At 54.3% G+C, this 55,592-nt stretch carries 59 protein-coding genes and 2 tRNA genes (2 of these 61 only partly in view); 24 read left to right on the forward strand and 37 right to left on the reverse strand.

Features of this window, described 5'->3' with window-relative positions:
• From ACT6RZ_RS06005 to ACT6RZ_RS06035, 7 genes are all read right to left on the reverse strand, one after another.
• Window positions 1–691, reverse strand: the start of a protein-coding gene (locus ACT6RZ_RS06005) for an EAL domain-containing protein (protein ID WP_444701240.1). The gene continues 1,133 nt to the left of window position 1, outside the view; only the first 691 of its 1,824 coding nucleotides appear in the window; it begins with the start codon at window positions 689–691; the stop codon falls past the left edge of the window.
• A 3-nt stretch (window positions 692–694) separates the two neighbouring features.
• The gene (locus ACT6RZ_RS06010; RefSeq protein ID WP_444701241.1) at window positions 695–2,248 is read right to left on the reverse strand and encodes an HD-GYP domain-containing protein; all 1,554 of its coding nucleotides are present in this window, start codon (window positions 2,246–2,248) and stop codon (window positions 695–697) included.
• A gap of 189 nt (window positions 2,249–2,437) precedes the next feature.
• Window positions 2,438–2,881, reverse strand: a complete 444-nt coding sequence (locus ACT6RZ_RS06015) for a copper chaperone PCu(A)C (protein WP_444701242.1) — start codon at window positions 2,879–2,881, stop codon at window positions 2,438–2,440.
• Between the two features lie 16 nt (window positions 2,882–2,897).
• On the reverse strand, window positions 2,898–3,086 hold the full coding sequence (locus ACT6RZ_RS06020) for a DNA gyrase inhibitor YacG (RefSeq protein WP_444701243.1): 189 nt from the start codon (window positions 3,084–3,086) through the stop codon (window positions 2,898–2,900).
• Complete coding sequence (gene zapD, locus ACT6RZ_RS06025) at window positions 3,086–3,859, reverse strand: cell division protein ZapD (protein WP_444701244.1); 774 nt, start codon at window positions 3,857–3,859, stop codon at window positions 3,086–3,088. The genes ACT6RZ_RS06020 and zapD overlap by 1 nt, the downstream gene beginning before the upstream one ends.
• A gap of 69 nt (window positions 3,860–3,928) precedes the next feature.
• Window positions 3,929–4,531: a dephospho-CoA kinase gene (gene coaE / locus ACT6RZ_RS06030; RefSeq protein WP_444701245.1), complete on the reverse strand. Its 603-nt coding sequence runs from the start codon at window positions 4,529–4,531 to the stop codon at window positions 3,929–3,931.
• A gap of 10 nt (window positions 4,532–4,541) precedes the next feature.
• Window positions 4,542–5,414 carry a prepilin peptidase gene (locus ACT6RZ_RS06035; RefSeq protein ID WP_444701246.1) on the reverse strand — a complete coding sequence of 291 codons (873 nt, stop codon included), beginning with the start codon at window positions 5,412–5,414 and terminating at the stop codon, window positions 4,542–4,544.
• Between the two features lie 211 nt (window positions 5,415–5,625).
• On the opposite strand from ACT6RZ_RS06035, the gene ACT6RZ_RS06040 reads away from it, so the two are divergent.
• Window positions 5,626–6,054: a hypothetical protein gene (locus ACT6RZ_RS06040; RefSeq protein WP_444701247.1), complete on the forward strand. Its 429-nt coding sequence runs from the start codon at window positions 5,626–5,628 to the stop codon at window positions 6,052–6,054.
• Between the two features lie 70 nt (window positions 6,055–6,124).
• On the opposite strand, the gene ACT6RZ_RS06045 is transcribed toward ACT6RZ_RS06040, so the two are convergent.
• The 7 genes from ACT6RZ_RS06045 to recA form a co-directional block, all read right to left on the reverse strand.
• Complete coding sequence (locus ACT6RZ_RS06045; RefSeq protein WP_444701334.1) at window positions 6,125–7,054, reverse strand: polyprenyl synthetase family protein; 930 nt, start codon at window positions 7,052–7,054, stop codon at window positions 6,125–6,127.
• Between the two features lie 317 nt (window positions 7,055–7,371).
• Window positions 7,372–7,448, reverse strand: a tRNA-Arg gene (locus ACT6RZ_RS06050).
• A gap of 58 nt (window positions 7,449–7,506) precedes the next feature.
• Window positions 7,507–7,600, reverse strand: a tRNA-Ser gene (locus ACT6RZ_RS06055).
• Window positions 7,601–7,719: 119 nt separating this feature from the next.
• Entirely contained in the window at window positions 7,720–8,949 is a 1,230-nt protein-coding gene (locus ACT6RZ_RS06060; protein ID WP_444701248.1) for an aspartate kinase, read from the reverse strand.
• 38 nt (window positions 8,950–8,987) lie between these two features.
• On the reverse strand, window positions 8,988–11,639 hold the full coding sequence (alaS, locus tag ACT6RZ_RS06065) for an alanine--tRNA ligase (RefSeq protein ID WP_444701249.1): 2,652 nt from the start codon (window positions 11,637–11,639) through the stop codon (window positions 8,988–8,990).
• A complete protein-coding gene (recX, locus tag ACT6RZ_RS06070; protein ID WP_444701250.1) occupies window positions 11,614–12,087 on the reverse strand; it encodes a recombination regulator RecX in 474 nt (157 codons plus the stop codon). Before recX ends, alaS begins: the two co-directional genes overlap by 26 nt.
• Window positions 12,088–12,092: 5 nt before the next feature.
• Window positions 12,093–13,121, reverse strand: a complete 1,029-nt coding sequence (recA, locus tag ACT6RZ_RS06075; RefSeq protein WP_379056478.1) for a recombinase RecA — start codon at window positions 13,119–13,121, stop codon at window positions 12,093–12,095.
• Window positions 13,122–13,321: 200 nt separating this feature from the next.
• Here recA and ACT6RZ_RS06080 point away from each other — a divergent pair, with 200 nt between their 5' ends.
• Entirely contained in the window at window positions 13,322–13,672 is a 351-nt protein-coding gene (locus tag ACT6RZ_RS06080; RefSeq protein ID WP_444701251.1) for a hypothetical protein, read from the forward strand.
• A gap of 15 nt (window positions 13,673–13,687) precedes the next feature.
• On the opposite strand, the gene ACT6RZ_RS06085 is transcribed toward ACT6RZ_RS06080, so the two are convergent.
• The 5 genes from ACT6RZ_RS06085 to mog are packed head-to-tail and all read right to left on the reverse strand — an operon-like array spanning window position 13,688 to window position 16,635.
• Complete coding sequence (locus ACT6RZ_RS06085) at window positions 13,688–14,197, reverse strand: CinA family protein (RefSeq protein WP_444701252.1); 510 nt, start codon at window positions 14,195–14,197, stop codon at window positions 13,688–13,690.
• Entirely contained in the window at window positions 14,197–14,700 is a 504-nt protein-coding gene (locus ACT6RZ_RS06090) for a phosphatidylglycerophosphatase A family protein (RefSeq protein WP_444701253.1), read from the reverse strand. The genes ACT6RZ_RS06085 and ACT6RZ_RS06090 overlap by 1 nt, the downstream gene beginning before the upstream one ends.
• A complete protein-coding gene (gene thiL / locus ACT6RZ_RS06095; RefSeq protein ID WP_444701254.1) occupies window positions 14,684–15,646 on the reverse strand; it encodes a thiamine-phosphate kinase in 963 nt (320 codons plus the stop codon). Before thiL ends, ACT6RZ_RS06090 begins: the two co-directional genes overlap by 17 nt.
• Window positions 15,639–15,995 (reverse strand): VanZ family protein, encoded by a 357-nt coding sequence (locus ACT6RZ_RS06100; RefSeq protein WP_444701255.1) that lies wholly within the window; start codon window positions 15,993–15,995, stop codon window positions 15,639–15,641. Before ACT6RZ_RS06100 ends, thiL begins: the two co-directional genes overlap by 8 nt.
• Window positions 15,996–16,017: 22 nt before the next feature.
• Window positions 16,018–16,635 carry a molybdopterin adenylyltransferase gene (mog, locus tag ACT6RZ_RS06105; protein ID WP_444701256.1) on the reverse strand — a complete coding sequence of 206 codons (618 nt, stop codon included), beginning with the start codon at window positions 16,633–16,635 and terminating at the stop codon, window positions 16,018–16,020.
• A gap of 198 nt (window positions 16,636–16,833) precedes the next feature.
• Here mog and ACT6RZ_RS06110 point away from each other — a divergent pair, with 198 nt between their 5' ends.
• Together ACT6RZ_RS06110 and ACT6RZ_RS06115 are read left to right on the forward strand one after the other, a co-directional pair.
• Window positions 16,834–17,634 carry a PDZ domain-containing protein gene (locus ACT6RZ_RS06110; RefSeq protein ID WP_444701257.1) on the forward strand — a complete coding sequence of 267 codons (801 nt, stop codon included), beginning with the start codon at window positions 16,834–16,836 and terminating at the stop codon, window positions 17,632–17,634.
• 54 nt (window positions 17,635–17,688) lie between these two features.
• The gene (locus ACT6RZ_RS06115; protein ID WP_444701258.1) at window positions 17,689–19,656 is read left to right on the forward strand and encodes a site-specific recombinase; all 1,968 of its coding nucleotides are present in this window, start codon (window positions 17,689–17,691) and stop codon (window positions 19,654–19,656) included.
• On the opposite strand, the gene ACT6RZ_RS06120 is transcribed toward ACT6RZ_RS06115, so the two are convergent.
• Complete coding sequence (locus tag ACT6RZ_RS06120; protein WP_444701259.1) at window positions 19,653–19,937, reverse strand: sulfurtransferase TusA family protein; 285 nt, start codon at window positions 19,935–19,937, stop codon at window positions 19,653–19,655. The two genes, ACT6RZ_RS06115 and ACT6RZ_RS06120, sit on opposite strands and share 4 nt — an antisense overlap.
• A gap of 138 nt (window positions 19,938–20,075) precedes the next feature.
• The gene (yjgA, locus tag ACT6RZ_RS06125) at window positions 20,076–20,603 is read right to left on the reverse strand and encodes a ribosome biogenesis factor YjgA (protein ID WP_444701260.1); all 528 of its coding nucleotides are present in this window, start codon (window positions 20,601–20,603) and stop codon (window positions 20,076–20,078) included.
• Between the two features lie 74 nt (window positions 20,604–20,677).
• Between yjgA and pmbA the strand changes: the two genes are divergently transcribed.
• Window positions 20,678–22,000: a metalloprotease PmbA gene (pmbA, locus tag ACT6RZ_RS06130; protein ID WP_444701261.1), complete on the forward strand. Its 1,323-nt coding sequence runs from the start codon at window positions 20,678–20,680 to the stop codon at window positions 21,998–22,000.
• Between the two features lie 110 nt (window positions 22,001–22,110).
• On the opposite strand, the gene ACT6RZ_RS06135 is transcribed toward pmbA, so the two are convergent.
• The 6 genes from ACT6RZ_RS06135 to panC all read right to left on the reverse strand — a co-directional run bounded on the left by ACT6RZ_RS06135 (window position 22,111) and on the right by panC (window position 27,163).
• The gene (locus tag ACT6RZ_RS06135; RefSeq protein WP_444701262.1) at window positions 22,111–23,163 is read right to left on the reverse strand and encodes an MlaA family lipoprotein; all 1,053 of its coding nucleotides are present in this window, start codon (window positions 23,161–23,163) and stop codon (window positions 22,111–22,113) included.
• 219 nt (window positions 23,164–23,382) lie between these two features.
• On the reverse strand, window positions 23,383–24,819 hold the full coding sequence (locus ACT6RZ_RS06140) for a cryptochrome/photolyase family protein (RefSeq protein WP_444701263.1): 1,437 nt from the start codon (window positions 24,817–24,819) through the stop codon (window positions 23,383–23,385).
• Window positions 24,820–24,821: 2 nt separating this feature from the next.
• On the reverse strand, window positions 24,822–25,289 hold the full coding sequence (gene rlmH, locus ACT6RZ_RS06145; protein WP_444701264.1) for a 23S rRNA (pseudouridine(1915)-N(3))-methyltransferase RlmH: 468 nt from the start codon (window positions 25,287–25,289) through the stop codon (window positions 24,822–24,824).
• A gap of 145 nt (window positions 25,290–25,434) precedes the next feature.
• The gene (rsfS, locus tag ACT6RZ_RS06150; RefSeq protein ID WP_379031451.1) at window positions 25,435–25,806 is read right to left on the reverse strand and encodes a ribosome silencing factor; all 372 of its coding nucleotides are present in this window, start codon (window positions 25,804–25,806) and stop codon (window positions 25,435–25,437) included.
• 18 nt (window positions 25,807–25,824) lie between these two features.
• Window positions 25,825–26,205 carry an aspartate 1-decarboxylase gene (gene panD, locus ACT6RZ_RS06155; protein ID WP_444701265.1) on the reverse strand — a complete coding sequence of 127 codons (381 nt, stop codon included), beginning with the start codon at window positions 26,203–26,205 and terminating at the stop codon, window positions 25,825–25,827.
• A gap of 103 nt (window positions 26,206–26,308) precedes the next feature.
• Entirely contained in the window at window positions 26,309–27,163 is an 855-nt protein-coding gene (panC, locus tag ACT6RZ_RS06160; RefSeq protein WP_444701266.1) for a pantoate--beta-alanine ligase, read from the reverse strand.
• Between the two features lie 158 nt (window positions 27,164–27,321).
• On the opposite strand from panC, the gene mscL reads away from it, so the two are divergent.
• Window positions 27,322–27,735 carry a large conductance mechanosensitive channel protein MscL gene (gene mscL, locus ACT6RZ_RS06165; protein WP_444701267.1) on the forward strand — a complete coding sequence of 138 codons (414 nt, stop codon included), beginning with the start codon at window positions 27,322–27,324 and terminating at the stop codon, window positions 27,733–27,735.
• A 91-nt stretch (window positions 27,736–27,826) separates the two neighbouring features.
• On the opposite strand, the gene ACT6RZ_RS06170 is transcribed toward mscL, so the two are convergent.
• Both ACT6RZ_RS06170 and ACT6RZ_RS06175 read right to left on the reverse strand, forming a co-directional pair.
• Complete coding sequence (locus ACT6RZ_RS06170) at window positions 27,827–28,234, reverse strand: hypothetical protein (RefSeq protein WP_444701268.1); 408 nt, start codon at window positions 28,232–28,234, stop codon at window positions 27,827–27,829.
• A 72-nt stretch (window positions 28,235–28,306) separates the two neighbouring features.
• Window positions 28,307–29,167, reverse strand: a complete 861-nt coding sequence (locus ACT6RZ_RS06175; RefSeq protein ID WP_444701269.1) for an HlyC/CorC family transporter — start codon at window positions 29,165–29,167, stop codon at window positions 28,307–28,309.
• Window positions 29,168–29,335: 168 nt separating this feature from the next.
• Here ACT6RZ_RS06175 and ACT6RZ_RS06180 point away from each other — a divergent pair, with 168 nt between their 5' ends.
• On the forward strand, window positions 29,336–33,031 hold the full coding sequence (locus ACT6RZ_RS06180) for a DUF748 domain-containing protein (RefSeq protein ID WP_444701270.1): 3,696 nt from the start codon (window positions 29,336–29,338) through the stop codon (window positions 33,029–33,031).
• Between the two features lie 63 nt (window positions 33,032–33,094).
• Here ACT6RZ_RS06180 and ACT6RZ_RS06185 read toward each other — a convergent pair whose 3' ends face one another.
• The 3 genes from ACT6RZ_RS06185 to ACT6RZ_RS06195 all read right to left on the reverse strand — a co-directional run bounded on the left by ACT6RZ_RS06185 (window position 33,095) and on the right by ACT6RZ_RS06195 (window position 35,271).
• Window positions 33,095–33,733, reverse strand: a complete 639-nt coding sequence (locus ACT6RZ_RS06185) for a site-2 protease family protein (RefSeq protein ID WP_444701271.1) — start codon at window positions 33,731–33,733, stop codon at window positions 33,095–33,097.
• 65 nt (window positions 33,734–33,798) lie between these two features.
• Window positions 33,799–34,413 carry an L-threonylcarbamoyladenylate synthase gene (locus ACT6RZ_RS06190; RefSeq protein WP_444701272.1) on the reverse strand — a complete coding sequence of 205 codons (615 nt, stop codon included), beginning with the start codon at window positions 34,411–34,413 and terminating at the stop codon, window positions 33,799–33,801.
• 6 nt (window positions 34,414–34,419) lie between these two features.
• Window positions 34,420–35,271 carry a 3',5'-nucleoside bisphosphate phosphatase gene (locus tag ACT6RZ_RS06195; protein ID WP_444701273.1) on the reverse strand — a complete coding sequence of 284 codons (852 nt, stop codon included), beginning with the start codon at window positions 35,269–35,271 and terminating at the stop codon, window positions 34,420–34,422.
• 140 nt (window positions 35,272–35,411) lie between these two features.
• Here ACT6RZ_RS06195 and ACT6RZ_RS06200 point away from each other — a divergent pair, with 140 nt between their 5' ends.
• The 14 genes from ACT6RZ_RS06200 to ACT6RZ_RS06265 all read left to right on the forward strand — a co-directional run bounded on the left by ACT6RZ_RS06200 (window position 35,412) and on the right by ACT6RZ_RS06265 (window position 49,653).
• Window positions 35,412–35,954 carry a septation protein A gene (locus ACT6RZ_RS06200; protein WP_444701274.1) on the forward strand — a complete coding sequence of 181 codons (543 nt, stop codon included), beginning with the start codon at window positions 35,412–35,414 and terminating at the stop codon, window positions 35,952–35,954.
• 41 nt (window positions 35,955–35,995) lie between these two features.
• The gene (locus tag ACT6RZ_RS06205) at window positions 35,996–36,295 is read left to right on the forward strand and encodes a YciI family protein (RefSeq protein WP_444701275.1); all 300 of its coding nucleotides are present in this window, start codon (window positions 35,996–35,998) and stop codon (window positions 36,293–36,295) included.
• Window position 36,296: 1 nt separating this feature from the next.
• Window positions 36,297–36,560, forward strand: a complete 264-nt coding sequence (locus tag ACT6RZ_RS06210) for a BolA family protein (RefSeq protein ID WP_444701276.1) — start codon at window positions 36,297–36,299, stop codon at window positions 36,558–36,560.
• Between the two features lie 50 nt (window positions 36,561–36,610).
• On the forward strand, window positions 36,611–37,432 hold the full coding sequence (locus ACT6RZ_RS06215) for a peptidylprolyl isomerase (RefSeq protein ID WP_444701277.1): 822 nt from the start codon (window positions 36,611–36,613) through the stop codon (window positions 37,430–37,432).
• Window positions 37,433–37,626: 194 nt separating this feature from the next.
• The gene (locus ACT6RZ_RS06220) at window positions 37,627–37,878 is read left to right on the forward strand and encodes a FeoA family protein (protein WP_444701278.1); all 252 of its coding nucleotides are present in this window, start codon (window positions 37,627–37,629) and stop codon (window positions 37,876–37,878) included.
• Window positions 37,875–39,665, forward strand: a complete 1,791-nt coding sequence (gene feoB / locus ACT6RZ_RS06225; RefSeq protein ID WP_444701279.1) for a ferrous iron transport protein B — start codon at window positions 37,875–37,877, stop codon at window positions 39,663–39,665. Before ACT6RZ_RS06220 ends, feoB begins: the two co-directional genes overlap by 4 nt.
• A 141-nt stretch (window positions 39,666–39,806) precedes the next feature.
• Window positions 39,807–40,316: a PepSY domain-containing protein gene (locus tag ACT6RZ_RS06230; protein ID WP_444701280.1), complete on the forward strand. Its 510-nt coding sequence runs from the start codon at window positions 39,807–39,809 to the stop codon at window positions 40,314–40,316.
• Between the two features lie 170 nt (window positions 40,317–40,486).
• The gene (gene purL, locus ACT6RZ_RS06235) at window positions 40,487–44,395 is read left to right on the forward strand and encodes a phosphoribosylformylglycinamidine synthase (RefSeq protein ID WP_444701281.1); all 3,909 of its coding nucleotides are present in this window, start codon (window positions 40,487–40,489) and stop codon (window positions 44,393–44,395) included.
• An 86-nt stretch (window positions 44,396–44,481) separates the two neighbouring features.
• Window positions 44,482–44,967, forward strand: a complete 486-nt coding sequence (locus tag ACT6RZ_RS06240; RefSeq protein WP_444701282.1) for an ankyrin repeat domain-containing protein — start codon at window positions 44,482–44,484, stop codon at window positions 44,965–44,967.
• 278 nt (window positions 44,968–45,245) lie between these two features.
• The gene (locus ACT6RZ_RS06245; RefSeq protein ID WP_444701283.1) at window positions 45,246–45,602 is read left to right on the forward strand and encodes a c-type cytochrome; all 357 of its coding nucleotides are present in this window, start codon (window positions 45,246–45,248) and stop codon (window positions 45,600–45,602) included.
• Window positions 45,602–46,891, forward strand: coding sequence for an FCSD flavin-binding domain-containing protein (locus ACT6RZ_RS06250; protein ID WP_444701284.1), 1,290 nt, complete (start codon window positions 45,602–45,604; stop codon window positions 46,889–46,891). The genes ACT6RZ_RS06245 and ACT6RZ_RS06250 overlap by 1 nt, the downstream gene beginning before the upstream one ends.
• A gap of 50 nt (window positions 46,892–46,941) precedes the next feature.
• Window positions 46,942–48,093, forward strand: coding sequence for a PQQ-dependent sugar dehydrogenase (locus tag ACT6RZ_RS06255; protein ID WP_444701285.1), 1,152 nt, complete (start codon window positions 46,942–46,944; stop codon window positions 48,091–48,093).
• Between the two features lie 91 nt (window positions 48,094–48,184).
• Entirely contained in the window at window positions 48,185–48,769 is a 585-nt protein-coding gene (locus ACT6RZ_RS06260) for a hypothetical protein (RefSeq protein WP_444701286.1), read from the forward strand.
• An 8-nt stretch (window positions 48,770–48,777) separates the two neighbouring features.
• On the forward strand, window positions 48,778–49,653 hold the full coding sequence (locus ACT6RZ_RS06265; RefSeq protein ID WP_444701287.1) for an SMP-30/gluconolactonase/LRE family protein: 876 nt from the start codon (window positions 48,778–48,780) through the stop codon (window positions 49,651–49,653).
• A 127-nt stretch (window positions 49,654–49,780) separates the two neighbouring features.
• Here ACT6RZ_RS06265 and ACT6RZ_RS06270 read toward each other — a convergent pair whose 3' ends face one another.
• Window positions 49,781–49,966, reverse strand: a complete 186-nt coding sequence (locus tag ACT6RZ_RS06270) for a hypothetical protein (protein WP_444701288.1) — start codon at window positions 49,964–49,966, stop codon at window positions 49,781–49,783.
• A gap of 176 nt (window positions 49,967–50,142) precedes the next feature.
• Here ACT6RZ_RS06270 and ACT6RZ_RS06275 point away from each other — a divergent pair, with 176 nt between their 5' ends.
• The 3 genes from ACT6RZ_RS06275 to ACT6RZ_RS06285 are packed head-to-tail and all read left to right on the forward strand — an operon-like array spanning window position 50,143 to window position 53,019.
• Entirely contained in the window at window positions 50,143–50,820 is a 678-nt protein-coding gene (locus ACT6RZ_RS06275; protein ID WP_444701289.1) for a response regulator, read from the forward strand.
• On the forward strand, window positions 50,817–52,262 hold the full coding sequence (locus ACT6RZ_RS06280) for a sensor histidine kinase (RefSeq protein WP_444701290.1): 1,446 nt from the start codon (window positions 50,817–50,819) through the stop codon (window positions 52,260–52,262). The genes ACT6RZ_RS06275 and ACT6RZ_RS06280 overlap by 4 nt, the downstream gene beginning before the upstream one ends.
• Window positions 52,213–53,019 carry a ferritin-like domain-containing protein gene (locus ACT6RZ_RS06285; protein ID WP_444701291.1) on the forward strand — a complete coding sequence of 269 codons (807 nt, stop codon included), beginning with the start codon at window positions 52,213–52,215 and terminating at the stop codon, window positions 53,017–53,019. Before ACT6RZ_RS06280 ends, ACT6RZ_RS06285 begins: the two co-directional genes overlap by 50 nt.
• 7 nt (window positions 53,020–53,026) lie before the next feature.
• On the opposite strand, the gene infA is transcribed toward ACT6RZ_RS06285, so the two are convergent.
• The 4 genes from infA to serB all read right to left on the reverse strand — a co-directional run.
• Window positions 53,027–53,263 carry a translation initiation factor IF-1 gene (gene infA, locus ACT6RZ_RS06290; RefSeq protein ID WP_444701292.1) on the reverse strand — a complete coding sequence of 79 codons (237 nt, stop codon included), beginning with the start codon at window positions 53,261–53,263 and terminating at the stop codon, window positions 53,027–53,029.
• Between the two features lie 80 nt (window positions 53,264–53,343).
• Window positions 53,344–53,550, reverse strand: coding sequence for a cold-shock protein (locus ACT6RZ_RS06295; RefSeq protein WP_379056537.1), 207 nt, complete (start codon window positions 53,548–53,550; stop codon window positions 53,344–53,346).
• A gap of 226 nt (window positions 53,551–53,776) precedes the next feature.
• Window positions 53,777–55,126 (reverse strand): chromate efflux transporter, encoded by a 1,350-nt coding sequence (gene chrA, locus ACT6RZ_RS06300; protein WP_444701293.1) that lies wholly within the window; start codon window positions 55,124–55,126, stop codon window positions 53,777–53,779.
• 53 nt (window positions 55,127–55,179) lie between these two features.
• Window positions 55,180–55,592: the 3' end of a phosphoserine phosphatase SerB gene (gene serB, locus ACT6RZ_RS06305; RefSeq protein ID WP_444701294.1), read on the reverse strand. 427 nt of this gene lie beyond the right edge of the window; 413 of the gene's 840 nt are visible here — the last part of the coding sequence; its start codon lies beyond the right edge, outside the window — the gene reads right to left on this strand; its stop codon occupies window positions 55,180–55,182.

The raw sequence follows: 55,592 nt of genomic DNA on the forward strand, positions 1-55,592 counted from the left end.
GCTTGATGATTTCAACCGCGACTTCTGGCATGCGATGCCTATGACCATCGAGCATGGTAGAACTCAGCTTAAAGCTGATCAGCAGCAGACCCGCTTCAGCCTGGCTAAAGATCAGTAACTGTTGCAGTTGCTCTATCAGCATGCGCCCGTTAGGCAAGTGACTATGCTGATGATGGCGTCTGGCGAATTCGAGGGCGGTATGGTCGTACCTGGCGGCTGACTCTATCAGCAAATGCGCAATGCAATGCTGCAGCGCGCGCGTTTTAGTGGGTGAAACCCATGGCAATAACCATTGCGATACCGCGATGGCACTTAACAAGGTATCCACTGCAGTGATAGAAACACCTTCTGCATACAGATCGACCCAGACCACAGCCATATCGTTGATGGCCTCGGCAAAGCCATCCCAGTCATGGCGCAGGCCCAGTTGCTGCAGCGCGTGCATGTATTGCTGCACCAGCGCGGCATCGGCCTGTGGCTCACTCATCAAATGCGAGTGTATCTGCGTGAGTTTCGCCGGCTGCAATTGCAGCGGCCTGCGGGTGACATGGTCAGGTTTCAAGCCGAACTGCAACAAGCGGGCTGCCAGGGCATCAGCGGCCAGGGGCTGGTAACGCCGGAATGAGCGTTTCAGCAATGGCTTGCTAGTCTCCAGCCGTTCGCTGCGCTCGCTGTGCGGGATATATTGCATGGCTTAATCGTAATAATGCGCCGGGTTCAGCCCGTAACAATCCGGGGGCAAACCGCGCACTATCCTGTATGCATCACCAGTCGGCGTCAGCGGGCCCTGGATCAGGTCCAGGGTGACCGGCGATCTCATGCGTATTTTCTGTGTATCCAGCAAGATCATCACGCGCGGTTGCAAACGCCTTATCTGGTTTTGCTGGATGACGACTGCGACTTCGCCGCTATTCAGCTCTACCAGCGAGCTGACCGGGTAAATCCCAAAAAACTGGATCAGCTGGTCTATCAATGATGCACTGAATTTCTGGTCTTTGGTGGTGTAAAGATGTTCCAGCACCTGGTGGCTGAACATGCCTTTGGCATAGGGCTTATCGCTGGTCATGGCGCAATAGGTATCCATGATGCCGGCGATCTGCCCCAGCAATGAGATTGCGCCGCCCTGCAACTGATTGGGGTAGCCGCTGCCATCAAAACGTTCATGGTGTTCGGCCACCACCTGCATCACATCGGGGCTGATATCGGTATTGGAACGCAAGGTGTCCAGGCTGGCCTGCACATGCTGCATGACCAGCACGAACTCGCTTTCTTCCAGCCGGCCCGGCTTCTGCAGGATCTCGGCAGGAATCTGGATCTTGCCCAGATCCTGAAACAAACCCGCCATGCCCAGGTCTTTGACCTGCTTTCTTGGTAGCGAGAGAAAATGTCCGAAAGCCATCATATTGATGCTGACATACAACGCCTTGTTATAGGCATAATCATCGGTTTGCCGCAGGCGAGAAAGCCAAAGCAGCGCATCCGGGTTGCGCTCTATGCTTTGCAGCATATTATCGAGTGACTGGCTGACGTGCACCAGGTCGACATTGGTGCCTAGAGCGATCTTTTCAAACACATCGCGCGTATCTGCCTCTGTTTTGGCAAACTGCGGGTACACTTCGACGATCTCCAGCTCGACCGGGATATTTTCCGTGACCGTTTGTGGCTGGGCAGCGGCAGTTTTTTGCAGTTTGATCAGGTCGCTATCCGCATTCTTCTTCTGCGGCGTGCTTAAACCGTAAAGCCAGTCATACAGACGGTTCCAGAACGACACCGAGGCCTGCTGATAATGTTTTTGCGGCGTTTGCGCCGGAGCAGGCCTGGCTGCGACGGGCGTGTCTGCCGCTGCCGCTGTTGCTGACTGCGCTTGCGCATAGTGCACATCGACCTTGGGCGGCGGCTTGCCTTGGCGCAGGGCGTGTACGACTTTTAAAAAACCATTGGCAGCTGCCGGAGTGCGGCTGTGGATGACGCTAGCTGAGCGCTCGCCCGGCTTGCTGGCAGAGGCAGTGCGCGAAACACCGGTGGTTTTTTCACGTTTTAGTGGCACAAAGTGTCCGCCGGTAGACATATTCCTGTCTACCATGACTTCACGGCATAGCGTACGCAACTCGCTCAGTTGCGTTTCATTCTCTATCAGGAAACCCTGCAAGATAAATGGACTATCCAGCCATGGAATGTCTAATTCAGCGACAAACATACCGAGCGCCAGTTCTCCGGTACGCATACGCTGTAATGCGTTGGTTGTCATTGCACTATAACCTGTTATTCAATTTATCACCTATCATCAATAGACGTGCATCCTGAGATGCCAGGTCTGCATACTGATAACGGCTGGCAGGTGGGCAAGTTGAGTAGAGTCAGGGAAAAGTTATGTTAACCGCAGCGCTGACTTTTTGCAGGCTGCTGGATTGAAATGCTTTGGAACGCAGGGATAAAGCTAATTGACCGCTTTGACTGGCAGGCTGACGAATTGCTCGTGTATCTTGCCGGATTCATCTTTAAAACACAGGCGGAATCGGATCTGCTCACCCACTTTAAACGGGCTGGGCAGTTCAAACAGCATCAGGTGCAAGCCACCTGGCGCCAGTTTCACCGGTTTATTGGCTGTGATTGGCAGCGCTTCGACATGGCGCATCTTCATCACGCCATTCTGCATGCTCATGCTATGCAGTTCAGTGCTGCCGGCGCGCGCAGTTTCCACATACACCAGCTGCACATTCTCACGACTGCTCAGGGTGAGATAGGCGGCCACTACACTTTGGCCGGGGTTGGAAGCGCGTACCCAGGCATCGCTGATGGTGACATCGGCCCTGGCCAGGTTGATGCCTAGCAGCAAGCCCAACAGCAGTTTGCCCACAACATCGGCTGTCGCTTTTATCATAGCTGGCGGTTGCTGGTCACTCGGGTTCGTTAAGGTCTGGCGGCGTTGCATCAGGTATCCTGAATTTCTCGGTGGCCCAGTCGCCCAGGTCCATCAATTTGCAACGCTCACTGCAGAATGGCCGGTAGGCATTGGCGGTGGAATACTCTACCAGTTCGCCACAGCCCGGACACGCCACCTGGCGCGGTTTTAACGTTGTTTGCATTAATTGTGCCCCGGGCCGGTAAAGTTACAGATGATCATCTTGAACGGGATATCCTGCTCGCAGGCTTTGGGTCTTTGTACAAAATCAAGTTTTTGAAAGCGGATATTGATCGCGTATTTATTGGCACTCACCTCAGGGAAGCACTCATCGTGGCTGATCTCTATCCGCAATAATTGCGCCGGTTTATGGCCGGATAATTGTTGCTGGTAAGCGCCTTTGTGTGCCACCAGCGACAGCACCTGGCCGCTGCCACGTAACAGCTGCAGTATCATGCGTATGGCTTCGTACATGGGCATCAAACGCGTCAGCCATTGGCTAAAGTCAGTTCTGCGGCGCTCTACTGTTAAATACAGCCAGTGACGGTAGGAAGGCAGATCAAATTCACACACGCCACCAGGGATGCCGGCACGTTGCTTCACGCTCATCAACCAGTCATTATCGCGCAGTGACTGGCCAAGCTTCTGGTGATCAGAGCGCAATGAAGTGGCGCAACGGTCCAGACTGGAAAGCGTATCGCCCAATGCATTCTGATCGATATTCGGATTGCCCTGCAAGAATGAAAGCTGGACTTTATGCCGGTCCAGTTCCTGCAACAGATCGACTTTCAGATCGCCCCTATCGATCAGGTCCAGGATCTGTAGCAGCGTCAGCAGCGCCACATGATGATTCACCTCATGGCCTACTTCAATGTGGTGCAGCATCTTTACAAACAGATCTTCCAGGCGGAGATATGTTCTGATGCGCTCGTTAAATGGAAACTCGTAGCTCGACACGGCAGCCTTTTCTGTCAGCTGATACTTGAAAAGTATGCAATAAAAGCCTGATTATGAAACCCTTTTTACTCACTGGCAAGTTTTTGAGAAAATTTGATGAAACTTAAGCACTTTTTCGTGCAAATCTGGCAAAGTTTGATCGTTTTCTATCACAGTATCCGCGATCGCCAGCCGATCCTCACGGCTACTTTGCGCGGCAATAATAGCGAGTGCCATCGCTTCCGATAAGGCGCTGCGCTGCATCACGCGCGCCAGTTGGGTCTCCTCACTGCAATCCACCACCAGCACATGGTCTATCATGGCCCAGTCATCACGGCTCTCTACCAGTAAAGGGATAGCCAGGATCACATAATCATACGCGGCATGTTGTGCGATCTGGCGTACCGCCTCTGCACGTATGGCCGGATGCATGATCTGGTTCAGCTTATCCAGCGCATCCGGGTCTGCAAACACTAGTTCTCGCAACCTGGCGCGATCTAACTGGCCGTTCTCCGCAAACATGCCGTCACCAAAGGTCTGTCGCACGGTCTGCATGGCCACACTATCGGGCGCACTCATGGCATGGGCGATGTCATCCAGGTCTACCACGGGCACGCCAAGCCCGGCAAAAGTTTTGCACACCTCGCTCTTGCCACTGCCTATGCCGCCGGTGACGGCTACCAATTTAGTCATCAGGCACCACTCAAGGCATCAGGTAAAAAGCGGCCAGGGTTTGCCCGTAAAACAAAGCAGCGATACCACCCAGCGCCAGAAACGGGCCAAACGGGATGGCGGTCTGGCGGGTCTTGCCTTTGAACAGGATCAAGCCTATGCCTATCACGCTGCCTACCACCGAACTGAGCAATATCACCGCTGGCAGCATTTGCCAGCCGAACCAGGCACCGATCGCGGCCAGCAGTTTAAAATCGCCGTAACCCATACCCTCTTTGCCGGTGACCAGTTTGAACAGCCAGTAGACAGCCCATAACACCAGATAGCCAGCCATGGCGCCCACTACCGCAGAAGTGATATCAGTGAAACCGCTATTCAGGTTGATCAGCAAACCCAGCCATAGTAATGGCAAGGTAATATCATCCGGCAATAACTGGGTATCAAAATCAATAAAGGTCAACGCCACCAATGCGATGACGAATATCAGCGCGAACAAAGTCAACTGGCTATAGCCATATTGCACAGCCACCGCCAGTGACAATGCGCCGGTCAGTGCTTCTACCAGCGGATAACGGATGGAAATAGCTGCTTTGCAGGCTTTGCATCGGCCACGCAAAAACAGGTAGCTGATGACAGGGATATTTTCCAGCGCACCTATCATATGGCCACAGTGAGGACAGGAGGAACGCGGAACCACCAGGTTATATTTAGGTTGTTCCGGCACATCCTGGCCCTGTAGATCCAGGCAATTGGCATGCCATTCACGTTCCATCATTTTGGGCAGGCGGTGTATCACTACGTTGAGAAAACTGCCTACCAGCAGGCCCAGGACCAGGCATACGCCTTGCAGAAAATGTGGTTCAGTTTTTAATAAACTTAAAACAGGTTCAAGGAATTCTGTCATGATACCGATAACACTATTAAGGTTGCTGCATCATCTCATCGTTAATACAAGTAAGCAAGATTAAAAACCGCGCATACCGGGCAAAGCCTGTTGCAAAGCAGGAATGACAGGCTTGAAAACAGATTTAATGTCACCATTTATGTGTAAGATGAGAATCACACTGCAGTTTAGTGGCTTCGCATCTGAATCTTACTAGTGAAGGAAGTTGCCTATGTCTGATCAAATCAAATTCACGCCCCCTAGCGAAGTCGAGCTGGCCGAAGTCGAGCTGGGTCAGGTAGAACACCCGGCCTGGGATGAACCGGTGATCTGCCGCGTAGAAGTCGACCTGCCAGGATGGCTGGCAAACCTGACCGGACAATCACACTGGGAAGTCTACAGTGAAGAGGAAGAGGAAAATTGCGTCAGTTTTGCCATGCGCGCCGCGCACAAACATGGCTTGCCTACCATCGCCAGCCGCTCAGATCATACATTGCAGGCGCATGAATGGCAGGCGGAGGTGACGCTTTACCACAATGGCTATGCGGTGGTCGATGTGGATGGGGAATCGCTGTTTGATGGCGCCTTGACTAACGCAACCAATGAATGCGCAAGATTGAGTTATTACCACGTCAGTGGTGAACCGATCGCGCTTAACTAGTTGATTTTTAACTAGACTATCTTTAAAGCTAAGCCGCGCAGCATGCTTTGCAAAAATGCATGCTGCAGCTTTACTGCTGGCGACTGACCGAAAACTGTGCCAGATCAAGCAAAGCCTGCTTGGCCGGGCCTGGTTCAAAAATATCCAGCGCCTGACAGGCTAGCAAAGCCTCTTTCTGGGCAACCGATCGCACATAATCAAACGCTTTGACCGCATGCAGGATCTCCAGCACCTGCTCTAACTGCGCCACCTGCCCTTCCAGCAATGCCTGTTTGACCAGGTCAGCCTGCGCCGTGGGTGCCTGCTGGATCGCATACAGCATAGGTAAAGTCACTTTACCTTCTGCCAGGTCATTGCCCAGCGTCTTACCTATCTTGTCACTGTCACCACTCAGATCCAGCACATCATCAATCAACTGGAAAGCGGTGCCCAGATGCATGCCATAAGTCGCCAGCGCCTCTTCACGGGCTGGCGTTGCCTGGCATTGCACTGCACCCAGGCGGGTGGCCGCCTCAAACAGTTTAGCCGTTTTAAAATGGATGACCTGCAGGTAATCCTGCTCACTGACGCCGATATTGCGCACATTGAGCAGTTGCAGCACTTCACCTTCAGAAATGATATTGGTAGCGTCTGCCAGGATCTCCATCACACGCATATTCTGCAGCCTGACCATCATCTGGAAAGCGCGCGAATACAGAAAATCACCGACCAGTACACTGGCAGGGTTGCCATACACATGATTAGCGGTAGATTTGCCACGACGCAGGTCAGAGGCATCCACCACATCATCATGTAACAAGGTTGCGGTATGAATAAACTCGATAATGACTGCGAGCTGATGATGTGCTGGCGTGACACCACCAGCCAGATCGCCAGACATCAACACCAATGCCGGACGCAGGCGTTTACCGCCACTATGGATGATGTATTCTGAGATCTGGTTAATCAGCGGGACTTGGGATGACAAAGACTGGCGAACGACGACATCCACCTGCTGCATATCGTCTGCAATCCGCGCCAAACAAGCATTAAGAGACACTAAAACACCAATGAAAAAACAAAGCTAGAGGATACCATATCTGACATAACTCTCGCTATGCCGGGATGCGACTAGCGGCGATACGCGCCAGCCTATGCCTGGGGTTTTTAATTGTTTTACAAAATAACGCGCGGTATGGCATCCGTTTTTTGAACATCGGCGTGTTGCAGAACAACGCCCCTGCTCCCGGAAGAGGATGCGTTTCTGCTGGGGGCGAACCTGAGGGGTAGATCACAAAGAAAAAAGCCTTGTTTCGTGAGAAACAAGGCTTTTATTTTTGGCGCGCCCGGAGCGATTCGAACGCCCGACCCTTTGGTTCGTAGCCAAATACTCTATCCAACTGAGCTACGGGCGCCAAGGTGTTACAACGCTGTTGTAACAAGAGCAGTATTATAACACAGGTTTAAGATTTTTGGCGGTGAGCGAGGGATTCGAACCCTCGATACAGATTTAAGCCCATATGCTTCCTTAGCAGGGAAGTGCCTTCGACCACTCGGCCAGCTCACCGTTTTAAACGAGTACTACATTACTACTCAGACACAGCATTGCTACTGCATCGAAGGGCGCCATAGTACTTGAAAACCCTTAGTAAATCAACGCAAAATTAAAGAATGTTTTTAGTCAGCTCAGGCATCATCCAAAGCAAAAGCTTTGTGCAATACACGCACTGCCAATTCCATATATTTTTCTTCGATCACGACCGCGATCTTGATCTCGCTGGTGGAGATCATCTGGATATTGATGCCCTCTTCTGCCAGGGTACGGAACATCTGGCTGGCAATACCGACGTGTGAACGCATGCCGACACCGACCACGGAAACTTTGGCGATCTTGTCGTCACCGCTGATCTCACGCGCCTGGATATGCCCCTGCACTTTATCGCGCAAAATACTCAGCGCCTTGTTCATTTCATTCTTGTGCACGGTGAAGGTAAAGTCGGTGGTGCCGTCTGCGCCTACGTTCTGGATGATCATGTCGACATCGATATTGGCATCAGCCACCGGGCCCAGGATCTGATAAGCGATGCCTGGTTTATCTGGCACACCTGCCACAGTCACTTTTGCCTCATCGCGGTTGAACGCGATACCGGAGATGATTGGATCTTCCATGTTTCCCTCATTTTCTTCAAACGTAATCAGTGTGCCATCGCCTTCTTCTTCAAAGCTGGAGAGCACACGTAGTTTCACTTTATATTTACCGGCAAATTCCACTGAGCGGATCTGCAATACTTTGGAGCCTTGCGAAGCCAGCTCCAGCATTTCTTCAAAGGTGATCTTTTCGAGGCGGCGCGCTTCAGGCACCACGCGCGGGTCTGTGGTGTAAACGCCATCGACATCGGTGTAGATCTGGCATTCGTCAGCACCCAGGGCCGCAGCCAGGGCGACGCCGGTGGTATCAGAGCCGCCACGACCCAGGGTCGTGATATTGCCATTGGCATCCACCCCCTGAAAGCCAGCCACCACACAGACATAACCTTCATCCAGGTCTTTTTTCAGGTTGTGCTGGTCTATATCCAGGATACGTGCCTTGGTATGCGCATCATCGGTCAGTATCCTCACCTGGGCGCCGGTAAAGCTTTTGGCTTTGATGCCCAGCTCAGACAAAGCCAGCGCCGTCATGCCTATGGTGACCTGCTCACCAGTAGACAGCATCACATCCAGCTCGCGCGGGTCCGGGTCCGGCATGATTTCTTTGGCCAGTGCTATCAGGCGATTGGTTTCGCCGGACATGGCCGACACCACCACGACCACCTGGTGGCCCATGGCTTTATAGCGCGCAACGCGCCTTGCCACATTGCGGATACGCTCAGGGTTTGCGACTGAGGTTCCACCATATTTTTGTACGATTAATGCCATTATTTCGCTCTAACTATCAAATAAATGCTAACTATAAATTAATTTAATTTTTGCTTTACCCACTCAGGCACACTGGCCAGCGCCTGTGGCAACTGGCTGGCATCCGTGCCGCCGGCCATGGCCATATCCGGCTTGCCACCACCCTTGCCACCGACCTGGCCTGCCACATGGTTGACCAGCTCGCCTGCCTTGAGCTTGCCGACCAGGTCTGCCGTGACCCCGGCCGCCAGGCTCACTTTGCCATCAGACACACTGGCCAGCACGATCGCGGCTGATTTCAGTTTGTCTTTGAGCTTATCCATGGTTTCGCGCAAGGTATTGGCATCTGCGCCTTCCAGATTGGCTGCCAGCACTTTGATACCCTGGATGTCCTGCGCCTGACCAAGCAAGTCATCGCCTTGTGCGCTGGCGAGTTTAGACTTTAATCTTGCCAGTTCTTTTTCTAAAGCCCTGACGTTATCCAGCACCTGGGTGATCTTTGCCGGGAGCTCCTGCGCCGGCGCTTTCAATTCGCCAGCCACGCGGTTGATCAAGGCCTGCTGCGCCTGCACCAGCTTGAGTGCGCCTACACCAGTGGTCGCCTCGATACGGCGCACACCGGCAGCCACACCACTTTCGGCAGTGATCTTGAACAGGCCGATATCACCTGTACGGCTGACATGGGTGCCACCACATAATTCTCTGGAGCTACCGATATCCAGCACGCGCACCTCATCACCATACTTCTCGCCAAACAGCATCATGGCGCCGGTTTGTTGCGCAGCCTCTATATCCATCAGCTTGGCCAGCGTGTCGGTATTTGCGAGCACTTCGGCATTGACGATGGCCTCGACTGTTGCGATCTGTGCATCGGTGACCGGGGCATTGTGTACAAAGTCAAAGCGGGTTTTTTCAGTATCAACCAGGCTGCCTTTTTGCTGCACATGTTCACCCAGCACTTCACGCAAGGCTTTATGCATCAAATGGGTGGCAGAGTGGTTACGCATGGTGGCGTGGCGCGCGGGCAGATCTACCTTGGCAGTCAAGGCATCGCCCACAGACAAAGTGCCGGTTTTCAGCACACCATGGTGGCCAAACACTGCGGCCTGGATCTTCTGGGTATCTTCCACGGCAAAAATACCATGGGCAGATTTGAGTTCACCGCTGTCACCGATCTGGCCACCAGATTCGGCATAGAAAGGTGTGTCATCCAGCACCACCACGCCGATGTCACCTTCATTCAATGATTTGACCGGGCTAGCGTCTTTGTATAGGGCCAATACCCTGGCCGGGGTTTCAAGTTTTTCATAGCCATGAAAACTGGTAGCCTGGCCTTCATATTCCAGGTTTTGCGCCATCTTGAATTTACCAGCCGCCCGTGCCTGCTCTTTCTGGCGCGCCATGGCTGCGTCAAAACCAGCGGTATCGACGGTCACGCCACGCTCGCGGCAAATATCAGCTGTCAGATCGAGAGGAAAGCCAAATGTATCGTGCAGTTTAAAGGCCAGATCACCATTGAAAATGGCAGGCTTGGCCGCCAGTTCGGTTTCCAGTATCTGCATGCCGTTTTCTATCGTTTCGAAGAAACGGTCTTCTTCCTGCTTGAGCACTTCGACTATGCGTGCCTGGTTGCTGACCAATTCAGGATAAGCTTCGCCCATCTCCAGCACCAGGTCTGCCACCAGTTTGTGGAAGAAGGCAGCTCTGGAGCCCAGCTTGTAGCCATGGCGTATCGCGCGGCGTATGATGCGGCGCAGCACATAGCCACGGCCTTCGTTACCGGCGATCACGCCATCGGCGATCAGGAAAGAACAGGCGCGGATATGGTCGGCCAGCACTTTAAGTGACGGACTATCCAGATCTGCTGTATTGGTTTCGCGCGCCGCGGCTTTGATCAATGCCTGGAACAGATCGATCTCGTAGTTGGCATGTACGCCTTGCAATACTGCAGAAATACGCTCCAGCCCCATGCCTGTATCGACAGAAGGTTTAGGCAGCGGATGCATGACACCCGCTTCATCGCGGTTGAACTGCATGAACACGTTGTTCCAGATCTCGATAAAGCGATCGCCATCTTCATCCGGGCTGCCAGGCGGGCCGCCAGGAATATGTGCACCGTGATCGTAGAAGATCTCGGTACAGGGGCCGCAGGGGCCGGTGTCGCCCATCATCCAGAAGTTATCAGAGGCATACCGAGCACCCTTGTTATCGCCTATGCGCACGATTTTGTCGGCAGGCACGCCTATCTCCTGGTGCCAGATGTCATACGCTTCGTCATCCTCGGCGTAGACAGTGACCATCAGGCGCTCTTTGGGCAAGGCATACACTTGTGTCAGCAGCTCCCAGGCGAAAGTGATCGCGTCGCGCTTGAAGTAATCGCCAAAACTGAAATTACCCAGCATCTCAAAAAAGGTATGGTGGCGCGCGGTATAACCTACATTTTCCAGGTCATTGTGCTTGCCGCCGGCGCGCACACATTTTTGCGAAGAAGTCGCACGCGTGTAGGCGCGTTTATCAAAGCCGAGAAACACGTCCTTGAACTGGTTCATGCCGGCATTGGTGAACAGCAGGGTCGGGTCGCCATGCGGCACCAGCGAGCTGGAAGCCACGACCTGATGGCCTTTAGAAGCAAAAAAATCCAGGAATGCCTGGCGGATCTGTTTGCTGCTGGGGTTACTGCCGTAACTAACTGTGGTCTTCTGCGCTGTCATCTTCTGCGTGTCTATTCAAAATTTTTTTAATTACATCAAACGTAAAGCCCCGGCTCTGCAAAAATCTGGCCTGTTTTGCCCAGTCTTCACGCGTGGTCGGGGACGCTTTAAACTTTTTGCGCCAGACTTCACTGGCGCGTTCTGCTTCATTCACCTGCAAGACTGCCACGGCCTCAGCCACCAGCGCATCATCCACGCCCTTCTCGCGCAGCTCATTGGCTACCCGGGCAGCGCCGAACTTGGCCTGGCGGGCATGCAGCATTTGCTCGGTATAACGGGCATCGCTTAACCAGCCACGCGTTTTGAAGTCTGCGATCAGTGCGTCTATATCGTCGCTGTCGCTGGCATAGCCTTTCAGTTTCTGCGCCAGTTCAGCTGCGGCGTATTCCCGCTTGCTTAAGTACTCCAGGGCGCGCTGGCGCAGTGACTTTTCAGGCTGCTGACGCAAGTGGTTTAATCATCCTCAGTTCTGGCGGCGGTCATGCCATCTGCCAGGATATTGGAATTGGCACGGATCTGCGCTTCGATCTCAGCGGCGATGGCTGGGTTCTCACGCAGGAATTCCTTGGCGTTTTCTTTACCCTGGCCTATCTTCTCGCCTTTGTAGCTATACCAGGCACCGGCTTTTTCTACCAGTTTGGCATTAGAACCTAACTCGATCACTTCGCCCAGACGTGAGATACCTTCACCGTACATGATGTCGAATTCAGCCTGTTTAAACGGTGGCGCGACTTTGTTCTTGATGACTTTGACACGTGTCTCGGAACCTGTGACTTCATCACCCTTTTTGATTGCGCCGGTACGGCGTATATCCAGACGCACCGAGGCGTAGAATTTAAGCGCGTTACCACCAGTAGTGGTTTCCGGGTTGCCGAACATCACGCCTATCTTCATACGGATCTGGTTAATAAAGATCACCAGCGTATTGGTACGCTTGATGTTACCAGTCAGCTTGCGCAAGGCTTGTGACATCAGGCGCGCCTGCAGGCCCATATGGCTATCGCCCATTTCGCCTTCGATTTCGGCCCGCGGCGTCAGGGCGGCAACCGAGTCGACCACCACGATATCCACAGAACCCGAGCGCACCAGCATATCGGCGATCTCCAGTGCCTGCTCGCCAGTGTCCGGCTGCGAGATCAACAGGTCAGGCACATTCACGCCCAGTTTGGCCGCATATTGCGGGTCCAGCGCATGTTCGGCATCGATAAATGCGGCGACACCCCCCAGTTTCTGCATTTCGGCGATCACTGACAGGGTCAGCGTGGTTTTGCCTGAAGACTCAGGGCCATAGATCTCGACAATACGCCCGCGTGGCAAACCACCTACGCCAAGGGCGATATCCAGGCCTAATGAGCCGGTCGATACCACCTGTAAATCTTCGCCGATATCAGCATCGCCCATACGCATGATAGAGCCTTTGCCAAACTGCTTTTCAATCTGGGAAAGTGCGGCGGCGAGTGCTTTGCTTTTGTTGTCATCCATGGTGTTGCCTTTTGTGTGTGAGGGAAAAGCGCTTTTCGTTTAAACGCTATATAATCAGATAAATAACTGCTAATTATTTCATAAATCGACCATCAGTGATATGGCATTCGAACGATTAATGCAGTGAATTGTCAACCGTAATAAGGCGTACACGTTTATGAGCAAGAAAGCATGAATCGTTTTCCGTGAGAGGAGCCTTTATGAACATCGTTAAATACATTTTAGGAATCGCGTTGAGCGGCATGGCGGCATTATCTGCGCAAGCCGACCCTAACTGGTCAGTCGGCGTCGTTGTCGGCAACCCTTACGCGCCTCCGCCTGTATATTATGCACCGCCACCGGTGTATTACGCGCCACCGCCAGTGGTGGTCTACCGTCATCCGCAAAGCAGCTATTACACTGCGCCAGGTTATGCTTATGTGCCACCAGCGCCAGGCTTTATCCAGTTTGGTTATGGTAACGGCTATCGCGGTTATGACCGCGGTCCGCGAGGTGGTCCACGCGGCGGCTGGGGTCGTGGCGGCCATGATCACGGCCACCATCACCATTGATGCTGAGCGGCTGCCCTATTCGGCACCTGTTCTAACCAGGCTAAGCAAGCCTGTCAGCACATGGCTGGCAGCTTGCTGGCGTATGGCAGCTCTATCCCCGGTAAAATAACGCGTTTCTACCACCTGTTTACCTGTTTGCCCTGAATCCGCACGTATCGCCCAGGCGAAACACACGGTGCCCACCGGCTTTTGTATAGACCCGCCAGCAGGGCCTGCAATGCCGGTGACTGCAGCACTGATATGGGCAAGGCTGTGCTGTATCGCACCAGTCGCCATTGCCTGTGCCACTGGCTCACTCACCGCACCATGCGCCTGAATCAGCGCATCCGGCACACTTAACATCTCTACTTTCGCAGCATTGCTATAAGTCACAAAGCCACGGTCGAACCAGGCAGAACTACCCGCTATGGCGGTGACCTCCTGGGCCAGCATGCCGCCGGTACACGATTCTGCCAGCGCCAGCTGCCAGCCTTTGGCCAATAGCGCCTGGCCCAGATCCGCACTCAGGGTTGCTAGCGCTTGCATTACAAGTACCTTTGCATGAGTTGCAATACCACGATGGCCATCACTGCCGCCAGGCCATCATCCAGCATGACACCGAAACCACCGCCTATGTGCCGGTCTGCCCAGCTGATAGGGTAAGGCTTCCAGATATCAAACAGGCGGAATAACGCAAATGCAGCGACTGCCCAGGCCCAGGTCGCGGGCACGGTCACCAGTATCGCCGCCATGGCGACGATCTCATCCCAGACGATGGCACCATGATCGCTGACGCCAAGCGCGCGGCCGGTAAATGCACAACACCAGATACCAAACACGAACAGCAGCAGCAACGCCAGCCATTGTTGCCAGATGGGTAACTGCATGATGCTCCAGAACAGCGGAAAACCCAGCAAAGTACCGGCCGTGCCCGGCGCTTTGGGAAACAGGCCGCTGCCCAGACCCAGGCTGAGAAAATGCAAGGGATGCGAGAGCAGCAGCGCTAGATCCGGCTCGCCAGGTGTCAGCTGTCTAGTCAAAATGCACATAGCCTTTCTGCGATAGCTCAATAGTAGTTTCACCATTGCGCACGGTCAGACCTGGCGCCTGAGTGACACTACCTATGCGGCTTAAAGGGAGTGCCAGTGTGCGTGCCAGTGCCAGCAGTTGCTCGCGTCGCTGGGGCGCAGCGGTAAAACACAGCTCATAATCATCCCCCCCGGTCAGCACCGCTTGCTGCATGACTGAATCTGGCAGTCGGGAGTGACGCAATTCCGGCCTGGGCAGCAAGGCCCAATCCAGGCTGGCGCCTTTGGCCGACGCTTGCAATATATGGCTTAAATCTGCCAGCAGTCCATCTGAGATATCGAGCGCCGCATGCGCAATCTCCTGCAATGCCAGACCTAGCGCCACGCGCGGTTGCGGCAGGTGCATGGCAGGGGCAAGGTCAGCGACATCTTCGGCATGCAGATCCAGCCTGCCCAGCCGCTGTTGCAGCCATAAAGCAGCTTTTCCCGGTGTGCCACTGACCCAGATATCATCGCCAGCCTGCGCCCGGTCGCGTCGGATGGCTTTACCCACAGGCACTTCGCCAAAAATATTGATAGAGATATTCAATGGTCCGCGCGTGGTATCGCCACCGATCAGGGAGACTGCATAAGTATCGGCACAAGCGAACAGGCCCTGGCTGAATGCGCTCAGCCAGCCTGCATCTATCTCAGGCAAGGCGATCGATAATGTAGCCCATTTGGGGTTTGCGCCCATCGCCGCCATATCACTGACATTGACTGCCATGGCTTTCCAGCCGATGGCGTAAGGGTCAGCGTCAGCAAAAAAATGCGTGCCAGACACTGACATATCGGCAGAAATGGCCAGTTGATGGCCGGGGGTGACACTGATCAATGCGGCATCATCACCCACGCCCAGATCCGCTGTGCTCAAACCGGCCGGCCCGGGGCGGGTGAAATATTGCGCGATAAGATCGAATTCAGCCACGGCGTTTCTTCCACCAGCGCTGTAATAGCAGGACCACTGCCCATGCCAATGCGATGCCGACCATGTCGGCGTACCAGTCATAAATACTAGGTTGTCGCGTGGTAGTCATCACACCTTGCAATATCTCCATCAGGGCACCAAAGGCAGTTAAGCCGACAGCGATAGCCAGCCGGTGTGCGGGGAAAGCCATCAGGCCCCAGAATGTCACCCCGCCAAAAGCAATAATATGCTCTATTTTATCTTTGTACAGCGAGCCGTCATTGCTGGGCGGCATCTCCATTAATAACAGATAGGTGAGTAGACTGAAACACGCGATAAAGATCAGCGTGGCGATGCTTTTGTAATTCATGATTCAATTATTCTTTAAACAATTATTCTTTAATTGGGGCAGTTGGACGCTGGGCAGATTTGGGCCTGAAGGATTTAACGATAGCGTCTGCGGTTTCCAGGTAGGGCATGGGCTGGCTGTCAGTTGCCAGTAGATCCAGGCAATAAGGGACGGCGGCAAAGATACCTGGCACCAGCACTTTGCCATCAGCGTCTTTCAACCCTTCCAGGGTTTCCTGTATAGACTTGGGCTGGCCTGGCAGATTGATGATCAGGCATTGCTTGCGGATCACCGCTACCTGGCGCGACAAAATGGCCGTAGGCACAAAACGCAGGCTGATCTGGCGCATCTGTTCGCCAAAGCCCGGCATCTCGCGGTCGGCGATCGCCAGCGTCGCCTCGGGTGTGACATCCCTGAGCGCAGGCCCGGTGCCACCGGTGGTGAGTATCAGGTGACAATGCGCGTCATCGACCAGCTGCCTGAGTGTTTCCGAGATGGTGACCTGCTCGTCCGCGATCAGGCGGCTGACGGTTTCATAGGGTGATAGCAGGGTTTTTTCCAGCCAGGAAGACAGCGTGGGAATGCCCTTGTCTTCATACACGCCTTGAGATGCGCGATCGCTGATGGACACCAGCCCTATGCGCGTGGATTGTGCTTGCATAACTTTTGGTCTGTCAGGGTTGAGGTTTATATTGCATGGATATGGCTCGCACAGCCCCGGATAGTATTGCCAGGGATTGAATTGCCCAAGATGGAATTGCTGGGAATCCAGGTGGTCTGTGTTAATGTACCAGCACATCATAACATTACCCGGCACATCAGTCAGACTAAAAGGTGTCATTGATTATGGAGAAAACCGATGAAAGTTTTATGCACCACAGCGCATTTGACCTCTGAGCCCAGCGCATCAGGCAGAGGCTTTTACAGCTTGCTAGTGCTGGCAGCGATGACCCTGTGCATGACTGCGCCAGCCGCTTTTGCCGATGACAATCTGTATGCCAAAAACTACCAGGCACAAAACCAGGGCAATCTGCATTCACTGCAAGCCAGCCCGGAACCCGAGTTACTGAGCGGGAATCGCCGTGATGATGACAATATCACCATGCTGGAAGATGGCTACGACCTCATGGGTTTCAGCGGTTTTGAAGCCGGAGAAGTGCCGCCGGCACAGGCGCTTGACCATGGCCGCGCCATACAGGCGGACAAGATCCTGGTCTACGTCAAAAAAGCCGGCAATGCCTCGCCTTCCTCAAAAATGGAAGTGATCAAGGAGGCCATCAAAAAAGGGCAATCGCTGACTGAAAAAGATGTGGCTGCCCAACCCGGCAAATATCGCTATTACGCGACTTTCTGGGCCAAGTTACCGCCGCCGGTACTGGGCGTGCATGTGATCAAACTGGTGCCCCGCCCCTCCTCGCCGGCCGGTGAAGAGCCGGAGACTGCCCCCTCTGCAGAAGGTGTGCGTGTCATCGCCGTGATCCATGGTTCTGCTGCCGAGCAGGCTGGATTGTTACGCGGTGACCACCTGCTGAGTATCAATCAGGAGAAAGTAAATGATGCCGCGACCTTGTCCAGCCTGGTCAGGCGCTACAAGGGTAGTCGCGTGACCATGAATATACAGCGAAAAACCGAACCCCTGGCCTTGCAAGTGACGCTATAAGCGCAGCTTTAAACTGCACATTGTCACCCCTATAAAAAACAGAAAGTGTTTCACATGTTTCAAACTACCTTCGACCACCAGGCGGCCCGCGTCGCCTCAGGTCAACTCGACGACATTGCGTTTTTGCGCGCATTGGTTGAGGATATCCGCCCGCACCAGGTCACAGATACCGAGAGTGCCAGCAAATCCATACAGGCCCTGTGTTTTCTGTTACAGCAGCAACCGCAATTCGCCCTTGCCTTACGCAACAGCATCTTGCGTCTGCTGGATGAAAAAAGTGTCATTTCACTTTATTCAGAGCACGGCATACAGTCTGACCTGGGCTTTTTTACCGAGATCTACCGCCGGTTCTCGCACAAGCTGTTGCCAGAAGTGCCTGACCCCAGATACCTGAAAGATGTCTTCGGGCAGATTTTTTACCGCAACAGTGATGCTTATTGGGTCACCGGCGTGCCAAATACCGTCTGGCGCGACTTTATGCATACCCTGGCGCTGGGTGAGGGTAACCATGCGCAGCAGTTAAGTTGCACCCAGGAATTAAAGGATGCGCTGCAAGTGCTTTCCTACCGCCTGTCGGCCTCTGGCCTGGACCCTGAGCTGATCCTGCAGCATGAGGATCTGGAGAATAATGACTCGCCGTTTATCACGCAGAATATAGAGATACAGAAATTCCTCACCCTGACGCTGATCAGCGCCGACGATATCCAGCATCTGTACGAAGTGCTCAAGCGCTGCGAGCAACTGACCAATGATATCCGCAAAGCCAATGCCAAGACCGGCACCAGCATTTCGCTGACTGCGCTGATGCAGCGTATGCTGCAGCAGATACACCGCATGCAGTTACTGGTGGATATTCTGCATGGCCTGCTGCTCAAGCACGATGTCAGCGATGCCATCACCCACCTGTTCAAACAGCTGGTGTATGCAGAATGCAAAAAGAATAACCTTTCAGATTACTGGCGCCAGAACACCGAGTTGCTGGCCTTGCGCGTGACTGAAAATGCCAGCCACACCGGCGAACACTATATCGCCCAGCACCGGCAGGAGTATTACAAACTGATGGGTTCGGCCATGGGTGCCGGGGTGATCATTGCCTTTATGGCCATGTTCAAGATCATCATCGCCAGTTATCACTTCGCGCCATTGGCAGAAGCTATTTTCTTCAGCCTGAATTATGGGCTGGGTTTTGTATTGATCCACCTGCTGCATTTTACCGTCGCCACCAAACAGCCGGCGATGACCGCCGCCACCATCGCGGCGACCATAGACGATGACGGCCAGGACAGCAAGAACATCCACAGCCTGGTCAACATCGTGGCGCAAACCACCAGCAGCCAGACCATCGCCATTCTGGGCAATGTCATCGTAGTGATCCCGATGGCGATGTTGATAGACTGGCTGGTGGTGCAATACAGCGGCCACCATTTTATCGGCGAGGCCAAAGCGCATATATTGCTGGATTCGAATAACCCGCTGATCAGCCTGAGCGCACTCTATGCTGCAGTGGCAGGCGTTTGCCTGTTCCTCTCCGGCCTGATCGCTGGCTACCATGACAACCTGGCCGCCTATAACCGCATCCCGGAACGCATTGCCAACCTGCCCAGCTTGCAACGCTGGCTGGGCAAAGAGCGCCTGTCGCGTATCGCCGACTATATACGCCACAATCTGGGTGCACTGGCCGGGAATTTTTACTTTGGTTGCCTGCTAGGTTTCGCTTCCGGCCTGGGTGTCATGCTGGGCCTGCCGCTGGATATCCGCCATGTCACGTTTGTGGCGGCTTTTTCAGGCTATGCCTTTTCGGCGCTGGACTTTCAGTTGAGTTACTACCTGCTGGGCACAGCCTTGCTAGGCATAGTGGTGGTGGGTACGGTGAATCTGCTCACCAGCTTCGGCCTGGCTATCTTCGTGGCCATGAAATCACGGCAGGTGCGCTACCGTCACTGGAAAGCTTTTGCGCTGGAACTGATGACCTTGCTTTATCGCCAGCCGTGGAGATTCCTGCTGCCGCCGAAAAGAAGTTAAGCCTGGCTGTTTGAATCAGCGGCGGCCGGGTCTGGCGTTTTTTCTATTAAAAAATGAAATATGCCGCTCTCTTTTTTAAAAGACAGCAAGGTCACCGGGTGATTGCTGATCAGGTTGCGGATATTCTGCTCGCTGCCCAATGCCGTCGTTTTAACCAGGATCACCTGCCCGGATGCCAGGGCATCCAGGGCAGTCTTGGTTCTTAACATCGGTTCCGGGCTTTCCAGGCCGGTTAAATCCAGTTCTTCCACATGGTGCTGCGCTATGTTCCCTTGCTGCATTGTGATCCCCTGCTGGCTGGCCTTTGGTGCAAGTGCACCAGCCGTTTCTAATTAATAATGGTTATTTAACGCATGCCTAAGCGTATTCAACCCCGGTACAGCCGCCCATCTTAAAGGCGGCAGACCTGGCGACGGATACTACTCAGCCAGCTCATCCGGCGCACTGTGTGCACCTTCAGCCAGCTCGCGTATCATTTTGAATAATTCACGGCTGCTTTTTGGTGGCTTGTTGGCAGCCAGCTCTTTTTGCGCATTGCGTATCAAGGTACGCATCTGCTGCACATCGGTACGCGGGTATTCCAGCAGAAATAATTCAAACGCTTTTGCGTCTTCTATCAGGCGGGTGCGCCAGCGCTCCATCTGGTGAAAGCGCGCATTCTCTTCGATGTGCTTGCCTTCCCACTTTTGCAACTGTTCAACGATAGGCGCCAGGTCTATGTCGCGCATCAAGCGGCCTATATACTGCAACTGGCGGCGGATGGCGCCGTTGGCAGTGAGCCGTTTCGCCTCGACGATGGCGTCATTCAGGGCTTCATCCAGCTGTAACTTCTTTAATCTGTCTTTAGGCAGTTCCAGTAATTGCCTACCGATTTCCTGCGCGGCGTCAGCCTCTGCTTTCAATTTGGTTTTACTGGGAGGGGAATCATCAAGCGGTTCTGCGGTCATGGTAAAAGCAATCTCTGCCAAATCACGGTATGATACCAGCTTTAACTGCCAAGCAAGAAACAAGCGCTCATAGCATGCAACTGGAACAACTCAAACAAATCTCGCAAGACATCATTCAATTGGCCAGGCTGTCAGGCGCCAGCAGTGCAGAAGCAGAAGTGAGTTTTGGCACCGGCCAGAACGTCTCGGTCCGTCAGGGCGAGACAGAAAATATCGAATACAACCGCGATAAAGGCTGCTCGGTGACGGTTTATTTCGGCCAGAGAAAAGGCTATGCCAGCACCTCTGACCTGAGTGCGCAAGCACTTAAAGACACGGTGGAAGCCGCCTGCAATATTGCCAAATACACCGCTGAAGACCCTTTCTGCGGCTTGGCCGATGCCGAGCGCATGGCGACCGAGTTCCCTGACCTGTCACTGCATCACCCGTGGTCTATCGATGTAGAGCAGGCGCTGGCATTAGCCAGCCGTTGCGAAGCAGCCGCGCTGGCGGTTGACCCCCGTATCAGCAACAGTGAAGGCGCCAGCATCTACAGCCAGAGCGGCGCGTTTGCCTATGCCAACAGCCATGGTTTTGTCGGCGGCTACCCTAGCTCACGCCACAGCATCAGCTGTTCGGTGATCGCCGAATCCAACAATCAGATGCAGCGCGACTACTGGTATAGCAGTGCCCGCGATGCGCATGACCTGGAGTCGCCGGAACAAGTCGGCCAGGTCGCCGGCTCGCGCACGGTCAAAAGACTGGATGCGCGTGCTATCAAAACCGGCCAATACCCGGTGCTGTTTGAAGCCCCGCTGGCCGGTGGCCTGATAGGCACACTGCTCAGCGCTATTTCCGGCGGCAATCTTTACCGTAAATCCTCATTCTTGCTGGATAGCCTGGGGCAGACCATCGCCAGCCCCCTGCTGCATATCACCGAAGACCCTTTCATCCGCAAAGGTGCAGGCAGCAGCCCGTTTGATAATGAAGGGGTGGCCTGCCAACAGCGTACCCTGGTCGAAAATGGCGTGTTGCAAGGTTATTTGCTGGGCAGTTATTCGGCGCGCAAGCTGGGCATGCAATCGACTGGTAATGCCGGAGGTGCGCATAACATCCTGGTGCGCTCAACCGGGCAGTCACTGCAGCAGTTGTTGCAGACACTGGATACCGGCTTGCTGGTGACCGAACTACTGGGTCATGGCATGAATATGATCACTGGTGACTACTCACGCGGTGCCGCAGGTTACTGGGTAGAAAAAGGTGTGATCGTACACCCGGTGGAAGAGATCACCATCGCCAGCAATATGCAGGAGATGCTGAAAGGTATTATCGCCATAGGCAACGACATTATCCCGAACAGCTCAAAATCGACTGGCTCGATACTGATAGAGAGAATGACCATCGCCTCTGCCGAATAAGCCGGCCGTGACTTAAATCAACACAGTAGCATCAATAAAAAAAGGCTTTGCATAGATGCAAAGCCTTTTTTATTAAGCTGCCTGTTAATTACGCAGCTGCCTACCGTTTTTTATTTTGCAGGGGCTTCCAGTGTCAGCAAGGTCTCATCGACCCCGGCCACTACATCGGCTGCATCACCTTCCAGCACTGCAGGCTGCTGACTGACCTGGTCAAGCAGCGGTGGCAATAGCTCTTGAGATTCTGTCGCCGCCGGGGTTTCAGTGTTCTCTGCTGCCACATCAGGCGTGGCTGGCTCAGTCGCGACAGGGATCTCTTCCACTGCCACTGGCTGGGCTTCGCTAGTCAGCGCGCCGGCATTTTCTTCTATAGGTGCATCTGACTGCAACACCACCGTGTCAGCAGGGGCTGCCTGCTCTGCTGAAGTCGCCTTTGCTGGCTCTTCATCTTCAGGCTCAAACTCATCCTGCAGCAATTCACGTGGCACGATGCCATCCTGAACCTGGCTGGCACGACGTTGCAGGTAAGCATCACGCATAAATGCATATGGATCGATAGAGGCATCATCCACCAGGTCTTTGGCATCCAGCAGCTGGGTACGTTTGTCCACAAACTGTACTAAACGCACCTGGTTATGGGCACGGATCTGGCCAGTGTTGTGCAGATAAGTGATAGGGTCAGATGTCACGGTGTCAAAAGCCAGGCCACCGGCGTCACGCAGCGTGCTCGGGCCCAGGATAGGCAGCACCAGGTATGGGCCTGAACCTACACCCCAGTGACCCAGCGTCTGGCCAAAATCTTCCTGGTGTCTGGGAATATTGTCTTTGCTGGCAACATCGATAAAACCGGCGATGCCGAAAGTGGTATTGATGACAAAGCGGCCGGCATCGGTAAAGGCCTGCGCGAATTTCAGTTGCAGCAGGTCATTCACCACTGTGGTCAAGGTACCCAGGTTGCTGAAGAAGTTGCTGATGCCAGTACGCACTGGTGTGGGCGTCACTGCCTTGTAAGCCTTGGCAACCGGCTTCATGGCATATTGATCGACCACATCATTGAATTTGTATATTCCCCGGTTGACGCCTTCCAGCGGGTCTTTATTGGCGGTTGCACAGCCAGAAAGACCTACGAGTACGGCGATCAATAAAACGGATTTTAGTTTTTTCATATTTTTCATTATATTTAGATGAAGCAAATTGGTATAAATGCCTTTATAAAAGTTAATCATGGCATGTAAGAAGCTTATCTATCCTACAAATACCCTGCAACCACATTAACGGCGCCCGCCATGAATTTTGAAGGGCGATCACGCTTTGTGACCTACAACGAAAACCTTACTGCCACCTTACCAACCGCAGCGTAAAACGAGTTTATTCTACATCAAATGTCATTTTTGCTTCACATTATTTTTGTATAGCTCTAGCGCCTGCTGCCGCTGTACAGCATGGTTCACCAGAGGCAGCGGATAGTCCACTTCAGGCATGGTCACCAGCTGATGTTTCTTGTCTGGCGTGCCTGCCCAGGGCGCATGTATCAGCTTGTTATCCAGCGCTGCCAATTCAGGCACATATTTACGAATAAACTTGCCCTGTGCATCAAACTTTTCCGACTGCGATTGCGGGTTGAAGATCCTGAAATAGGGTTGCGCGTCACAGCCGGTTGAAGCCGCCCATTGCCAGCCACCATTGTTGGCAGCAAAATCAAAATCAATCAACTTTTCGGCAAAATACTGCTCGCCCCAGCGCCAGTCTATCAGCAGGTCTTTGACCAGGAAACTGGCCACCACCATGCGCAAACGATTATGCATATAGCCGGTCTGGTTGAGCTGACGCATGGCGGCATCCACTATTGGGAAACCGGTGCGCCCCTCGCACCAGGCAGCAAACCAGTCGCTGTCGTTCGTAAAAGGCAGCTGCTCATATTCGGGCCGGTAAGCACGTCTTTCCAGTTGCAGATCGGGCCGGTGGTAACAGACCTGGAAATAAAAATCGCGCCATATCAACTCACTTAACCAGGTGGCGGCACCGGCATTGCCAGCCAGCGACAATTGCCAGGCTGCGTGCGCCAACTGGCGGATAGAGATGGTGCCAAAACGCAGATGCACCGACAAATAAGAGACACCTTTGATAGCGGGATAGTTGCGTGCCTGCTCGTAATCTTCTATGCGCTGCAAAAAGTCGTGAAACAGCTGCTGCGCGCCGGTGATGCCGGTCGGCAAACGCATGCTTTTTAAGTTAGTGCGGGAGAAGCCCAGGCTTTCCAGTGATGGCATGTCTTCTGCGGGCAGGCTGGCCAGACTGGAAAGATAGCGCTGCACTGGATAGGCTTTGAGGTAAAACGCATTCAATTTGGCCAGGTGGGCTCTTTTATAAGGGGTGAATACCCCATAAGGCTTGCCGGTCTGGGTCAGGATCTCGTCCTGCTCGAACAGCACCTGGTCCTTGAACAGATGCAGGGTACGCCCGGCAGTTAATAAAGCCTGCGCCACCTGCTCGTCGCGCGCTGTCGCCAGCGGCTCGTAATCGCGATTGGCATATACGGCAGCGACTTCCAGCTGCTGCGCCAGCCTGGGGATCTCGGCCTGCGCCTGGCCATGACGGACCAGCAGATCGCCGCCCGCTGCCTGCAGCGCCTGCTTAAGCTCGCAGACACTCTCCCAGATGAATTCCAGCCGCCGGTCGTGCTTGTCAGACAGGGCATCCAGGATATCACTATCGAACACGAACGCCACATAGACCTGCTGGTGTCGCTTTAACGCGTGATACAAGGCGGCATGATCTTCCATGCGCAAGTCGCGACGCAACCAGACCAAAGCTTTAGACATGATTATTCCCGGTGATAAGGATGACCACTTAGGACCGTATGCGCGCGATAGAGTTGCTCGGCCAGCATCACCCGCACCATGCCGTGCGGCATGGTCAGTTTGGAAAGGCTGAATAACCACTGCGCCTGCGCCTTCAATTGCGCATGCAAACCATCCGCCCCGCCAACCACCAGCGACACGTCGCGCCCCATCTCCTGCCAGCTTTTCAACTTGTCGGCCAGCTGCAGGGTAGTCACCGCCTGGCCACGCTCATCCAGCGCCACCAGGTAATCTTTACCGGCGACTTCGAGGATACGTTTGGCCTCTGCCTCTTGCACGACTTCGCTATTTTTGCCTGCCGCGCGCTTGTCGGGCTTGATCTCTATGATGCGCGTTTCCAGCTCGCGCGGCATGCGTTTCAGATATTCGGCACAGGCAGATTCGACCCAGTCAGGCATTTTATGTCCCACCGAGATGATATTCAGTTTCATACGCGGATGACGACAGTGTTGGAAAGCAGGAGAGGCTGCGCGCAGTTACACTTAAAACCGTGGTGACCCTGCAAGGCCACGCCAGTGAAAGTGTTGAGTACGGTTTGCACCCTGCTCTGCGCGCACATAGTGCAGATAAGCTTGATTAAGCGGCTGAAGCTGCGCGTCGCGATTGCGACTCGCTCCATAATTGCTCTAGGTTGTAGTAGGCACGGGTAGCCGGCACCATGACATGGATAACGATCTCGTCCAGATCGACCAATACCCATTCACCGTCTTTTTCACCTTCGATGCCACGTGCGTCAACGCCTTTTTCTTTCAGTTTTTCGCGCACATTATCGGCGATCGCCTTGCACTGGCGCGTCGAATTACCGCTCGCTACTATCATGTAACTGGTAAGCGTGGTCAGCTTGTGCACATCCATGACGGTAATATCAAAGGCTTTAATATCTTCCAGCGCGTCGACGACGGCCAGTTTCATCTCCTCCAGGGAGATGGTTTTATCTATAGGTTGCATAGGCACACTCAATGGGATTCAGGCAGCTTGCGCCGGGATATGGTCTTTTAGTTCGACGATACGATTGTGCGTATCGACATAGACCAGTTGTGGATGAAAGTTGGCGAGCTCAGCTTCGGTGTACTGAGCATAGCAGGCGATGATGATCAGGTCATCCGGGTCTGCCTTGTGTGCAGCGGCACCATTGACAGAGATCACACCGGAGTGGCGCTCGGCGCGTATGGCGTAAGTGGTGAACCGCTCGCCATTGTTGATGTTGTAAATCTGGATCTGCTCGTATTCACGAATACTGGCAGCTTCCAGCAAGGCTTCATCGATAGCGCAACTACCCTCGTAGTGCAGCTCGCTGTGCGTGACCCGCACCCGATGCAGCTTTGATTTCAACATGGTTGTTTGCATTGCATCCCTTCAGTTAATTCCCCGCCAGCGCGGAAAAGGTCGTAATTATAAAGTTATCAATAGCTTAGCGCAAAATAATTTTCATAAAAACGTGACCATCCTTCTAAAGGTGAACTTCACAATTATCTATCAAACGTGTATTACCCAGTTTGGCCGCGGCCAGCACCACTAGTTCAGTTTGATCTGCTGCCGGTACACTCAGATCCTGTTGCGTACGGATCTCTACATAATCTGCCTGCCAGCCCTGCTGATTGAGTGCTGAAACCGCTTGTTCGGACAGGGCGGCGTAATCCCGCCGGCCACTCTGCAGCGCAGCCCGCAGCTGTTGCAACTGCGCATAGAGCTGGGCAGCCTGGGTCTTCTGTTCAGGCGTCAGATAACCATTACGCGAACTCATGGCCAAGCCTGAGGGTTCGCGCCTGGTGTCTACCCCCAGTATCTCGATCGCAAAGTTCAGCTGCCGCACCAGCGAGCGTATCACCATCAGTTGCTGGTAATCCTTTTTGCCAAACACGGCGAGGTCAGGCCTCACCATATGAAACAACTTGGTCACCACGGTCGCCACACCGGCAAAATGCCCGGGGCGGCTGGCGCCACACAATATATCTGCCAGTGGCGGCGGCTGCACCATGACTTGCTGTTGCAGACTCTGACCGTCAAAGTCAGGGTACATCTGCTCTACCGCCGGGGCAAACACCAGGTCTGCGCCCACCCCGCGCAACTGCTCGCAATCGGCCTGCAATGTGCGTGGATAACTGCCGAAATCTTCATTGGCGCCGAATTGCAAAGGGTTGACAAAGATACTCGCCACCACGATATCTGCCCGGTTTTTAGCCTGGCTGACCAGCTCGCAATGGCCGGCATGCAGATTACCCATGGTGGGGACAAAACCGATACGCTTGCCAGCGTGACCATCAAGAAAAGTGCGCATTTCGCGCAAAGTATGAAACAACTGCATGACTGGCTACTGGACCTCCGGGCGCCTGATATGAGTGCATTATATAACACCGCCCATTTTTTAACGGTCGGCAGCCGTAGATTGACAAGCAGGCAAGGCTACGCCTATAGTCGTTGATGCAATCTTGCTGTGAATAACAATTAAAGGAGTGGGAAGTTATGAGTGTGGCATCAGAATTTAAACAGTTTGCGCTAAAAGGCAACGTCATGGACCTGGCGGTCGGTGTGATCATAGGCGGCGCGTTTGGCAAAATCGTCGACTCCCTGGTGAACGACATCATCATGCCTATCATAGGCAAGATCTTTGGCGGTTTTGATTTCAGCAATATGTACATCCCGCTGAACGGACAGTCTGCCGACCTGGCACTGGTGGAAGCGAAAAAATTAGGCGCGGTGCTGGCCTATGGTAACTTTATTACCATAGTGCTCAACTTCATCATCCTGGCTTTTATCATTTTTCAAATGGTTAAATTCATGAACAGCTTGAAGGAAGCCGCACCACCGCCCGCGCCAGCTGCCACGCCTGAAGACATTCTGCTGTTACGCGAGATCCGTGACAACCTGAAAAAATAACACGCTTATTCTTTCGCATGAAATATAAAGGGCACCTGAGGTGCCCTTTATATTTACACATGCTAATCAAGCCAGGAATCAAGTTTACTGGCTAAAAAGGTTGCCCTTCGTAAGGCTGCACCTCGTAAGTCTGGCCCTGGCTCGCATCCGAACCATCATTATTCAGGAACACGATCACGCTTACCTGGTCATCAATGATATCCAGCTCGGTGGTCGGGTAAAATGCCCCCTGCTCGTCCTTGTTGATATTGTGGTAATGCCAGATAGACGCCACCACCCGGCCACTGTCTTTTAATTTCACATCTTCTGCACGCGCAGGCTCGCCCAGCAAGGCGATGATCTCAGCACGCTTGAGCTTGCTGACCGCATTCACAAAGCCCTGCTCGTCCTGAGGAAGTTTTTCGGCGGCGAGTTTTTCAGTGGTGGGGCCAGCCCAGACGGCGGGACTTAAACATACCAGCGCAGCCGCCAGCATAGAAAACCAAGATTGTGTTCTCATCTTAACGCTCCTTTTCAGATAGTCAGGCAATCAAAACAACCATTGGTTCGCGCCAGCGCCGCGCGACGAATACTACACAGACTCTATCGGGTAAGGCTCTTCCGGCAATTGCTCTATCAGCAGCACATGTACGCGACGGCTATCGGCATGCACCACAGTGACACTCAGGTTATCAATGCGTATCTGCTCGCCGCGTTTGGGCAAATGGCCGAAATGGTTGATCACCAGGCCACCCACAGTAGAGAACTCTTCATCGCTGAACTCGGTGCCCAGGGCCTCATTGAGCTCGCCGATCTCAGTCAGGGCCTTGACGCGATAGGTGGCAGCTTCTTGCTGGATGATATTGCCTTCGGTCTCGTCATCATCGTACTCATCCTCGATGTCGCCGACGATCTGCTCAAGCACATCTTCAATGGTGACCATGCCGGCCACGCCGCCGTATTCATCCACCACGATGGCGATATGGTTGCGGTTACTGCGAAACTCTTTTAGCAGCACATTCAAGCGCTTGGATTCTGGGATAAACACTGCCGGCCGCAGCATGTCGCGCAGCTCGAAAGACTGGTCGGCGTAATAGCGCAACAGATCCTTGGCCAGCAAGATGCCTATCACATCGTTTTTATTATCTTCAATGACCGGGAAACGGGAGTGGGCGGTTTCTATGACAAACGGGAGTAAGGTTTCAGCGGCTTGTGTGATATCGATCACATCCATTTGAGAGCGCGGGATCATGACATCGCGGACTTGCATCTCGCTGACCTGCAGGACACCCTCTATCATGGCGAGGGAATCGCCATCCATCAGGTGGTTCTCATAAGCCCCGTGCAACAACTCAACCAGTTGCTCGCGATCTTCTGGCTCACGCAGAAGAAAATGACTTAATCGTTCTAATAAAGAGGGTTTATGCGACAACTTTTCCGGCTCAGAAGCCATACGTACTGCTGAAAACAGCATCCTGTGTAAAGAGATGATTTAAGCATACCTCAAAAAGCATGAATATGTCACCTTCAGCGACCCGTCTCTCATGCTTTGTGCCTTATCTAGGTGTGTAGCCGCTACTTTCTGTCACTTTCTGACACAAATCTGCTAAATTATCCGCCTATGTTAAATCGTCTGACACCCTTGCTCGCCACCCTGCGCCACTCACTGATCGCCAAGATCATTGCCGGGCTGCTGCTGTTCTATTTCCTGTTTGCCTGGCTGGCAGTCAACCCGCTGGCGAAATGGCTGCTGCCCTGGGTGGCCGAAACCCAGCTGGCCAGTAAAGCCAGCGTTGAAAAAGTCAGTTTTGACCCTTTGCGCCTGACCACCACCATAGACCACTTTGCCCTGACCGAGAAAAATGGCGCGCCATTGGCCTCGTTCGACCGGCTGGTGGTAGATATGGAATTCAGCGGCCTGTTCAGCTGGGCCTGGAAACTGAAACAGGTGGCACTGGCCTCACCACGTATCCATCTGCATATTTCCAAACAAGGGCGCCTGAACTGGGCAGACCTGATCGCCAAACTGAATGAAGAGCCGACACCGCCAGAAAAGTCACTGCCGCGTGTCATCATTGAAAATATAGAGATCCGCCAGGGCGATATCGAATACCTGGATGACCATCACGCCACACCACTGCAGGCTTCGTTAAAGCCGCTGGATTTTGAACTGGATGGTTTTTCCACACTGCCTGAAGACCGTGGCGATTACCTGATCGCGGCCAAACTGCCTTACCAGGGCGGCACCCTGAAATGGAAAGGTGATTTCGGCGTCAACCCACTGGCGTCGCAAGGTACGCTGGCGATAGAAGGCCTGCAGATCGCCAAGCTTGCGCAATGGGTCAATACGCAAGCGCTGCCTTTCCAGCCAGATGCCGGCACTTTTTCCAGCCAGCTGAAATATGATTTCTCGCTGCCCGACCAGCACCCCCGCCTGTTACTGACCGATGCCAGACTAGCGGTGCATGCGCTGGCAGGTAAACTGGCGCAAGGTGACAGGCTAGCGCTGAACCAAGTCACCCTGCTCATCAAGCAGTTATTGCTGGAGCAAGCCGCAGACACCAAGATCACCACGCAGGCCCTGAGTCTCAAGCTGGATCAACTGCAATTACACAAGCCGCAAGCGACATTCTCGCTGGCAGCGGCCGATGTCAGCTTACCTGGCCTGGCATTCAGCCATAGCGACCATGCGCAGCTCAGTTTTGACAACCTGGACCTGCAATTCAAGCAACTACAGGTCCAGCACCAGCAAAAGAACCTGTTGCTGTTGCCGGCTTTATCCATAGAGCAAGTCAGCCTCAACCTGGTCGAACGCCAGGCGGCTATCGCCAGAATACTGCTGGCAGATGGCACACTGTCGGCCACGCATCACGCCGATGGCACACTGGACTGGCAACAGGCGCTTGCGGCGACTGCACCGGCCCAGGCAAGCACGCAATCGCCCGCCCAGCCGGAGGCAGCGCCTGCAGAAGAATCACAGCAAACGCCGTTTCATATCGCCATAGCCGACATTACGCTGGCGCACTGGCAGCTGGCTTACCTGGACCAGCAGTTTGCCAGGCCGCTGGCAGCGACACTGTCTGACTTTAATCTGCAACTGGCACTGGAGCAACAGGCCGGCCTGCAGCTGAAACAGATCAAAGCCGAAGCCAGGCAGCTCAGTGTGCAATCAGATAAAAAACCTGTGGCACAACTGGCCAGCCTGACACTGACTGAAGGCAGCCTGGCACTGGCAGAGCAAAAGCTCAGTCTGGGCGCATTGCAGCTCAACGGACTGAAGACACAGGTGATCCGCCAGGCTGACCAGCAGTTGAACTGGCAGACATTACTGGTTGCGGCCGCCGGCAACAACACCGCCGTGGCACCAAGCCAGGCGACCGGCGCGCCTGCCACTGCAAAAAAACCAGCCTGGGCAGTAGGCCTGAAACGTTTTGCCCTGCAGCACGCCGATATTCATATTGAAGACCAGACCACATCCGCACCAGTCATGCTTGATATCACGGATGGCAGCCTGGAAGTGGCTGACCTGAGCCAGCAGATGGCACGCGCAGTGCCGGTCAAAGCTGGCTTTAAACTGAAACAGGGCGGGCAGTTCAGCGCCAGGGGCTCACTGACTCCGGCACCGTTTAAAACCGATCTGCAATTAGCGCTGACTGACCTGTCACTCAAGCCTTTTGCGCCTTATATCCAGCAAGTCGCGCTGCTCACGCTGCAGGATGGCAGCGCCAGCGTGCAGGGGAAACTGCAGCAGACCGCCAGCGGCAGCACCAGCTTTGCTGGTGGTTTCAGTGTCAGCCATTGGTCATTGCTGGAAGAAGCCAGCCAGCAAGCCTTTTTACGCTGGGAAAAACTGCAGGGTGACGGCCTGGCGCTGTCACTGGCACCCAACCGCTTGCAGATCAGCAGCCTGACACTGGATAAACCGCAGACCAAATTCATTATCTACCCTGACCGCAGCCTGAATATTTCGAAAGTGCTGCGAGACCAGCCCCCGGCCAGCAGCCCATCGCCTGCGTCCAGGCAGACGGGCAGCCCTACTGCACAGAAAGCCGCCGCCAATGATGCAGGTGCCAGCAACAACACCGCTGCCGCCAACGGCGCTGGTGCAGGCAGCAACAAGGCAGACTTCCCGGTTGCTATCGAGTCCGTGCGTATCAGCGGTGCCGAGCTTGAGTTTGCTGATCTGTCGCTGCCACAACCGTTTGGCACGCAGATACACTCGCTGGGCGGTGTCATCAATGGCATTTCCAGCAACCCAGCCGCGACCGCACAGGTTGAGCTGGATGGCAAAGTCGATGATTATGGCGCTGCGCGCATCCATGGCTCATTGCAACCGTTCAACGCCACCGAGCTCACCGATATCAAGCTGGCATTCACCAATCTGGAAATGAATCGCCTGACGCCTTACTCGGGCAAATTCGCCGGCCGCAAAATAGAGTCGGGTAAATTGTCGGTAGACCTGGAATACAAGATCAAGCAGCGGCAACTGGCAGGAGAGAATAAATTCGTCATTAAAAAACTCACGCTGGGTGAAAGAGTCGATAGTAAAGACGCGCCCAACCTGCCTCTGGATCTCGCCATTGCCATCCTGGAAGACAGCGATGGCGTAATAGACCTCGATCTGCCCATCAGCGGCAGCCTGGATGACCCCAAATTCAGTTATGGCAGTATTTTGTGGAAAGCTTTTACCAATGTGCTGACCAAAATAGTGACCTCGCCTTTCAGTGCGCTGGGCAAACTGTTTGGCAGCAGTGAAAAGCTGGAGGCTATCGTGTTTGAGCCAGGCAAAGCCAGCATCTCCCCCCCAGAACTGGAGAAACTGCACGCCGTCAGCAGCGCGCTGGGCAAGCGCCAGCAATTAAAACTGGGCATCATCCCCGGCTATGACAGCACAGCAGATACGCGCGCCATCCAGGAAATGACTTTGCGCAGGCAGGTGGCCGCAGAAATGGGCGTGCGCCTGACGGCCGATCAGGCGGCCGGGCCTGTAGACCTCAACAACCCCAAGGTGCAATCGGCGATCCAGGCCTTGCATGACCGCCTGACCAACAAAGGCCTGCTCAAGCGTCTGGCGGCCAAACTGGAAAAAGCGCCGGCAGGCTTTTATGCGCAGGCGCAGCAAGCATTGACCGCCAGCATCCAGGTGCCCGAAGCCGACCTGCAAGCATTAGCCCAAGCACGCGCAGAGGCGATCCAGAAAGTACTGGCCGATGCGGGAGTGGCTGCGGAAAGGTCAACGGCTGCGGCCCCGGTGGCGGTAAAAGCTGACCGCGAACAGGTACCCAGCAAGCTGACTCTGGATGTAATGAAACGCTAGGCAGGGATTAGATTTAAATGGCTGAGGTTTAAATGGCTATGGTGACAGCTGTAGCCATTCACGTCACATGACCAGCACAGTCAGCAACTGCTGGAAAAACCTCAAGGCCGGCGTCAGTATCATGCTTAATATGCCGGTGAATAACAGCGCAATCAGGATCAGCATGCCGTAGCGTTCAACCCGCGAAAAAGCGATCGCCGCCTTCATGGGCAATAAGCTGACGGCGATACGGCCACCATCCAGCGGCGGCAATGGCAGCAGATTCAGCACCATCAGCACCAGGTTGATCTGGATACCGGCAATACTCATCTGCGCCAGAAAGTCCTGGGCGGCGGCTGGAAATGCTTCAATGCGCGCCAGAATCAGGCCCCAGCCTATCGCCATCACAAAGTTGGAAGCAGGCCCGGCCAGCGCCACCCATAACATATCTTTTTTTGGTCTGCGCAAATTGGCAAAATTGACCGGCACCGGCTTGGCCCAGCCGAACAACACGCCACCCAACAATACACTCAGGGCAGGCAACAGTATGGTGCCTATAGGATCGATATGTTTAAACGGGTTGAGCGTGATGCGGCCCATGCGTTCGGCAGTCAGGTCACCGAAATACTTGGCCGCATAGCCATGCGCGGCTTCGTGCACCGTGATCGCAAACAGGATGGGCAAGGCATAGGCGGCGATCTTCTGTATAGCGGTTAATTCCATTTGATCTCTGGTTCCAATATCGATTTCTGGCCATTTCCGGCCGTCATTAAGCAGATGTCAGCCGTTTACTTAGGCCAGGGAGCGACGCCGGCACGTACCAGCTCGGGCGGGTCCTGCGTCAGGTCCAGTACGGTGGTGGCCCCCACATGCACGATGTCACTGTCTATCACGGCATCGACCTGGTGCTCCAGGGTCTCGCGGATCTCCCAGCCTACCGACATCGGCACTTCGTCCTGCGGCAATTGCAGCGTCATGCTCAGCAAAGGCATATCCAGCGCCTCGAGCAAGGCTTGCACCACGATATGGCCGGGCACCCGTAACCCTATGGTGCTACGTTTGGGGTGCTGCAGCCGCCTGGGGACTTCACGGCTGGCTTCCAGTAAAAAGGTATAGGCGCCAGGTGTGAGTGCCTTTAATAAACGGAACTGGCTGTTATTCACTTTGGCATAGGTGCCGATCTCGGCCAGGTCACGGCAGATCAGCGTGAACGGGTGTTCATCATCCACGCCGCGCAAGCGCCGTATGCGCGTTTGCGCATCCTTGTATTCCATGGAACACACCAGGGCATAACTTGAATCCGTCGGGCAAGCGACCACACCGCCCTGCTGTATGAGCTGGGCAGCCTGTTGTATCAATCTGGCCTGCGGGTTTTCCGCATGAATGATAAAGTATTGAGCCATGGCGGATTATTGCAGCTGGCTGGCTTCCGGCCAGTCCTGCCATACTGGTACACAGCCGGGCGGCAGGTCAGGCAAGCGGCCCATTTCCATATGGGACAGGCCCGGCCCATGATAATCAGACCCTTGCGAAGCCTTGAGGTCAAAGCGGTGCGCCAGGGTGGCGAACTGGGCATATTGCGGCGGCTGATGGCTACCTGTCACCACTTCGATGGCGACGCCGCCCTGATCCCTGAATTCATTCAGTAATAAATGCATATTGACGAAGCCGAGGTCATAGCGACCGGGATGCGCCAGCACCGCGACGCCACCACTGTCTTTGATCAGGGTCAGCGCCTCTTGCAGGCTCATCCACTCATGATTCACATAGCCGGGTTTGCCCTTGACCATATATTTCTTAAACACCGATTTGATATTCTTGGCATGGCCCTGCCTGACCAGAAACTGGGCAAAATGGCTGCGCGTCATCACACTGTTACCGGCGATAGACCTGGCGCCTTCGTAAGCATCAGCTATCCCCGCCCTGGCCAGCCCTTCCGCGATCTGCCGCGCGCGTTCGTCACGCCCTGCGCGCACTTTGGCAAAAGCCTCCAGCAGCGGCGGATGTTCGGGATTCACGCGCAAGCCGACGATATGCAGGGTACGTTTCTTCCAGGTCGCCGATATTTCCACGCCATTAACAAACTGTATGCCGTGCTGTTCAGCTGCCGCGCGTGCGCGTGCCAAACCACTGACTTCATCGTGGTCGGTCAAAGCCAGTACCCGCACGCCTTTGCTGGCAGCGTGCGCCACCAGCTCCTCTGGCGTGAGCAAGCCATCTGACATGGTAGAGTGGCAATGCAGGTCTATAGGGACAGTCATGGTGGGTGGATATCGCTGATTCTATGAGTGAATAAGAAGTCGCTAAGCTGAGCGATCAGGAAACGAACTTTACATTTCGACAGAAATCATAGCAAAATAGTGCCCTCACAGATAGCAGGAATTCAGTCACTGATCCCGTCATGCAAGTCATTATCGATTTATTGCCCGTCATACTCTTTTTTATCGCTTATAAAAAAGCCGGTATTTTTGCGGCTACTTCAGTCGCCATCATCAGCACCCTGGTGCTGATGCTCATCGTCTGGATCAAACGCGGCAAGATCGACAAGATGCTGATGATCAACGGCGCCGTGATCACCGTGCTGGGTGGCATCACCCTGTTACTGCACGACAAGACCTATATCATGTGGAAACCGACCGTGATCTACTGGATAGGCGCACTGGCACTGTTATTCAGCCGTTATGTGTTTCAGAACAACCTGATCGCGCGCATGCTGGGCAAGATCATAGCGCCGCCAGCCAGCGTGTGGGACAAGCTCAACCTGTGCTGGGTGCTGTTTCTGATCGGCCTAGGCAGTTTGAATCTGTATGTGGCTTTTCACTATACTGAAGAAGACTGGGTCAACTTTAAACTGTTTGGCACCACCAGCCTGATGTTCGTATTTATGATCAGCCAGGTATTTGTTTTGAAAGATTACTGGATAGAGCACACGCCTCCAGCATGATCTATCCGCGTTTTACCTGATTGAACAAATGGAATGACCTTATGTTATATATGATTTACGCACAGGATAACGCCAATAGCCTGCCACTGCGCTTGCAGCACCGGCCTGCGCACCTTGAGCGTTTGCAGCAACTGCAAACTGAAGGCCGTCTGATATTGGCCGGCCCCTTACCTGCCATAGACAATGTAGACCCAGGCGAAGCCGGCTACAGCGGCAGCCTGATCGTGGCAGAATTCGATTCATTACAAGCCGCCACCGAGTGGGCGAATAACGACCCATTCGTGCATGCCGGCGTATATGGCCAAGTTTCAGTGAACCCTTTCCGCAAGACGTTGCCATAAAATGCTGCAAACCGAAATCAGGCAGCGCCTGCAAGCCCTGAACCCAGAACAACTGGTCATTCAAGACGACAGTGCACAGCATCAGGGACACGCAGGAAACACGGGCGGCGGGCATTTTACCCTGACGGTAAAAAGCTCGCTATTTTCAGGAAAATCACAGATAATGCGCCATCGCATGGTGTACCAATGCTTGCATGACTTGATGCCTCATCGCATACACGCGCTCAGTATCAACGCATTATCTTCTGATGAGTCATCTGATTGAAACAATTCTATTTTTTAATATTGCACCATTTCGTTTTTTAAGGATATTGCATGAAATTTTTGAAAATGATGTTGGCGATTGCATGCTTCAGTGCGTTGCCACATGCTTATGCAGCTGATGCTGATGCGATTGCGACCGTTAACGGCAAGCCAATCAAAAAAACCTGGGTCGAGTTCATCTTAAGGGATGCGGAAGCGCGTACCGGCCAAAAAGCCAACGACGGCATGAAAGCCGCGGTAGTGAATGAGCTGGTAGGTTCTGAACTGGCTTTCCAGGAAGCGCAAAAAGCCGGCATAGACAAGCAGCCTGACTTTATCGCCAGCGAAGAACTGGCACGCCGCAAATTGCTGGTGAATGCTTTCCTGGCTGATTTCATCAGAAAAAACCCAGTGACTGAAGCCGAGAAAAAAGAAGGCTACGAGCAGTACAAAAAAGAACTGGGCGATAAAGAATACAATGCGCGTCATATCCTGGTGAAAACCGATACTGAAGCTAAAACCATCATTGTCGACCTGAAAAAAGGTACTGATTTTGCAAAAATCGCCAAAGAAAAATCCCTGGACCCTAACTCCAAGGAAAAAGGCGGCGATCTGGGCTGGTTTGCACCTGCAGCAGCTGGTTTGCCCAAGCCATTCGCAGATGCGATCACCAGCTTGAAAAAAGGTGAAACCACCACCGAGCCTGTGCAATCACAATTCGGCTGGCATGTGATCAAACTGATAGATGTGCGCGCACTGCAAGTGCCGCCGTATGAAAAGATCAAGGAAGGCATTGAGCGTACCATTCAGCAACGCAAGCTGGAAAAATACATGTTGAGCCTGAAAGACAAAGCGAAGATCGAAGTGGTAGGCGCTGAGAAAAAAACACCTTGATCCTCAGTACTGAACACTGATACATGAATGCTGATATGACGGTATTCGATTAAAAAGCCAGCCTATGCTGGCTTTTTAACATTTGGCGCGGCCATGGCCCGGTTTTCCATTTAAGTTTGCCATTTAAGTTTTCCCCGCCTGCAGTTTCTGCGATAAAATCAAGAATTGTTCTCATTTGCAGCCTTTTTGTAGCCATGCAACTCAATGCACTAAAACCCGGCGAGTCAGCGATCATCGCCGCCATACAGGCAGAACAGGCCCTGGTACAACGCCTGAACGCGCTGGGCTTCCGTGCCGGCAAACAGGTACAGGTCGTTCGCCAGGCTGCATTCAACGGCCCCTTGCATATCCGCATAGGCTCTACTGATGTCGTGATCCGCCTGCAAGATGCACGCTCTATCCAGTTACACACTCCACTGCCTGACCCGGAATCCATACCCGCATGAAACGTGTTGCTTTACTTGGCATGCCCAACACGGGCAAATCTACGCTGTTCAATCGTTTGAGTGGTGCCTCTGCCCGCGTAGGCAACTGGCCTGGCATGACAGTAGACCTGCTGAGTGCAAAAATACTGCTGGGCGGCCATATTGCAGAACTGGTAGACCTGCCCGGCTTGTATGACCTGCACGGTTTTTCTGATGACGAGGAAGTGGTGCGCCACTTTCTGAGCCATCACCCGGTAGACCTGGCGCTGATCATACTCAATAGCGCGCAGATAGACAGGCAACTGTCATTGGCCTTGCAACTGCGCGCCCTGGGCCTGCCTGCCGTGTTGCTGCTGAATATGGAGGATGAAGCCAAACGCGCCGGCATCACCATAGATACCCAGGCCATGAGCCAGCAACTGGGCATGCCGGTGCTCACCATCAGTGCCAAGTACGGCAGCGGTTGCCCGCAAGCGCTGCAACTGGCCGCCAGCGTGATAGACCAGCAGGCCGCTCCTGTCAGCCCACAGCTGATCGCCGCCAAACTGCAGGCCGATACTGCGGTAGAGCAGGAGATGCAAAGCATTATTGACCGCTCTGTGCAGATGCCTTTGCAGCTGAATACCTCGACCACAGACCGCATAGACCGCGTCTTGCTGCACCCGTGGTTAGGCTTGCCGCTGTTTTTCCTGGCCATATTCCTGTTATTCCAGTTCATCTTCACCATAGGTGCCCCGCTGCAGGAAGCCACCGCCTGGATATTTGACACATTGCGCAGTGAACTGCTGGACCCGGCATTGGCCAGCCTGCCGATCTGGCTGAACGGCTTATTACTCGATGGCCTGTATACCGGCTTGAGTACAGTGGCCGCGTTTGTGCCCATCATCGTGCTGTTCTTCCTGGTCATGAGCATGGTCGAAGATAGCGGTTACTTATCGCGTGCCGCTTTCCTGATGGATACGCTGATGGCAAAAATGGGGCTGGACGGGCGTGGCTTTGTCATGGTGCTGATGGGTTTCGGCTGTAACGTCCCGGCGCTGATGGGCACGCGCGTCATGCGCAGCCGCCCCATGCGCTTACTGACCATGCTGACTATTCCGCTATCATTGTGTTCGGCACGCCTGCAGGTGTTCCTGTTTATGATCGCCATCCTGTTCCCGCCTTCACAGGCGGCGCTGGCGCTGTTCTCACTGTATATGGTGAGCTTTTTCACTATCTTCCTGACCGCAGTACTGTTCAAGCAGAAGTTCGCCAGCAGCGAACCGTTTGTGCTGGAATTACCGCCTTACCGCTTCCCTACCCCCAATCAGATCTGGCTGCGTGGCTGGCAAGAGGTCAAGCACTTCCTGTTCCGCGCCACCAAATTCATCGTCATAGGCGTGTTGATGGTGTGGTTGCTGACGCACCTGCCAACGACTGCGGTGCCGGCCAGCGCCGAGACCTGGGCTGGCAGCATAGGCCGCTTTTTTGCACCTGTGCTGGACCCGATAGGCATAGATAACCACCTGGCGATCGCGCTGATATTCGGCTTTGTCGCCAAAGAGATCGTGGTCGGCTCGCTGGCCGTGATCTACGGCCTGCAAGGCGACGCCCTCAGCCACCAGATCGCCGCCAATATAGACTGGGTGCAAGGCATGAGTTTTATGCTGTTCACGCTGATCTATACACCCTGCCTGTCCACCATCGCCACCTTGCGCTCGGAAAGTAAGAGCCGGGCCTTTATGTGGTTATCGCTGGCGTGGTCGCTGGGCCTGGCCTGGCTGATCAGTTTTGCCTTCTACCAGGCCGCACGCGCACTCGGCTATTAGCCTGAAACACCGGCCTGATACCAGTCAGACAATCCGGCAAACTAGTTACCGCATGAATTATTAGTCAAACAGCAATCTGTGTATGTATACTATTTGTGCAGGTGAATTTCTCACCCTGTCAAACAACAGGAGATTGCTGTCATGAATAAAAAACTATTGCTAGTCACCTTAGCTGCACTGTTCAGTGTGTCAGCCTTTGCCGCCAAGGATAGCCACAATGGCCCTATGGAGCGATGTATGAAAGCCGCCCTGGCCAAACACCCGGGTAAAGTGGTTTCTCTGGAAGCCGAGATCGAGAAAGGCCGTGGCGCCATCTATGAATTCGACATTGTCGGCAGCGATGGCAAAGAGTGGGAAGTCGAGTGCGAAGCCAAGACCGGCAAAGTCTACGAAGAAGAACTGGATGTAGACGCCAACAACCAAGAATTCAGATCCAAAGCCAAGATCAGCATGGAACAAGCGAAAAAAACCGCGCTCGACAAATACCCGGGCGAGATCGAAAGCATAGAATATGAGCTGGAAAATGGCAGCCCGGTGTATGAATTCGACATCAAGCAGGCCAATGGTAAAGAGATCGAAGTGGAAGTGAATGCGGTGACTGGTCAGATCGGCGAGACCGAAGAAGAAGTCTATGAAATAGGCAAAGACTAGGCGCTCCCCCAGAGATCAACATCGCTTCATGCAGTCTGAGGCATTTAACAGCAACCTGCGGGTTGCTGTTTTTATTGCGTCGCTTACTTTGTTACTCTTTATCACTCCGGGAATGGCCGCTTTCTGCTAAAATACCGGCTTGTATTTTCACTGAAAAATCCAATCGCCTCATGTCCAGTCAAGCGCAATTTTTAAGCCTGCGCGGCAGTGCCGCCCTCTCCCAGTTCCGTCTCGATAAACTCTACAGCAGCCTGAAAGTCAGCGCCCCTAACATTGCGCATATCTATACCGAATTCGTGCATTTTGCATTCAGCGATTCTGTATTAAGCGCTGCTGAGCAAAACACCCTGCAACAGATCCTGACTTATGGCCCGAAAACCGAGCTGGAGTCGGCCAACGGTGAGCTGTTGCTGGTGATTCCACGCATAGGCACGATCTCGCCTTGGGCGTCACGCGCTACGGATATCGCGCACAACTGTGGCGTGCAGCTATTGCGCCTGGAGCGCGGCATCGCCTATTACGTCAGCACCCATGATGGCAAACCGCTGAACGATGCTGAAAAGCAGGCTTTACGCGCCGCGACACAGGATCGCATGACTGAGACCGTGGTCTACAGCCTGGCCGATGCCGAAAAACTGTATCACCATGCCGACCCGAAACCACTTGCCACCATAGACATTCTGGCCGGTGGCAAAGCCGCGCTTGAAGCAGCCAACAATGAGATGGGCCTGGCACTATCGCCGGACGAAGTCGATTACCTGCTGGAAAACTACCGCAGAATGGGCCGCAACCCGACCGATGTCGAGCTGATGATGTTTGCCCAGGCCAACTCCGAGCACTGCCGCCACAAGATATTCAATGCCGACTGGGTGATAGACGGCGTACAGCAGGAATTATCGCTGTTCAACATGATACGCAACACGCACAAGCTGAATCCGGGCACCACCGTGGTCGCATATTCGGACAACAGTTCTATCGTGCAAGGCCAGAAAACCAGACGTTTTTACCCGTCGGCCGACCAGAGCTACCAGTTTGTCGAAGACGACATGCACTACCTGATGAAGGTAGAAACGCATAACCACCCGACCGCGATCTCACCGTTTGCCGGTGCAGCGACGGGTGCCGGCGGCGAGATCCGTGACGAAGGCGCCACCGGCATAGGCTCCAAACCCAAAGCCGGCCTGGCAGGTTTTTCAGTGTCTAACCTTAACCTGCCTGGCTTTGAGCAACCTTGGGAGACCAACTACGGCAAACCTGGCCGTATCGCCAGCCCGTTGCAGATCATGATAGACGGCCCGTTAGGCGGCGCAGCCTATAACAACGAATTCGGCCGCCCTAACATTGCCGGTTATTTCCGTACCTTTGAGCTGGAAACCACGGACGCTAACGGCCAGGCCGAAGTGCGTGGTTATCACAAACCTATTATGCTGGCTGGTGGCGTCGGTAATATTTCCGGCAGCCATAGCCATAAAAACGCGATTCCTGCCGGCGCAGCGCTGATCCAGCTTGGCGGCCCTGCCATGCTGATAGGCCTGGGTGGCGGTGCCGCCTCCAGTATGGATACCGGCGCCAATACCGAGAACCTCGATTTCGACTCGGTGCAACGTGGCAACCCTGAATTGCAGCGCCGGGCGCAAGAGGTGATAGACCGTTGCTGGCAAATGGCGGATAAGAACCCTATCCTGAGCATACACGACGTAGGCGCGGGCGGCATCTCCAATGCCTTCCCGGAACTGGTCAACGACGCCAAAGTGGGCGCGATCTTCCAGTTGCGCGACGTACACAATGAAGAGCCCGGCATGGCGCCGCGCGAATTGTGGAGTAACGAAGCACAGGAACGTTATGTGCTGGCCGTCACCCAGGACCAGTTACCACTGTTCGAAGAGATCTGCGCCCGTGAGCGTTGTCCGTTTGCCGTCGTCGGCATTGCCACTGCCGAGCGCCACCTGGCGGTAGAAGACAGCCATTTTGCCAACAAGCCGGTGGATATGGATCTATCCGTATTACTGGGCAAGCCACCGAAAATGTTACGCGATGTGAAATCAGTCAAAAAATCACTGACTGCTTTTGACACCAGTAACATAGACTTGCAGGATGCGGTCGCCCGCGTACTGCGCTTGCCTGGCGTGGCCGACAAAACCTTTTTGATCACCATTGGTGACCGCACGGTGACTGGCCTGATCGCCAGGGACCAGATGGTAGGCCCATGGCAAGTGCCGGTCAGCAATGTGGCCGTGACTTGTGCCGGCTATGAAACCAACACTGGTGAAGCCTTCGCCATAGGCGAAAAAGCGCCACTGGCCCTGCTGGATGCGCCGGCTTCCGGCCGTATGGCGATCGGTGAAGCGATCACCAATATCGCCGCCGCTGCCATCAGCGAGATCGGCAACCTGAAACTGTCCGCCAACTGGATGGCGCCTGCAGGCCACCCTGGCGAAGATGCCGCCTTGTATGAAACGGTGAAAACCGTGGGTATGGAAATATGCCCGGCACTGGGCATCAGCATCCCGGTCGGTAAAGATTCCATGAGCATGAAGACGGTGTGGAACGATGACGGCCAGAACAAGGCCGTGACCTCGCCTATCTCGCTGGTGATCTCTGCGTTTGCCAACACGACTGATGTGCGCAAGACACTGACACCGCAGTTGCGCACTGACCTGGGCGACAGCGAGCTGATCCTGATCGATCTGGGCAACGGCAAGAACCGCATGGGTGGTTCGTCACTGGCGCAAGTGTATAGCCAGCTGGGCGATAGCGTGCCTGATGTAGACCAGCCGTCACAGCTGAAAGCATTTTTCACCGCTATTCAGCAATTAAACAGCGATAACAAGTTGCAGGCCTACCATGACCGCTCTGATGGCGGCCTGTTCGCCACCCTGGTAGAAATGGCTTTTGCCGGCCACTGTGGCTTAACGCTGGACTTGAGCAGCCTGACCGGCGACAGCGCCAGCGTCTTGTTTAATGAAGAACTGGGCGCAGTCGTGCAAGTGCGTGCCGCCGAGGCCGCCGCCATCGCCAGCAGTTTGCAACAGGCTCTGGGGCCATGTGTGCACCGCATAGGACTGGTGGTGCCAGGCCACGCTATAGCCATCAGCCATGGCGAGACTCGTTACCAGGCATCGCGTATAGACTTGCACCGCCTGTGGTCAGAAACCACTTTCCGTATGCAAAGCCTGCGTGATAACCCGCTGTGTGCACAACAGGAATATGACCGACTCCTGAATGCCGACGATATCGGCCTGCACGCACATCTGACGTTTGACCTGAATGAAGATATCGCAGCGCCTTACATCAACAGCGGCAAACGCCCTAACATGGCGATCTTGCGTGAGCAAGGCGTCAATGGCCAGACCGAAATGGCTGCCGCGTTCGACCGCGCCGGATTCAACAGCGTAGACGTGCATATGAGTGACATCATCAGTGGCCGTGTGTCGCTGCAAGACTACGCCGGCCTGGTGGCCTGCGGCGGGTTCTCGTATGGCGATGTACTTGGTGCCGGTGAAGGCTGGGCCAAGTCCATACTATTCAACAGCCGTGCACGTGATGAGTTCAGCAGTTTCTTTAACCGCTCTGACACCTTCGCCCTCGGCGTCTGTAACGGTTGCCAGATGATGAGCAACCTGCACAGCATCATCCCTGGCGCCGAGCAATGGCCGCATTTTGTACGCAACAAGTCAGAACAGTTTGAGGCGCGCGTGTCGCTGGTCGAGGTATTGAGCTCGCCTTCTATCTTCTTTAATGGCATGGCAGGCAGCCGCATGCCTATCGCGGTAGCGCATGGTGAAGGATTTACGGAATTTCCTGATGACTACGCTGTCTCAAATGTGCTAAAACAACAACTGGCCACCGTGCGGTTTGTTGACCATGCGTCAACGCCAACGGAAGTCTATCCGTTCAACCCCAATGGCTCAGCCCAGGGATTGACCGGATTCACCACGCCGGACGGGCGTTTTAGCATTATGATGCCGCATCCGGAGCGCGTATTCAGAACCGTGCAGTACTCCTGGCATCCGGATGACTGGCAGGAAGATGGTCCATGGATGCGTATGTTCCGTAATGCACGCAAGTTTGTGGCTTAAGTAAGTTTGGGCTTACGCATTAAAGCAAAAGTAATAAAGCAAAGTAGTTAATTTTAAAAAATGAAAATCAGGTGTTTGGAGAAATTATGAAATCAATTAAATGTTTACTGGCCTTGGTCGCGTTGTCATTTTCACTACAGGCATTCGCACTGACAGACGAAGACTATATGGAATTCACCGAGGCTTTGACCGGCGGCAACCTCAAGGTAGTGAAAAAATTCATTGAAGCTGACCCGGCTTTGGTCAACCAGAAGTTCTTTGCCTGGGAGCCACTGCAAATGGCTGCTTCCAAAGGCCGTATGGATGTTGTGAAGTACCTGATCGCCAAAGGTGCGGACAAAGACTATGTGCACCCTGCCAGCAACAACACTGCGTTTCATATGGCAGCCTTTATCAATGATGCACCTTTAATGAAATACCTGGCCTCGGCCGGCGTCGATGTGAATAAAAAGCTCAAAGGCGATGTTTCCCTGATCCGTTTTTTCAGGGAAGAGCACAACCAGCCTATGGTCGACCTGCTGACACAGCTGGGCACCAAGGACGATGGCTGTAAGGAAGAAAAATGCTTTTAATCGTTTGCTTCTAGCAACGGTCAATCAAAAAACGGTCATGTTACGCATGGCCGTTTTTTTTATTGCCAGCCTGGCAGGCGCGCTCTGCTGAAATTCTTTTCCGGCGTTGCAAGTGATGGCGACCAGCCTGCATTGAAAGCTTGTCCTGCGGGTGCGCGCATGCAATCATGGCAATCTATATAAGTGCTATCAATGTAACTTGTGTCACGCACGGCAGTGTCTGCTTGCAGAATAATGTCAGCTTGAACAAGACATGAAAGTCGCCACCCGGGGGAATGATGAAACGTTTGCACCTGAGTCTTGCATTGGCTGTTTGTTTACAGTGGACAGCATGCGTCCATGCCCAGGAAACCGCCTCCCGGGCCACCATTACCCTGGCCGCCTCATGCGCTGCCTGCCATGGCCCGCAGGGAAACAGCCTGGGCGGCACACCTACGCTGGCGGCGTTAAATAAAGAATACTTTATCCAGCGCATGCAGGGTTTCAAAAATGGCAGCCTCTCCAGCACCGTCATGCATCACCATGCCAAAGGGCTGACCGACGACGAGATCACCACGCTGGCGACCTACTTTGCAGCGCTGCCCAGGCACACACCTGCGCGAGCACCCCAACAACCTTTTCTGGGAGCGCAATAATGTCCACAGCCCTCCCCGCCGTTACCGCGATACAGTCGCGCAGGCAATTTGTACGTTCAGTCATTTATGGTGGCCTGGCTTTTTATGGCATGCCGGCCTTCGCCCGCGCCAGCCGCCCGCCGCTGGGCCATGTCGTGGTGGTGGGCGCAGGCTTTGCCGGGCTGGCCGCCGCCAGATATTTACGTGAATGGAGCGCAGGCAATATCAAGGTCACCGTGATAGAGCCGAATCCGCAATTCATCTCCTGCCCGCAAAGCAACCTGGTACTCGGTGGCAGCCGTACGCTGGATGAACTGAGTTTTTCTTATGACTTGTCGCGCAAGCAGCATCAGCTGCAATGGCTACAGGATAGCGTGACGGCGATAGACCTGGCTGCCAAACAGGTCAGGCTGACGCGGGGCAGCATAGCCTATGACAGGTTGATTCTGGCACCCGGTGTGGATTTTGATTACAGCCGCATACCGGGCATGAGCAGCCCGGTCGCCGAGATCCCGCATGCCTGGAAAGCCGGCCGGCAAACGCTGCAACTGCGCCAGCAACTGGAAAGCATGGCCGATGGCGGCGTATTTGTGATGACCATACCCAAAGCGCCCTACCGCTGCCCACCCGGCCCTTACGAGCGGGCCTGCCAGGTGGCGCATTATTTCAAGCAACATAAACCACGCAGCAAAGTGATCATCCTGGATGCCAACCCTGATATCACCTCCAAAAAAGGCTTGTTCCTGCAGAGCTTCGAGGGCGATTACCGGGGCATCATAGACTACCATAACAACAGTGACATCCTGCAACTGGACACCGCCAGCAACACCATCAGGACAGACTTTGAAACGGTGCAAGCCACGGTGCTGAATGTGATCCCGCCACAGCTGGCCGGCAAGGTCGCACAGGACGCAGGACTGGCCAATGTGGATCAGCACTGGTGTGAAGTGGACTTTGTCACCTACGCATCCAGCCTGCATGACTCTGTGCATATCATAGGCGACAGCATTTCGGCCGGCTTGCCCAAGTCTGCACATATGGCGACCTCGCAGGCCAAGATATGCGCCGCAGCCATCATAGATCTGCAGACCGGCAACCCGCCTAACCCACTGCCGGTATTTGCCAATACCTGCTACAGCTTTGTCGATGACAGGCAGGCCATGCATGTCGCCAATGTCTACCGCTATGACCCGGCGAAAAGAACTATGGTCTCGGCCGAAGGCGGCGGCGTCTCAAGCAAGGCCAGCGTACAGGAAGGTGACTATGCGCAAGCCTGGGCACAGAATATCTGGGCAGACACCCTGACCTGATGAGCAGCCAGCGACGCTTAGTCATGAACAGCCTGCGCGGATACCTGCTTATGCTGATACTGGCAGCCTGCACTGCCGGCACACAGGCTGCCATGGCAGCAGAGACCAGGGTCGAGCAGGCGCTCGCCAGGCTGAAGCCGCCTGCCGGGCTCAAGATAGAGCTGTTCAGTGATGTGAGCAAATGGGGCTCGCCACGCATGCTGGCGCTGGATAAACAAGGCCGGCTGCTGGTCAGCCTGACTGATCAGGGGCGTATCATACGGCTGAATCAGCAGGCCGAGGTCGAGCTGATCGCACAGGGGCTGAATGCCCCGCATGGCATGGCACTGCTGGGTGACGACCTGCTGGTGGCCGAGCAGACCGGCGTGGTCAAGTTGCCCAAACAGGGCGATAGCTGGGGAGCGCCACTAGCGTTTATCAGCAACCTGCCTGATGGCGGGCACAGTCTCACAACGGTGAAAGTCTCCCCGGATGGTTTTATCTATGTCAACGTAGGCTCCAGCTGCAATGTATGCGTTGAAAGCGACCCCTTACGCGCCACCTTGCTGCGCTATAGCGCCGATGGCCGCCCTGCTGGCGCGTTATTGACACTGGGCCGCCATGCGCAAGGCGCCATCTGGGCCAGCGGCTTGCGTAATAGCCAGGGCTTTGCCTGGCACCCGCAAAGCGGCGAGCTGTTTGCGACCAACAATGGCGCCGATAACCGCAGCGCCACTAAAAACGGTGCTGCCAATGATGACTTGCCGCCTGAACATCTCAATCTGATTGCCCCGGCTAAACACTATGGCTGGCCGTATTGCTGGGCAGATGACCAGCAGCCGGCGCACATGCTGCAGGACCCGAACTTTAGCGGTGAAACCGATATCTGCAAGCAGGCACAAGCGCCCGCTCTGACCCTGCCAGCCCATAGCACGCCGATAGGATTGACGTTTTTACACGCCAGCCGTTTACCTGAAAGCATGCGCCAGGATGCCATTATCGCCCTGCATGGTTCATGGAACAGGCAACAGCCAAGCGGATATGCCTTGCAGCGTGTAAAATTCAGGAACCATCAGCCTGTCAGCAGCGTCCCATTCATACAGGGCTGGTTGCAGGGCAAGCAGCCCTGGGGCAGGCCGGTCGATGTGATCATAGGTGCTGATGGCTGGCTATATATCAGTGATGATCTCAGCAACTGGATCTACCGTGTGCGCAGTGAATGATACACTGCTGGCAGCATGCCTCTCTCACTGGTGACGCCGAAAAAAAATTGAACAGGCCGGCCATTTAAGGCCGGTATTACAGGAGCAATTCATGAAAAGCTTTTTAATGTCTGCAGGCAGCCTGCTTTGTCTCGCCTGGCTCAGTAGCGCTCACGCGGCCAGCCCGCCCTCGCTGGTGATACAGGTGCCTGAGACTTTTTACCAGCACCCGGTGCGTTTGCTACACCCTTATTTCAACTACTGGCATAACCGCGGCGTCGCCGCTGAAAAAGCCGGCTTATCCAGTTTTGAGAAACAGAATTACAGCACCACTGGCTGCGAGGCCGAAGCCAAGGGCCAGGCGCTGGTGGTGATAGAACCCAATCTGTTTTATAACCCGCAAATGGGCGTGTTCCACACCGAGATCACCGCCAGGGTATTCACCCAGGCGAGCGCAGACAGTGCGCTGGGCAAGCCGCTGATGACAGTCAAGGGTGAGGGCCAGTCACGCGGCTGGATCACCTATAACGTGGAGAATTTTGCCAGCAAGTCTTACCAGCAGGCGTTCGACCAGGTGATAGATCAATTGCAGAAAAACCCGGTGTTCCAGCAATCGCTGGCACAGGCGCCGGTGCAAACGTTTGAAGCTTTATGCACCAGCATTAATACCATCACGCAACCAAAACTATTCTTCTAGGAGCAATCATGTTGTCGGCCACTCGTAAACAGCTTATTTCCAGTGTATTCATCGCCGCGCTGTTCAGCTTAAGCAGCCACAGCCAGGCGCATGGCGTGGAGCCGTTCAAAGGCCTGCTGACGCCGGAATCGGTGATTCAGGCCGCCGATGGCAAAGTGTATGTGTCCGAGATCAATGAGTTCGGTAAAGATGGCGATGGCCAGATCCGCGTCATCGATCACGGCAAAGCCAGCGTACTGGTGCAAGGCCTGGACGACCCCAAAGGGCTGGCCATCATAGGCACTGACCTGTTCGTGGCAGATAAGAGCCGCATCTGGCGCGTGCCACTCAACCAGGCCCAGCCTAAAGCCGAGGTATATATCGCGGCCAGCGATTTCCCACAGGTGCCGCAGTTCCTCAATGACCTGGCTGCAGATGCCAACGGCAACCTTTACGCGAGTGACAGTGGCGACATCATGGGCAGCGGCAAAGGCGGCGCAGTTTACAAGATCACACCGCAACGCAAGCTCAGCCTGCTGATCGATGGCAAAGCCGACCCGCGCATACTGGCCCCCAACGGTTTGCTGGCCGACGCCAAAGGCGAGCAGTTGCTGATCGTCGATTTCACCTCCGGCGTGCTCTACAACTATGAGGTGGCTGGCAAACGCCTGCAGCAAGTCGCCAGCGGCCTCGGCGGCGGTGATGGCATCGTCAGACAGGCGAACGGCACCATTTACGTCAGCGACTGGAAAAACGGCAAGGTGTACCGGGTAGAGAATAACCAGGCCGTGTTGCTGAAAGACGGCTACCAGTCTGCGGCCGATATCGCCCTCAGCCAGGATGACCACCACCTGTTAGTGCCGGATATGAAAGCCGGTGTGCTGGATGTGATACGCCTGAAATAGCGCTTACATCAGCAACAGGCAAAAAAGAACCACGCTTGCGCGTGGTTGAAGTGAGAGGATACACACGAAACCGCTGATTGTCGCAGCAACATCGCAGGGAATCCGATGTGCTTTGGCAATGTCACAGTTACTTGCTTTGCGCAGATTTTTTGTCAACCTCCTTTGGGGGGTTGACCACTGGCTGCGCACCAGCGTGTTTGGCAGACCTGAGATGCTTGTTCATCTCGACTTGTTCCTGAGGAGAAGGATTTGTTCTCGCCGTGCAAACGATAGATACCAGCAAGCCCAGCAATACGATTGAACGCTTCCTCATCATCGCTCCTTCATATGTTCCAATAGTGCTTTGTTCAACTACCTGCGCACGGCAACCTGTCTTTCCGTGTCGTTACAATTGCACGATACGCGCCTCGCCTTACATTCAACTTACAAACAAAAAAACACAGAAAATTTGGAGTACACTGCTCTCGTTTATATGCATAGGCAAAGACGATGCGTTTATTGATAGTGGAAGATGACCTGGTAATCGCTAACGGACTGGTGCGTGTCTTGACCCAGGCTGAATATGCAGTGGACCATGTGGCCGATGGCAAGCAGGCCATACGTGCTATCCAGGATGGCGTCTATGATCTGGTGATCCTGGACCTGGGGCTGCCTACCATGGATGGCACGCAGGTATTGTCTCACCTGCGCCAGCAATCCAACCCGGTGGCGGTGCTGATCCTGACCGCACGGGAAGACGTCGCTACCCGCGTGCAGGCGCTGGACCTGGGCGCGGATGATTTTCTGACCAAGCCTTTTCATCTGGAAGAACTGGAAGCACGCGTACGCGCGCTGATACGTCGCAGCAAACTCGGCAACAACCTGCCCTTGCAATGCGGCAACCTGAAACTGGATGTGCCTAACAAACTGGCCAGTATCAATGACCTGGCGATCACGCTTTCTGCGCGCGAACTGCACTTGCTGGAAACCCTGATGATGCGCATGGGCAAGATCATTGCCAAAGAACAGATCATGGAATCACTGTGCAACTGGGATGAATCACTCGGTGATAATGCCATAGAGGTTTATATCCACCGCCTGCGCAAAAAAATAGAACCCAGTGGCGCACGCATACGCACCATTCGCGGCCTGGGTTACATGCTGGACACTGAACATACGCCCTTATGATGGCACCGCCACGCTCGCTTAAAAACCAGTTACGGTTGTGGCTGCTGTTGACCATGCTGGTGGTATTGGGCATTTCTGCCGCCATCTCCTACTCGCGCGCCTTGCATTACGCCACCCAGGCTTACGACCAGGCACTGTTGCGTACCGTGCTTGCGCTGTCTGATGAAGTGGTGGTCGATGAGCATAACGAAGTCAGGATAGAACTGCCGGAAGTCGCCAGCCATCTGCTCAGCTACAACGAGGGCGACCATATCTACATACGCATCACCGGGCCGGATGGCAAACTGGTCTTCGGTGAAGCCGACCTGCCCCTGCCTTCATCGCCCACCGGCGGCAACCAGGAGTTTTACTACAACAGCATCTATAAAGGCGAGCCTATACGGGTGGTCACTTTTGCGCTGCCGGTCAGCCCGGAACCGAATGCGCACAACATCCTGATCAGCATGGCAGAAACCACCGCCAAACGCGACGCCATGGTGGCTGAAATGGTGGAGGAGATGCTGTTGCCGCAAGTGCTGATGATGATACTGGCCGCCATCGTCATTGAGCTGGGCATCTATTTCGCCCTCAAACCCATGCATGACCTGAAAGAAGCGCTGCACGAACGCTCTTACCGCGACCTCAGCCCGCTGGATACCAACTCGCCGCCGCTGGAACTGCAACCGCTGATCCAGGCCATGAATGCCTTGTTGGGGCGCGTCACAGCCGGCTTGCAACAACAGCAGCAATTCATTGCCGATGCCTCGCACCAGTTACGCACGCCTATCGCCGGATTGCAGACCCAGGCAGAACTGGCATTGCGCAGCGACCCGCCGGATTCGGTGAAAGAACCGCTTAACTTTATGCTGCGCAGCACCACCCGCTTATCGCACCTGATACAGCGCCTGCTGAGCATGGCGAGGACAGACGCGGCCACCACCCAGCTCAAATTCCAGCCGGTATCTCTGACCAGCATCATTTACGAAGAATGCGCACGCTGGATAGGTCCGGCGACCGACAAAGGCCTGGAGCTAGAAGTCTTGATAGAAACGCAGCACGACCACGTATGGGGCGATGCCCTGATGCTGTCTGAAATGCTCAACAACCTGCTGGAAAACGCCATTCTGTATACCACTGCCCAGGGCTTGCTGCAGATACGCTTGTGGCAGTCCGGCACTCAGCTGTTACTGCAGGTGGCCGATAGCGGCATAGGTATCCCGCCGGGACAGAATGCGCGTATCTTCGAGCGTTTTTACCGGCTCAACCCCAATCAGGGCAATGGTTGTGGCCTGGGCCTGGCCATCGTGGCCGAAGTCGCCGAGCACCACAATGCCAGCATCAATATCAGCGCCGGGCTGGAACATCCGCTGACACACGACACCGGCAGCCAATTCACGGTAAAATTCGATTGTTATGACGCTTTGCCTGAGAACTCTCGCCCTGCAAGCACTGACCCTCAGTGACCCGCAACTGAAATGCACGCAAGTGCAATCCCTGTGGCAACGTCACTGCGCTGGCCAGTTGCAGTTAGATACATCACTGCCATTAGTGGCTGAAACCAGCATACCCGGCAGGCCTGCCCGCCCGGCACTGGTAGCGCCACGTCTGCTGCAGCGCCGCGCCATGAATACCGTTGCCGGCCGCGCCGCGCTGATCCATGCCCTGGCCCATATCGAGTTCAATGCCATCAACCTGGCGCTGGATGCCGTGTGGCGCTTTACTGACATGCCGGCTGATTATTACCATGACTGGCTGCTGGTCGCCCAAGAAGAGGCTTATCACTTCAGCCTGCTACGAGAACACCTGCAAAGCCTGGGGTTCGAGTACGGTGATTTTGATGGCCATAACAGCCTGTGGGAGATGGTAGAAAAAACCCAGGACGATGTGCTGGCGCGCATGGCACTGGTGCCCAGGACGCTGGAAGCACGCGGGCTGGATGCCGCACCGCCCATGAAACACAAACTGGCGCAGGCCGGTGACCATGCGGCGGCAGCTATATTAGATATTATCTTGCGCGATGAGATAGGCCACGTCGCGATAGGCAATCGCTGGTTCCAGTTTTTGTGTGATGAACGCGGCCTGGAGCTACTGCAGACGTTTGAATCTTTGCGCCAGCAATATCAGGCGCCGAAACTGCGGCCACCGTTCAATATGGAAGCACGCAAACAGGCAGGTTTTACTGAAGCAGAACTCGCCTACCTGAACGCAGACGGTTTCTGAGGCCAGGTTAAACTGGTCTTTTGGGGGGCAGATGACGGAAAGTGATACGCCCTTTTTCCATATCGTAGGGTGACATTTCTATGGTGATCTTATCGCCTGCCAGAATGCGGATCTTGTGTTTGCGCATTTTGCCGCCGGTGTATGCGATCAGCTTGTGACCATTATCCAGTGTCACGCGATAACGTGCATCGGGTAATATTTCGGTCACTGCGCCCTGCATTTCGATCAATTCTTCTTTAGCCATGCGTTTCCTTAAAATAAAAACAAAAAAGCCCGTACAAACGGGCTTTATGTGGGTGTTACTTACGTAAACACACGTAGTAATTAGGCAATGACTTGTATGTCAGATGCTTGTTTACCTTTAGGACCAGTTGTTTCTTCATAAGAAACGCGCTGATTCTCTGTCAGGCTTTTGAAACCGCCAGATTGAATTGCTGAGAAGTGAGCGAACAAATCGTCACCACCTGCATCTGGAGTAATGAAACCGAAACCTTTTGCATCGTTAAACCACTTTACAACACCTGTTGCCATTTGAATTTCCTTAAATAATGAAAGGGTTTCCCCTAATTTAGGGCGAGGGTCAAGGTAGTGGGATTAACGATAGAACCGAAAGATACACCAGAGAAAACAACAATGCTTGAACTTCGCGTGCGCACACTATGCACCTTAAACAAAACAATAGCAATGGTTATTTATCAACAGAGTGAAAATAAATCAATGCCATACTTGATTCTGGCTCAGGCAGATGGCTAAAAACCTAGCTAAACAGCCACGGTGTCAATGCGCCAGTCAAGCCGCTGGCAACGATCACCAGCGCCACATTCACCCGATATTTAAGCACCGCAAGCAGCGCCAGCAGACTCAGCACCACAGAGAACCAGTCCACGGCAGAGGCCAGGCCATGCGGCCAGTAGATATGCCAGGCAAAAAATAATGCCAGATTGAAGATCACGCCGACCACGGCGGCGGCGATCGCACTCAATGGCGCGGTCAGCCTGAGATTGCCGTGCGTGGTTTCAATGAACGGCCCACCCAGAAAAATAAACACCAGGCTAGGCAGAAAAGTAAAGAAAGTGACCAGGCTGGCTGCCACCAGGCCTGACCATCCGGCATGCCCGCTGCCGAATACTTCGGCATTCCAGCCACCGACATAAGCCACAAACGTCACCACCATGATCAGCGGGCCCGGTGTAGTTTCACCGAGTGCCAGGGCATCTATCATCTGGCCAGGCGACAGCCAGTGATATTGTTCGACTGCGCCCTGATAGACATAAGGCAATACCGCATACGCCCCGCCAAAGGTCAGCAGTGCCGCCTTGGTAAAAAACCAGCTCATCTGGGTGAACGCGCCCTGCCAGCCATATGCGCCTATCAAGGCCAGCATCACCACCAGCCACAGGCCTATGCCGCACAACATCACCCGCCTGACGCGCTGCCAGCTGAATCTGGCATGCGCAGGCGTGGGCGTGGTGTCATCTATCAATGCCGGACCATGGCCAGGCTGTGGCATACCATGTACGCCAGCGGTGTGAAAATAAGCCGGCGCATACAGGCCGCCTGCCAGGCCGGTGAGCCCTGCCGCCAGCACCAGCCATGGGAAAGGCAGTTTAAAAATAAACACAGCGATGAATGCCAGGATGGCGATAGACCATAACAAGGGGTTTTTCAAGGTTTTCATCGCCATGCGCCAGGCGGCAAACAGCACGATGGCGACCACGGCAGGCTTGATACCATGAAACACGGCGGCGACCGTAGGCAGCGAACCATAAGCCATATAAACCCAGGCCAGGCAGCACAGCATAAAAAAGGAAGGCAGGAAAAACAGGATGCCGGCCACCAGGCCGCCAACGGTGCGGTGCATCAGCCAGCCGATATAAGTTGCCAGCTGCTGTGCTTCCGGGCCAGGCAACATCATGCAGTAATTCAATGCATGCAAGAAGCGGCTTTCTGATATCCAGCGTTTCTGCTCTACCAGGTCATGGTGCATGAGCGCGATCTGCCCGGCTGGCCCGCCAAAACTGATAAAGCCAAGCTTGAGCCAGTACAGACTGGCCTGTTTCAGCGTCACGCTGTCAGGGGCAGCGCCTGGTTCTCTCATCCCGCTCATGCGCCGCCTTCTCAGAAATATCTTTTATGTTTAAGTTAAAGTTCGCCTGACAGCTACATGGTCAACAGGTTGGCCACACCATCCAGCCCGACGAAATTCAATGCATATCTGGCTTGTTGCTGCACTACCGGCTTGGCATGATAGGCCACTCCCACTTCGGCGACCGACATCATTTTCAAGTCATTGGCGCCATCGCCTATGGCGATGGTCTGTGTGGCGCTCAAGCCGAGCTGGTCACGCAGTTTGATCAACTCGTCCGCCTTGCGCTGCGCATCGACGATCTCGCCCAGCACTTGCCCGGTCAACTGGCCGTCTACGATCTCCAGGGTGTTGGAAACGGCGTAATCCAGCCCCAGCACCTGTTGCACATGGTTGGCAAACACGGTAAAACCGCCGGATACCACCATGGTTTTAATACCATGCTGTTTGCAGGTCGCTATCCAGTCCTGCACTCCCGGGTTATAAC

The sequence above is a fragment of the Methylophilus sp. genome (genome assembly GCF_052437885.1).
GTDB lineage: Bacteria > Pseudomonadota > Gammaproteobacteria > Burkholderiales > Methylophilaceae > Methylophilus.

Bases quoted from the DNA above. Each gene is read 5' to 3' on its own strand.
- ACT6RZ_RS06135 (WP_444701262.1), bottom strand. From the start codon at position 23,163: ATGAAAAAACTAAAATCCGTTTTATTGATCGCCGTACTCGTAGGTCTT.
- ACT6RZ_RS06010 (WP_444701241.1), bottom strand. From the start codon at position 2,248: ATGACAACCAACGCATTACAGCGTATGCGTACCGGAGAACTGGCGCTC.
- yjgA (WP_444701260.1), bottom strand. From the start codon at position 20,603: ATGACCGCAGAACCGCTTGATGATTCCCCTCCCAGTAAAACCAAATTG.
- coaE (WP_444701245.1), bottom strand. From the start codon at position 4,531: ATGACTAAATTGGTAGCCGTCACCGGCGGCATAGGCAGTGGCAAGAGC.
- chrA (WP_444701293.1), bottom strand. From the start codon at position 55,126: ATGAGCGGGATGAGAGAACCAGGCGCTGCCCCTGACAGCGTGACGCTG.
- ACT6RZ_RS06250 (WP_444701284.1), top strand. From the start codon at position 45,602: ATGTCCACAGCCCTCCCCGCCGTTACCGCGATACAGTCGCGCAGGCAA.
- ACT6RZ_RS06140 (WP_444701263.1), bottom strand. From the start codon at position 24,819: ATGTCTAAAGCTTTGGTCTGGTTGCGTCGCGACTTGCGCATGGAAGAT.
- ACT6RZ_RS06260 (WP_444701286.1), top strand. From the start codon at position 48,185: ATGAAAAGCTTTTTAATGTCTGCAGGCAGCCTGCTTTGTCTCGCCTGG.
- ACT6RZ_RS06200 (WP_444701274.1), top strand. From the start codon at position 35,412: ATGCAAGTCATTATCGATTTATTGCCCGTCATACTCTTTTTTATCGCT.
- ACT6RZ_RS06190 (WP_444701272.1), bottom strand. From the start codon at position 34,413: ATGGCTCAATACTTTATCATTCATGCGGAAAACCCGCAGGCCAGATTG.
- panC (WP_444701266.1), bottom strand. From the start codon at position 27,163: ATGCAGTTGTTTCATACTTTGCGCGAAATGCGCACTTTTCTTGATGGT.
- ACT6RZ_RS06280 (WP_444701290.1), top strand. From the start codon at position 50,817: ATGATGGCACCGCCACGCTCGCTTAAAAACCAGTTACGGTTGTGGCTG.
- ACT6RZ_RS06045 (WP_444701334.1), bottom strand. From the start codon at position 7,054: ATGCAGCAGGTGGATGTCGTCGTTCGCCAGTCTTTGTCATCCCAAGTC.
- pmbA (WP_444701261.1), top strand. From the start codon at position 20,678: ATGCAACTGGAACAACTCAAACAAATCTCGCAAGACATCATTCAATTG.
- ACT6RZ_RS06215 (WP_444701277.1), top strand. From the start codon at position 36,611: ATGAAATTTTTGAAAATGATGTTGGCGATTGCATGCTTCAGTGCGTTG.
- ACT6RZ_RS06295 (WP_379056537.1), bottom strand. From the start codon at position 53,550: ATGGCAACAGGTGTTGTAAAGTGGTTTAACGATGCAAAAGGTTTCGGT.
- ACT6RZ_RS06265 (WP_444701287.1), top strand. From the start codon at position 48,778: ATGTTGTCGGCCACTCGTAAACAGCTTATTTCCAGTGTATTCATCGCC.
- ACT6RZ_RS06060 (WP_444701248.1), bottom strand. From the start codon at position 8,949: ATGGCATTAATCGTACAAAAATATGGTGGAACCTCAGTCGCAAACCCT.
- ACT6RZ_RS06180 (WP_444701270.1), top strand. From the start codon at position 29,336: ATGTTAAATCGTCTGACACCCTTGCTCGCCACCCTGCGCCACTCACTG.
- ACT6RZ_RS06245 (WP_444701283.1), top strand. From the start codon at position 45,246: ATGAAACGTTTGCACCTGAGTCTTGCATTGGCTGTTTGTTTACAGTGG.
- ACT6RZ_RS06195 (WP_444701273.1), bottom strand. From the start codon at position 35,271: ATGACTGTCCCTATAGACCTGCATTGCCACTCTACCATGTCAGATGGC.
- recA (WP_379056478.1), bottom strand. From the start codon at position 13,121: ATGGATGACAACAAAAGCAAAGCACTCGCCGCCGCACTTTCCCAGATT.
- ACT6RZ_RS06205 (WP_444701275.1), top strand. From the start codon at position 35,996: ATGTTATATATGATTTACGCACAGGATAACGCCAATAGCCTGCCACTG.
- ACT6RZ_RS06285 (WP_444701291.1), top strand. From the start codon at position 52,213: ATGACGCTTTGCCTGAGAACTCTCGCCCTGCAAGCACTGACCCTCAGT.
- infA (WP_444701292.1), bottom strand. From the start codon at position 53,263: ATGGCTAAAGAAGAATTGATCGAAATGCAGGGCGCAGTGACCGAAATA.
- ACT6RZ_RS06020 (WP_444701243.1), bottom strand. From the start codon at position 3,086: ATGCAAACAACGTTAAAACCGCGCCAGGTGGCGTGTCCGGGCTGTGGC.
- purL (WP_444701281.1), top strand. From the start codon at position 40,487: ATGTCCAGTCAAGCGCAATTTTTAAGCCTGCGCGGCAGTGCCGCCCTC.
- ACT6RZ_RS06015 (WP_444701242.1), bottom strand. From the start codon at position 2,881: ATGATAAAAGCGACAGCCGATGTTGTGGGCAAACTGCTGTTGGGCTTG.
- rlmH (WP_444701264.1), bottom strand. From the start codon at position 25,289: ATGAAACTGAATATCATCTCGGTGGGACATAAAATGCCTGACTGGGTC.
- ACT6RZ_RS06220 (WP_444701278.1), top strand. From the start codon at position 37,627: ATGCAACTCAATGCACTAAAACCCGGCGAGTCAGCGATCATCGCCGCC.
- ACT6RZ_RS06170 (WP_444701268.1), bottom strand. From the start codon at position 28,234: ATGAGAACACAATCTTGGTTTTCTATGCTGGCGGCTGCGCTGGTATGT.
- ACT6RZ_RS06230 (WP_444701280.1), top strand. From the start codon at position 39,807: ATGAATAAAAAACTATTGCTAGTCACCTTAGCTGCACTGTTCAGTGTG.
- panD (WP_444701265.1), bottom strand. From the start codon at position 26,205: ATGCAAACAACCATGTTGAAATCAAAGCTGCATCGGGTGCGGGTCACG.
- ACT6RZ_RS06115 (WP_444701258.1), top strand. From the start codon at position 17,689: ATGTTTCAAACTACCTTCGACCACCAGGCGGCCCGCGTCGCCTCAGGT.
- ACT6RZ_RS06175 (WP_444701269.1), bottom strand. From the start codon at position 29,167: ATGGCTTCTGAGCCGGAAAAGTTGTCGCATAAACCCTCTTTATTAGAA.
- ACT6RZ_RS06035 (WP_444701246.1), bottom strand. From the start codon at position 5,414: ATGACAGAATTCCTTGAACCTGTTTTAAGTTTATTAAAAACTGAACCA.
- mog (WP_444701256.1), bottom strand. From the start codon at position 16,635: ATGCAAGCACAATCCACGCGCATAGGGCTGGTGTCCATCAGCGATCGC.
- mscL (WP_444701267.1), top strand. From the start codon at position 27,322: ATGAGTGTGGCATCAGAATTTAAACAGTTTGCGCTAAAAGGCAACGTC.
- ACT6RZ_RS06275 (WP_444701289.1), top strand. From the start codon at position 50,143: ATGCGTTTATTGATAGTGGAAGATGACCTGGTAATCGCTAACGGACTG.
- alaS (WP_444701249.1), bottom strand. From the start codon at position 11,639: ATGACAGCGCAGAAGACCACAGTTAGTTACGGCAGTAACCCCAGCAGC.
- ACT6RZ_RS06120 (WP_444701259.1), bottom strand. From the start codon at position 19,937: ATGCAGCAAGGGAACATAGCGCAGCACCATGTGGAAGAACTGGATTTA.
- feoB (WP_444701279.1), top strand. From the start codon at position 37,875: ATGAAACGTGTTGCTTTACTTGGCATGCCCAACACGGGCAAATCTACG.
- ACT6RZ_RS06085 (WP_444701252.1), bottom strand. From the start codon at position 14,197: ATGCAAGCGCTAGCAACCCTGAGTGCGGATCTGGGCCAGGCGCTATTG.
- ACT6RZ_RS06080 (WP_444701251.1), top strand. From the start codon at position 13,322: ATGAACATCGTTAAATACATTTTAGGAATCGCGTTGAGCGGCATGGCG.
- ACT6RZ_RS06270 (WP_444701288.1), bottom strand. From the start codon at position 49,966: ATGAGGAAGCGTTCAATCGTATTGCTGGGCTTGCTGGTATCTATCGTT.
- rsfS (WP_379031451.1), bottom strand. From the start codon at position 25,806: ATGCAACCTATAGATAAAACCATCTCCCTGGAGGAGATGAAACTGGCC.
- ACT6RZ_RS06110 (WP_444701257.1), top strand. From the start codon at position 16,834: ATGAAAGTTTTATGCACCACAGCGCATTTGACCTCTGAGCCCAGCGCA.
- ACT6RZ_RS06040 (WP_444701247.1), top strand. From the start codon at position 5,626: ATGTCTGATCAAATCAAATTCACGCCCCCTAGCGAAGTCGAGCTGGCC.
- ACT6RZ_RS06090 (WP_444701253.1), bottom strand. From the start codon at position 14,700: ATGTGCATTTTGACTAGACAGCTGACACCTGGCGAGCCGGATCTAGCG.
- ACT6RZ_RS06185 (WP_444701271.1), bottom strand. From the start codon at position 33,733: ATGGAATTAACCGCTATACAGAAGATCGCCGCCTATGCCTTGCCCATC.
- ACT6RZ_RS06240 (WP_444701282.1), top strand. From the start codon at position 44,482: ATGAAATCAATTAAATGTTTACTGGCCTTGGTCGCGTTGTCATTTTCA.
- ACT6RZ_RS06210 (WP_444701276.1), top strand. From the start codon at position 36,297: ATGCTGCAAACCGAAATCAGGCAGCGCCTGCAAGCCCTGAACCCAGAA.
- ACT6RZ_RS06255 (WP_444701285.1), top strand. From the start codon at position 46,942: ATGCTGATACTGGCAGCCTGCACTGCCGGCACACAGGCTGCCATGGCA.
- ACT6RZ_RS06100 (WP_444701255.1), bottom strand. From the start codon at position 15,995: ATGAATTACAAAAGCATCGCCACGCTGATCTTTATCGCGTGTTTCAGT.